56 protein-coding genes and 1 tRNA gene (2 of these 57 running past the window's edge) are annotated in these 56379 nt (G+C 61.9%); 38 read left to right on the top strand and 19 right to left on the bottom strand.

The features are described from left to right. Positions 1–917: the 5' portion of a hypothetical protein gene (locus tag R1W00_RS08960; protein ID WP_317262380.1), read on the bottom strand. Its footprint begins 640 nt before the window's first position; the window shows 917 of its 1557 coding nt (coding positions 1–917); the start codon lies at positions 915–917; its stop codon lies off the left edge, out of view. After that, positions 889–1023, bottom strand: a complete 135-nt coding sequence (locus R1W00_RS08955; protein WP_317262379.1) for a hypothetical protein — start codon at positions 1021–1023, stop codon at positions 889–891. The genes R1W00_RS08960 and R1W00_RS08955 overlap by 29 nt, the downstream gene beginning before the upstream one ends. Positions 1024–1145: 122 nt before the next feature. Between R1W00_RS08955 and R1W00_RS08950 the strand changes: the two genes are divergently transcribed. Beyond that, a complete protein-coding gene (locus tag R1W00_RS08950) occupies positions 1146–1718 on the top strand; it encodes a shikimate kinase (RefSeq protein ID WP_317262378.1) in 573 nt (190 codons plus the stop codon). Next, on the top strand, positions 1715–2833 hold the full coding sequence (aroB, locus tag R1W00_RS08945) for a 3-dehydroquinate synthase (RefSeq protein ID WP_317262377.1): 1119 nt from the start codon (positions 1715–1717) through the stop codon (positions 2831–2833). The genes R1W00_RS08950 and aroB overlap by 4 nt, the downstream gene beginning before the upstream one ends. A gap of 78 nt (positions 2834–2911) precedes the next feature. On the opposite strand, the gene ssb is transcribed toward aroB, so the two are convergent. Beyond that, the gene (gene ssb, locus R1W00_RS08940) at positions 2912–3448 is read right to left on the bottom strand and encodes a single-stranded DNA-binding protein (RefSeq protein WP_317262376.1); all 537 of its coding nucleotides are present in this window, start codon (positions 3446–3448) and stop codon (positions 2912–2914) included. 307 nt (positions 3449–3755) lie between these two features. Here ssb and R1W00_RS08935 point away from each other — a divergent pair, with 307 nt between their 5' ends. The 4 genes from R1W00_RS08935 to R1W00_RS08920 all read left to right on the top strand — a co-directional run bounded on the left by R1W00_RS08935 (position 3756) and on the right by R1W00_RS08920 (position 7471). Continuing rightward, positions 3756–4739, top strand: coding sequence for a glycine betaine ABC transporter substrate-binding protein (locus tag R1W00_RS08935; protein WP_317262413.1), 984 nt, complete (start codon positions 3756–3758; stop codon positions 4737–4739). A gap of 111 nt (positions 4740–4850) precedes the next feature. Next, positions 4851–5738, top strand: coding sequence for a proline/glycine betaine ABC transporter permease (locus tag R1W00_RS08930; RefSeq protein WP_317262375.1), 888 nt, complete (start codon positions 4851–4853; stop codon positions 5736–5738). Next, positions 5735–6751, top strand: coding sequence for a betaine/proline/choline family ABC transporter ATP-binding protein (locus R1W00_RS08925; RefSeq protein WP_317262374.1), 1017 nt, complete (start codon positions 5735–5737; stop codon positions 6749–6751). Before R1W00_RS08930 ends, R1W00_RS08925 begins: the two co-directional genes overlap by 4 nt. Before the next feature lie 120 nt (positions 6752–6871). After that, on the top strand, positions 6872–7471 hold the full coding sequence (locus tag R1W00_RS08920; protein WP_317262373.1) for a lytic transglycosylase domain-containing protein: 600 nt from the start codon (positions 6872–6874) through the stop codon (positions 7469–7471). Positions 7472–7477: 6 nt separating this feature from the next. Here R1W00_RS08920 and R1W00_RS08915 read toward each other — a convergent pair whose 3' ends face one another. After that, entirely contained in the window at positions 7478–8281 is an 804-nt protein-coding gene (locus tag R1W00_RS08915; protein ID WP_317262372.1) for an AraC family transcriptional regulator, read from the bottom strand. A gap of 110 nt (positions 8282–8391) precedes the next feature. Next, entirely contained in the window at positions 8392–9264 is an 873-nt protein-coding gene (gene miaA / locus R1W00_RS08910) for a tRNA (adenosine(37)-N6)-dimethylallyltransferase MiaA (RefSeq protein WP_317262371.1), read from the bottom strand. 80 nt (positions 9265–9344) lie between these two features. Between miaA and pyrH the strand changes: the two genes are divergently transcribed. From pyrH to R1W00_RS08830, 16 genes are all read left to right on the top strand, one after another. Then, positions 9345–10079: a UMP kinase gene (gene pyrH / locus R1W00_RS08905; protein WP_317262370.1), complete on the top strand. Its 735-nt coding sequence runs from the start codon at positions 9345–9347 to the stop codon at positions 10077–10079. 54 nt (positions 10080–10133) lie between these two features. Continuing rightward, the gene (gene frr / locus R1W00_RS08900; protein ID WP_317262369.1) at positions 10134–10700 is read left to right on the top strand and encodes a ribosome recycling factor; all 567 of its coding nucleotides are present in this window, start codon (positions 10134–10136) and stop codon (positions 10698–10700) included. An 18-nt stretch (positions 10701–10718) separates the two neighbouring features. Continuing rightward, on the top strand, positions 10719–11444 hold the full coding sequence (uppS, locus tag R1W00_RS08895) for a polyprenyl diphosphate synthase (protein ID WP_317262368.1): 726 nt from the start codon (positions 10719–10721) through the stop codon (positions 11442–11444). Beyond that, positions 11444–12235: a phosphatidate cytidylyltransferase gene (locus R1W00_RS08890; RefSeq protein ID WP_317262367.1), complete on the top strand. Its 792-nt coding sequence runs from the start codon at positions 11444–11446 to the stop codon at positions 12233–12235. The genes uppS and R1W00_RS08890 overlap by 1 nt, the downstream gene beginning before the upstream one ends. A 6-nt stretch (positions 12236–12241) precedes the next feature. After that, positions 12242–13420: a 1-deoxy-D-xylulose-5-phosphate reductoisomerase gene (dxr, locus tag R1W00_RS08885; protein ID WP_317262366.1), complete on the top strand. Its 1179-nt coding sequence runs from the start codon at positions 12242–12244 to the stop codon at positions 13418–13420. 11 nt (positions 13421–13431) lie between these two features. Continuing rightward, positions 13432–14769, top strand: coding sequence for an RIP metalloprotease RseP (gene rseP / locus R1W00_RS08880; protein WP_317262365.1), 1338 nt, complete (start codon positions 13432–13434; stop codon positions 14767–14769). Between the two features lie 88 nt (positions 14770–14857). After that, positions 14858–14989: a hypothetical protein gene (locus R1W00_RS08875; RefSeq protein WP_317262364.1), complete on the top strand. Its 132-nt coding sequence runs from the start codon at positions 14858–14860 to the stop codon at positions 14987–14989. A 140-nt stretch (positions 14990–15129) separates the two neighbouring features. Continuing rightward, positions 15130–17460, top strand: a complete 2331-nt coding sequence (gene bamA / locus R1W00_RS08870; protein ID WP_410901535.1) for an outer membrane protein assembly factor BamA — start codon at positions 15130–15132, stop codon at positions 17458–17460. A gap of 38 nt (positions 17461–17498) precedes the next feature. Beyond that, positions 17499–18047 (top strand): OmpH family outer membrane protein, encoded by a 549-nt coding sequence (locus R1W00_RS08865; protein ID WP_317262363.1) that lies wholly within the window; start codon positions 17499–17501, stop codon positions 18045–18047. A 69-nt stretch (positions 18048–18116) separates the two neighbouring features. Then, positions 18117–18602 (top strand): 3-hydroxyacyl-ACP dehydratase FabZ, encoded by a 486-nt coding sequence (gene fabZ / locus R1W00_RS08860; protein WP_410901534.1) that lies wholly within the window; start codon positions 18117–18119, stop codon positions 18600–18602. 6 nt (positions 18603–18608) lie between these two features. Continuing rightward, a complete protein-coding gene (gene lpxA / locus R1W00_RS08855; RefSeq protein WP_317262362.1) occupies positions 18609–19406 on the top strand; it encodes an acyl-ACP--UDP-N-acetylglucosamine O-acyltransferase in 798 nt (265 codons plus the stop codon). 7 nt (positions 19407–19413) lie between these two features. Next, on the top strand, positions 19414–20247 hold the full coding sequence (locus tag R1W00_RS08850; protein WP_317262361.1) for an LpxI family protein: 834 nt from the start codon (positions 19414–19416) through the stop codon (positions 20245–20247). Further along, positions 20244–21410, top strand: a complete 1167-nt coding sequence (gene lpxB, locus R1W00_RS08845) for a lipid-A-disaccharide synthase (protein ID WP_317262360.1) — start codon at positions 20244–20246, stop codon at positions 21408–21410. The genes R1W00_RS08850 and lpxB overlap by 4 nt, the downstream gene beginning before the upstream one ends. Positions 21411–21579: 169 nt before the next feature. After that, positions 21580–22953: a cysteine--tRNA ligase gene (cysS, locus tag R1W00_RS08840; protein ID WP_317262359.1), complete on the top strand. Its 1374-nt coding sequence runs from the start codon at positions 21580–21582 to the stop codon at positions 22951–22953. A 121-nt stretch (positions 22954–23074) separates the two neighbouring features. Further along, the gene (gene cimA / locus R1W00_RS08835; protein ID WP_317262358.1) at positions 23075–24697 is read left to right on the top strand and encodes a citramalate synthase; all 1623 of its coding nucleotides are present in this window, start codon (positions 23075–23077) and stop codon (positions 24695–24697) included. Next, on the top strand, positions 24694–25452 hold the full coding sequence (locus R1W00_RS08830; RefSeq protein WP_317262357.1) for a squalene/phytoene synthase family protein: 759 nt from the start codon (positions 24694–24696) through the stop codon (positions 25450–25452). The genes cimA and R1W00_RS08830 overlap by 4 nt, the downstream gene beginning before the upstream one ends. 66 nt (positions 25453–25518) lie before the next feature. Here R1W00_RS08830 and R1W00_RS08825 read toward each other — a convergent pair whose 3' ends face one another. After that, on the bottom strand, positions 25519–26739 hold the full coding sequence (locus R1W00_RS08825) for an MFS transporter (RefSeq protein ID WP_317262356.1): 1221 nt from the start codon (positions 26737–26739) through the stop codon (positions 25519–25521). A gap of 199 nt (positions 26740–26938) precedes the next feature. On the opposite strand from R1W00_RS08825, the gene yghU reads away from it, so the two are divergent. The 7 genes from yghU to pgi all read left to right on the top strand — a co-directional run bounded on the left by yghU (position 26939) and on the right by pgi (position 33817). Next, a complete protein-coding gene (gene yghU, locus R1W00_RS08820; protein ID WP_317262355.1) occupies positions 26939–27808 on the top strand; it encodes a glutathione-dependent disulfide-bond oxidoreductase in 870 nt (289 codons plus the stop codon). A gap of 64 nt (positions 27809–27872) precedes the next feature. Beyond that, complete coding sequence (locus tag R1W00_RS08815; RefSeq protein ID WP_317262354.1) at positions 27873–28496, top strand: DNA-3-methyladenine glycosylase 2 family protein; 624 nt, start codon at positions 27873–27875, stop codon at positions 28494–28496. After that, positions 28496–29164, top strand: a complete 669-nt coding sequence (locus R1W00_RS08810; protein WP_317262353.1) for an alpha/beta hydrolase — start codon at positions 28496–28498, stop codon at positions 29162–29164. The genes R1W00_RS08815 and R1W00_RS08810 overlap by 1 nt, the downstream gene beginning before the upstream one ends. Before the next feature lie 206 nt (positions 29165–29370). Further along, positions 29371–29955, top strand: a complete 585-nt coding sequence (locus R1W00_RS08805) for an HNH endonuclease (RefSeq protein WP_317262352.1) — start codon at positions 29371–29373, stop codon at positions 29953–29955. 102 nt (positions 29956–30057) lie between these two features. Beyond that, a complete protein-coding gene (zwf, locus tag R1W00_RS08800) occupies positions 30058–31512 on the top strand; it encodes a glucose-6-phosphate dehydrogenase (RefSeq protein ID WP_317262351.1) in 1455 nt (484 codons plus the stop codon). Next, positions 31509–32183: a 6-phosphogluconolactonase gene (gene pgl, locus R1W00_RS08795; RefSeq protein ID WP_317262350.1), complete on the top strand. Its 675-nt coding sequence runs from the start codon at positions 31509–31511 to the stop codon at positions 32181–32183. Before zwf ends, pgl begins: the two co-directional genes overlap by 4 nt. Next, positions 32183–33817 carry a glucose-6-phosphate isomerase gene (gene pgi / locus R1W00_RS08790; protein WP_317262410.1) on the top strand — a complete coding sequence of 545 codons (1635 nt, stop codon included), beginning with the start codon at positions 32183–32185 and terminating at the stop codon, positions 33815–33817. The genes pgl and pgi overlap by 1 nt, the downstream gene beginning before the upstream one ends. A gap of 83 nt (positions 33818–33900) precedes the next feature. On the opposite strand, the gene R1W00_RS08785 is transcribed toward pgi, so the two are convergent. The 6 genes from R1W00_RS08785 to R1W00_RS08760 form a co-directional block, all read right to left on the bottom strand. Beyond that, a tRNA-Gly gene (locus R1W00_RS08785) sits at positions 33901–33974 on the bottom strand. A gap of 88 nt (positions 33975–34062) precedes the next feature. Beyond that, on the bottom strand, positions 34063–34614 hold the full coding sequence (locus tag R1W00_RS08780) for a fasciclin domain-containing protein (RefSeq protein ID WP_317262349.1): 552 nt from the start codon (positions 34612–34614) through the stop codon (positions 34063–34065). Between the two features lie 135 nt (positions 34615–34749). Continuing rightward, positions 34750–36804: an ASKHA domain-containing protein gene (locus R1W00_RS08775; RefSeq protein WP_317262348.1), complete on the bottom strand. Its 2055-nt coding sequence runs from the start codon at positions 36802–36804 to the stop codon at positions 34750–34752. Between the two features lie 352 nt (positions 36805–37156). Next, positions 37157–38119, bottom strand: coding sequence for a methyltetrahydrofolate cobalamin methyltransferase (locus tag R1W00_RS08770; RefSeq protein ID WP_317262347.1), 963 nt, complete (start codon positions 38117–38119; stop codon positions 37157–37159). A gap of 27 nt (positions 38120–38146) precedes the next feature. Continuing rightward, positions 38147–39067 (bottom strand): methylenetetrahydrofolate reductase, encoded by a 921-nt coding sequence (locus R1W00_RS08765; RefSeq protein ID WP_317262346.1) that lies wholly within the window; start codon positions 39065–39067, stop codon positions 38147–38149. 29 nt (positions 39068–39096) lie between these two features. Further along, positions 39097–39396, bottom strand: a complete 300-nt coding sequence (locus R1W00_RS08760; protein WP_317262345.1) for a virulence factor — start codon at positions 39394–39396, stop codon at positions 39097–39099. Between the two features lie 265 nt (positions 39397–39661). Here R1W00_RS08760 and R1W00_RS08755 point away from each other — a divergent pair, with 265 nt between their 5' ends. Beyond that, complete coding sequence (locus tag R1W00_RS08755) at positions 39662–40774, top strand: Ppx/GppA phosphatase family protein (RefSeq protein WP_317262344.1); 1113 nt, start codon at positions 39662–39664, stop codon at positions 40772–40774. A 71-nt stretch (positions 40775–40845) separates the two neighbouring features. Continuing rightward, entirely contained in the window at positions 40846–41547 is a 702-nt protein-coding gene (locus tag R1W00_RS08750; RefSeq protein WP_317262343.1) for an RlmE family RNA methyltransferase, read from the top strand. A gap of 24 nt (positions 41548–41571) precedes the next feature. On the opposite strand, the gene R1W00_RS08745 is transcribed toward R1W00_RS08750, so the two are convergent. The 6 genes from R1W00_RS08745 to R1W00_RS08720 form a co-directional block, all read right to left on the bottom strand. After that, on the bottom strand, positions 41572–43017 hold the full coding sequence (locus R1W00_RS08745) for a methyl-accepting chemotaxis protein (protein ID WP_317262342.1): 1446 nt from the start codon (positions 43015–43017) through the stop codon (positions 41572–41574). 150 nt (positions 43018–43167) lie between these two features. Beyond that, a complete protein-coding gene (locus R1W00_RS08740) occupies positions 43168–44076 on the bottom strand; it encodes a hypothetical protein (RefSeq protein ID WP_317262341.1) in 909 nt (302 codons plus the stop codon). 51 nt (positions 44077–44127) lie between these two features. Beyond that, a complete protein-coding gene (locus R1W00_RS08735) occupies positions 44128–44670 on the bottom strand; it encodes a DUF4453 domain-containing protein (RefSeq protein WP_317262340.1) in 543 nt (180 codons plus the stop codon). A 25-nt stretch (positions 44671–44695) separates the two neighbouring features. Beyond that, positions 44696–45514 (bottom strand): hypothetical protein, encoded by an 819-nt coding sequence (locus R1W00_RS08730; protein ID WP_317262339.1) that lies wholly within the window; start codon positions 45512–45514, stop codon positions 44696–44698. Between the two features lie 11 nt (positions 45515–45525). Next, a complete protein-coding gene (locus R1W00_RS08725; protein WP_317262338.1) occupies positions 45526–45993 on the bottom strand; it encodes a hypothetical protein in 468 nt (155 codons plus the stop codon). Positions 45994–46274: 281 nt separating this feature from the next. After that, on the bottom strand, positions 46275–47504 hold the full coding sequence (locus R1W00_RS08720) for a M20 family metallo-hydrolase (RefSeq protein ID WP_317262337.1): 1230 nt from the start codon (positions 47502–47504) through the stop codon (positions 46275–46277). Between the two features lie 92 nt (positions 47505–47596). Between R1W00_RS08720 and R1W00_RS08715 the strand changes: the two genes are divergently transcribed. Beyond that, positions 47597–48358: a FadR/GntR family transcriptional regulator gene (locus R1W00_RS08715; RefSeq protein WP_317262336.1), complete on the top strand. Its 762-nt coding sequence runs from the start codon at positions 47597–47599 to the stop codon at positions 48356–48358. Here R1W00_RS08715 and R1W00_RS08710 read toward each other — a convergent pair. Further along, positions 48345–49013 carry a DUF1028 domain-containing protein gene (locus R1W00_RS08710; RefSeq protein ID WP_317262335.1) on the bottom strand — a complete coding sequence of 223 codons (669 nt, stop codon included), beginning with the start codon at positions 49011–49013 and terminating at the stop codon, positions 48345–48347. The two genes, R1W00_RS08715 and R1W00_RS08710, sit on opposite strands and share 14 nt — an antisense overlap. A 90-nt stretch (positions 49014–49103) precedes the next feature. On the opposite strand from R1W00_RS08710, the gene R1W00_RS08705 reads away from it, so the two are divergent. The 6 genes from R1W00_RS08705 to R1W00_RS08680 all read left to right on the top strand — a co-directional run. After that, positions 49104–50678: an ABC transporter substrate-binding protein gene (locus R1W00_RS08705; RefSeq protein ID WP_317262334.1), complete on the top strand. Its 1575-nt coding sequence runs from the start codon at positions 49104–49106 to the stop codon at positions 50676–50678. 71 nt (positions 50679–50749) lie between these two features. After that, positions 50750–51697, top strand: coding sequence for an ABC transporter permease (locus tag R1W00_RS08700; protein WP_317262333.1), 948 nt, complete (start codon positions 50750–50752; stop codon positions 51695–51697). Next, the gene (locus tag R1W00_RS08695; protein WP_317262409.1) at positions 51697–53586 is read left to right on the top strand and encodes a dipeptide/oligopeptide/nickel ABC transporter permease/ATP-binding protein; all 1890 of its coding nucleotides are present in this window, start codon (positions 51697–51699) and stop codon (positions 53584–53586) included. Before R1W00_RS08700 ends, R1W00_RS08695 begins: the two co-directional genes overlap by 1 nt. Then, the gene (locus R1W00_RS08690; RefSeq protein ID WP_317262332.1) at positions 53583–54536 is read left to right on the top strand and encodes an oligopeptide/dipeptide ABC transporter ATP-binding protein; all 954 of its coding nucleotides are present in this window, start codon (positions 53583–53585) and stop codon (positions 54534–54536) included. Before R1W00_RS08695 ends, R1W00_RS08690 begins: the two co-directional genes overlap by 4 nt. A gap of 153 nt (positions 54537–54689) precedes the next feature. Beyond that, a complete protein-coding gene (locus tag R1W00_RS08685) occupies positions 54690–55730 on the top strand; it encodes a pyridoxal-phosphate dependent enzyme (protein ID WP_317262408.1) in 1041 nt (346 codons plus the stop codon). After that, positions 55723–56379: the 5' portion of a Xaa-Pro peptidase family protein gene (locus R1W00_RS08680; protein ID WP_317262331.1), read on the top strand. Its footprint extends 507 nt past the window's final position; the window shows 657 of its 1164 coding nt (coding positions 1–657); it begins with the start codon at positions 55723–55725; its stop codon lies beyond the right edge, outside the window. Before R1W00_RS08685 ends, R1W00_RS08680 begins: the two co-directional genes overlap by 8 nt.

Genomic DNA, 56379 nt, shown 5'->3' with positions numbered 1-56379 from the left:
CGCTCGGCGGCCTCGATCTGGGCCTTCCAACCGCTGTTGCTGCGCAAATCCGCAACGGCAAAGGCGCGGGGCAGGCCGGTGGTCGACATCGGCTGGCCGATCGCCTCTAGCATCCGGAACACAAGGGGCGAGGGGCGCACGGGAAACGGCAAGGGGTCTTCGGGATCGGCGAATTCGGGATCAAGAAAGCGCAGCAACAGCGGTTCCATCGTGTCACTGATAAACCCAAGCGCCGTGCCGGTCTCAAATGTCAGGGCCGCCGCATTCCAATCCCCGTCCCGCGCAAGGCAAAAGATACGCGCGGGAAAGGTCGGGGCGATTTCGGGCGTGGCCAGCATCGCGGCACAGGCGTGATCCTCATGCCCTGTCAGCAGGGACACATCGAACCACCGGCGAAACAGGGCGGGATCGGTCGGACCCGCGCGTTCCAGCAAGGCCTGCGCCTGATCCAGCGCGCCCAGTTCCAACAGCTTGTCCAGACGGGCAAGGAACACGGCCTTGTCCGGATCGGGCGATGTGGGCGGCGAGACCTCGGCCAAGAGGATCGTGTACAATAGCGCCTGAAGGGCGGGCAGGGTGTCCACCCGTTCACGGCGGATCAAACGCGCGATGTTCTCCGCGTCACTGGTCCCCCACAGGTTTTTGGGTAGGCCGGTCACGGCCACGGACAACAGGCCCACAGCATTCACATCCGGCCCGTCCAGCGGCGTCACCGTGATCGGCGTGTCGGTCACGCCCGTGATAGGCGGATCAACCGGTGTCGGGTCAGGGCGTTTGGCGACACTATCGGACAGCCAGTCAATCGCCGACAGGGGGGCGTTCGCCGTGCCCTCTTGGGCGACTGCGACGGGCGCCGTGCCCGCCAGCAACAGGGCGATCAGCCCGCCCTTAATTGACATCAAGCTGGACCGGTTCATTTCGCATTTCCCGCTCAGGGGTCAGATCGCCGACATAGGCAAAGCCCACGAGGCCGATAAACCCCAGCAAAACAAGGAAAAACAGTGCTTTGATCAGACGCCCCATGAATGCTGCCCTTATGATTTGTTGCGCATAGTTTGCGATTTTCTCTGATTATATATGGAATTCCGGCCAAGTTCACGTCATTGAGGGAAAGAATTTGTGAATATGGCGGGAGGTTGCCCATCGTGGGCTGGCAGCTTGGAAAAACGGTTGTAATGGTCGGCATGATGGGGGCTGGCAAGACGGCGATTGGGACCGCTCTGGCCCGCGCGTTGGATGTGCCGTTTCTGGACAGCGACGAGGAAATCGTCAAAGCCGCCAACATGTCAATTGCCGAGATATTTGAGCGCGACGGCGAACCGTTCTTTCGCCGTAAGGAAAGTCAGGTGATTGAGCGCCTGCTCGAGACCGAGCGCTGTGTCCTGTCGACCGGTGGGGGCGCGTTCCTGTCGCCCGAGAACCGTCAGATGATTTCCGAAAAAGGCGTGTCGGTCTGGCTCTGCGCCGATCTGGATTTACTGTGGTCGCGGGTCAAACATAAAGACACGCGGCCCTTGCTGCGCACGCCTGATCCCTATGGCACGCTCAAGGCGCTCTATGAGGCGCGGGTGCCCTATTATGAGCAGGCCGATCTGCATGTCCGTGCGCAAGCCGAATTCAGTGTCGATGATATGACCGCGCAGGTGATTGAGGCGTTGAAGACACGCCCCGATGTCCTGCGCCCCGTTTCGGAACACGTCAAAGAGGTCCGCCAATGAAAACCGTTCACGTCCCTTTGCCCGGTCGGGCCTATGACATCCTGATCGGTCAGGGTTTGCTGGGGCAGGCGGGGGCGCATATCGCGCCGTTGTTGCGTCGTCCGCGTGTGGCGGTTCTGACGGATGAGAACGTTGCCGCCCTGCATCTGGACAGCCTGCGCGCGGGTCTGGCCGCCGAGGGGATCGAGATGGTCGCCCTTGCCCTGCCTGCGGGCGAAAGCACCAAGGGGTGGGAGCAGTTCAGCCGCGCGGTGGAATGGCTGATCGAACAAAAGGTCGAACGCCGTGATGTGGTCGTTGCCCTTGGCGGCGGTGTGATCGGCGATCTGGCCGGATTCGCGGCGGCGGTTCTGCGCCGTGGGGTGCGGTTTGTGCAAATCCCGACGTCCCTGTTGGCGCAGGTCGACAGTTCCGTGGGCGGCAAGACCGGCATCAATTCGACCCAAGGCAAGAACCTGATCGGCGCGTTTCATCAGCCCAGTCTGGTTCTGGCCGATATTGACGTGTTGAACACGCTGACGGGGCGCGATTTTCTGGCCGGTTATGGCGAGGTGGTGAAGTACGGATTGCTGGGCGATGCGGCGTTTTTCGACTGGCTAGAGACCGAGGGACCCGCGCTGGCCCGTGGCGATGTCGCGGCGCGCATCCGTGCGGTGGAACGGTCCTGTCAGATGAAGGCCGATATCGTGGTGCGCGACGAGACCGAGCAGGGCGACCGCGCGCTGTTGAACCTTGGGCATACGTTTGGTCATGCGTTGGAGAGCGCGACGGGATATAGCGACCGGTTGCTGCATGGCGAGGGCGTCGCGATTGGCTGTGCGCTGGCGTTTGAGTTGTCGCAGCGGATGGGGCTGTGCAGTCAGGAAGAGCCAAGCCGCATTCGCGCGCATCTGGACGCGATGGGGATGAAGAAAGACATCGCCGATATCGCGGGCGATTTGCCCGATGCCGATGGTCTGTTGGATCTGATGGCGCAGGACAAAAAGGTTCTGGACGGCAAGCTGCGGTTCATTCTGGCGCGCGGGATCGGGCAGGCGTTTGTGACGGCGGATGTCGATGCCACGCTGGTGCGGGCGGTGTTGCAAGACGCGCTGGCCGCCAAGGTCGCCGCCTAAATCAAAGGTGGCGCTGACCTAATTGAAAAGGCCCGGACATGTCCGGGCCTTTGTTGTTTTAGCTGATTTGGCGCGGGTTCAGAACGGGATTTCGTCGTCCAGATCGTTTGCAGGTGCACCGCCGCCTTGGCCGCCGCCGTAGCCACCGCCACCTTGGTTGCCGCCGCCATAGCCGCCGCCTTGGTCATAGCCGCCGCCGTAACCGCCGCCGCCACCTTGGCCACCGCCGTAGCCGCCACCGCCGCCTTGGCCGCCACCTTCGCCACGGCCATCCAGCAGGGTCAGTTCCCCACGGTAGGGGCGCAGAACGACCTCGGTCGAATAGCGGTCCTGACCCGACTGGTCCTGCCATTTACGCGTTTCCAGTTGGCCTTCGATATAGACCTTGGAGCCCTTGCGCAGGTATTGCTCGGCAATGCGGGCCAGAGGTTCGGAAAAGATCGCGACGCTGTGCCATTCGGTGCGCTCACGGCGTTCACCGGTGTTGCGGTCTTTCCAGTTCTCGGACGTGGCAATGCGCAGGTTGCAGACTTTGCCGCCGTTCTGAAAGCTGCGCACCTCGGGGTCGCGGCCCAGATTGCCCACCAGAATTACCTTGTTTACCGAACCCGCCATCAGTTGCTCCCGTCGATTCCGTTATCCGTTTCGGCGCAGGTTACACCATTGTGAGGCGGTCAATGAAAGGGGAAAAGCACGGCGGGCGCGAAATGGGCCAAACTGTACCTGATCGGGCTGACCTAGCGTCAACCTGAGACATTGTGTCATCCTTTTGGGTAGAGGTGGTTGATTTCACGGGCGTGCAATGTTCTGTTTGCGACATAAGGGGCAAAAAGCGTCGTTTTTCGGCATGGTCGGGGCGGCGCGCTTTGCACAATAAATGCAAATGGGGAGAGAAGATTTGCACAAGACCACACGGACCACGATGACCGCCCTTGGCCTGTTGACGGCGATGGCCGCACCTGCGCTGGCTGATTGCGGTGAGATTACCATGGCTGAAATGAACTGGGCCTCGGCCGAGTTGATGGCCAATGTCGACAAGATCATCCTTGAGGCCGGTTTGGGCTGTGACGTGGAACTGATCCCGGGCGCGACCACCACGACCTTTGCTTCGATGAACGAAAAGGGCGAACCCGATGTCGCGGGCGAACTGTGGATCAACGCGGTGCGCGATCCGTTGACGGCGGCAATCGAAGAGGGGCGTCTGCATTCCGTTCTGTCCGGTCCGATCACGGGTCTGGGCGAAGGTTGGTGGGTGACCGAGGCATTCGCCGAAGCGCACCCCGAACTGGACACCGTTGAAAAGCTGCTCGAGCATCCCGAGATGTTCCCCTATGCCGAAGACGAGAGCAAAGGCGCCTTCATGGGCTGTCCTGCCGGTTGGGGCTGTCAGCTGTCGAACGCCAACCTGTTCCGTGCCTTTGACATGGAAGAAAAAGGTTGGGTTCTGGTTGATCCGGGTTCGGCCGCTGGTCTGGACGGCGCGATTGCCAAAGCATCCGAGCGCGGTGAGCCGTGGTTCGGCTATTACTGGGCACCGACCGCGATCATCGGCAAGTACAAGCTGCAGATGCTGGATTGGGAAACCGAATGGGCCGGGTCCGAGAACTGGGACGGCTGTATCGTGAAGGCCGAACAGGATTGTCTGGATCCCCAGCCCTCGTCCTACACCGAGTCCGAGGTGCACACCGTTGTCACCGACCGTCTGGTCCAAGAGGGCGGCGTTGCCGTTGATTACCTGAAAACCCGCGTTTTCCCGGGTGAGGTGATGAACGAGATGCTGGTCTACATGAACGACCAACAGGCGACCGGCGAAGATGCGGCGTACTACTTCCTTGAGACCTATGAGGACATCTGGTCCGCTTGGGTTGGCGCTGAGGAAGCTGCTGCGATCAAATCGGAACTGTAAGACGTTTAATAACGCGGGCAAGCGGGGAAGCATCCCCGCTTGTTTCGCATCTGGGGGGTGCCGCAGTGGCACCGAACCGCGCAGAGGCGCGGCAATGGGGACAGAGAGTATATGGAATTTCTGACCGAATTTCCGGCCCTTGGGCGCAAGACGCTAAGTGGTCTGAAACGCGGGGTCGATGAAGCATTCAAAGGGTTCTCGCGCACGTATGGAGAGGCGCTTGAGAACTTTTTCGACCCGCTTTTGCAATTTCTGATCTGGTTTGAAAAGCTGCTGCTGGCGACGCCATGGCCGATCATCCTGCTGGTGATTGGGGGCCTGTCGTGGGCCGGATCGCGGTCGTGGAAAATCACCACGGGTGCCGTGGCCGCCTTTGTCGTGATCGGCATTTTCGACATGTGGGAGGACACGATGGCGACGCTTGCGATCATTTCGGTCGCGACGTTCCTCTGTATCGCCGTGGGTATCCCGATCGGGGTTCTGATGTCGCGCTCTAACCGTATGCAGTCGATCATCACACCGGTTCTGGACGTGATGCAGACGATCCCGTCGTTCGTGTATCTGATCCCTGTGGTGATGCTGCTCGGGATCGGCAAGGTGCCGGGTCTGTTGGCCGTGTGTATCTATGCGATCCCGCCGATTGTGCGCCTGACGAACCTTGGTATCCGCTTGGTGGATGCCGATGTGCTTGAGGCCGCTGACGCCTTTGGGGCAAGCCCGCGGCAAAAGCTGATGGGCGTTCAGGTGCCTCTGGCCCTGCCCAACATTTTTGCAGGCATCAACCAGACGATCATGATGGCCCTGTCGATGGTGGTGATCGCCTCGATGATCGGGGTCAAGGGCCTTGGCGTGCCGGTGCTGCGCGCGATTTCGAACCAGTATCTGGCGCTTGGCCTGATGAACGGTCTGGCCATTGTGGCGCTGGCCATCATCTTTGACCGTGTGTCGCAATCCTATGGCAAGCGTTTGCAGGCCCACCGCCACGGAGGTCACCGATGAGCGACGCTAAGGTACAGATCAAGAACCTGTATAAGATCTTTGGCCGTCACCCCGCGCGGGTTCTGCCGCTGGTCAAAAAGGGTCTGAGCAAGCCCGATCTGTTGGATCAGCATAACCATGTGCTTGGCCTACAGGACGTATCGCTAGACATCCCCGAGAAGAAAATTCAGGTGGTGATGGGCTTGTCGGGGTCGGGGAAATCGACCCTGATCCGGCACATTAACCGCCTGATCGAACCGACGGACGGGCAGATCCTGATCGACGGGCAGGATGTTTTGGGCATGAACGACGCCGACCTGCGTGAGGTGCGCCGCCGCAAAACGTCGATGGTGTTCCAGAAATTCGGCCTGTTGCCGCACCGCAAGGTCAAGGAAAACGTCGGATACGGCTTGGAAATCCAAGGCGTGGCCGAGGGGGAAATCGCCACGCGCGCCCAGCATTGGATCGACCGCGTGGGCCTGACCGGCTATGAGGATCACTATCCCGGGCAACTGTCGGGCGGGATGCAGCAGCGTGTCGGTCTGGCCCGTGCCTTGGCCACCGATAGCGAAATCCTGTTGATGGATGAGGCGTTCTCGGCGCTTGACCCGCTGATCCGGTACGACATGCAATCTATCCTGCTGGAACTGCAAGAAGAGCTGCACAAAACCATCATCTTTATCACCCACGATCTGGATGAGGCTCTGCGCCTTGGCGATAACATCGCGATCCTGCGCGACGGGGCGATGGTGCAAAAGGGCACGGCGCAGGACATCGTCCTGAAACCCGCCGATGACTATATTGCCGACTTCACCAAGGACATTAACCGTGGCCGCGTGATCCGTCTGGACGCACTGGCCGCGGGAACCGCGCCAAGTGACGCGCCGGTGCTTGAGGGCAAGGCGGTGCTCGAGGATGCGCTGCCCGCCTTTGTAAAGGCCCCCGCGCAGGTCATCGGGGTCAAGATGCCAGATGGCGGTGTCGGTCAGGTCACATTGGCACAGGTGGTTGAGGCCCTGCGGGGCGATCACTAAATCGGGGCGGGGCGCAGTGGCGCCCCGTTTCAATTTGGGCGGGATTCTGCCTGTCTGGTAAAAATTGTAGAAATTTGGGGTTAGATCGCTAAACTCCCCCAGAATTCTAAGGGGCAAGGCATGAAATACGTCTTGATGAGGGCAATCGGTGTGGGCGTCTGCGCGGGCATTTTCGCAGGCGCCCCCGCCGTCGCCGAAGTCACAGCCAGCAGTAAATCGCGCCTGTTGCTGTTCCAATCGCAGACGCAACTGCTGGATGGTCGCGCGGCCCAGCAATACAACAACTCGGTCCGTCTTCAGCCGACGGCGGTGATCACCCCGTCCCAGTTCAACGTGCCGAAATTCACCGGGTCCTATCGCGGTGAATACCTTGATCACGCCAAAACGGCCGCGCGTCGTCACAACATCCCCGAGGACCTGTTCCTGCGCCTGATCCAACAGGAAAGCGGCTGGAACGCCAACGCGGTCAGCCACAAGGGCGCGCGCGGTCTGGCGCAATTGATGCCCGCGACGGCGCGTCTGTTGGGGGTGGATGCGGATGATCCGCGTCAGAACCTTGACGGCGGGGCGAAATACCTGCGCCAGCAATACGACACCTTCCGCAGCTGGCCCTTGGCCCTTGCCGCCTATAACGCGGGCCCCAAGGCGGTCGAGAAATACAACGGCATCCCGCCCTATAAAGAGACCCAGAACTACGTCAAAGTCATATGGGGCCGCTAAGAGCGCTTAGTGATGGCGGGGCGCGGTGCTTTCGCGAAACAGGCTGGGCGGATTGCCGGTGTGGGCCTGAAAGCTGCGGGTGAAATAGGCCGCCGAGGCAAAGCCCAGACCCGACGCGATATCCTTGATCGGCAGGCCGGTATCGGCCAGCAGGCGGCGCGCCTCGGAAATCTTGCGATCTGACAGGAATTCGGACGCGGTGCGGCCACAGGTTTCCTTGCACACGCGGGTCAGGTGGGTCGATGTGACGCCCAAGGCCTTGGCATAATCGCTAACGCTGTCGCCGGTGTGAAACCGCGTTTCGACCAGCGCACTGAACCGGCGGACCAGACGGCGGGCGGCGTCACTGGCGGCCAAGGCGTCATCGTGATCCAGACGTTGGCGTTCCAACCACACGCTCAGCAACCCCGCATGATGGGTCAGGGCCTGACGGCGGGCAGGTCGGTCGCCCTCGATTTCGCGTTGCAGATTGTCGAGGATCAGGTTGATCTCGGCCTGATCGCGGGCGTCCCGGATGCGCAGGTGTAGGGATTTCTCCGGCACCTCCAACCCGTGGTTCGTCGGAAAGAACACCGCCGTGCCATAGACCTGTGGGCCAAGTTCGAACGCGTGCATCGTTCCGGCGGGCAGAAAGATGACGTTATGCGCGCCATAGCCCCGCGTGATCCCGTCGGCAATCAGGCGGCCCTGACCACGGGTAAACCACAGCAGTTGATCGACCGAATAGCTGCGCATGGCCTCAACCCGCCAGCGCCCGCCCTTGGCCAAGCTTTGCATCGGTACCAGCCGCAGATCGGATGCCTGTTCCATCGTGCCCTAAACCCGTGTGTTGTCGTTACATAAGCGTAGGGCGGTAAGATGCGGCCTTGCAAAGGAAAAATGTTGAAAAAATCTAGGCACACAGACTTTTGCGCAAAAACCTATCCCAAAGAGATCGGGGTCCAGTCGCGCATGCGGGCGCGAAACCATGTGCGCTGTCGTTTGGCGAATTGGCGCGTCGCGGTTACGGCGGCGTCAATCGCGGCGTCGAGGTCCATGTCGCCCTGTAGATGCGCGATCAGTTCCGGTGCCCCGATGGCGCGGGCGGACAGGGCGCCGGGGTCCCAGTCGGGCAGGATCGCGCGTGCCTCGTCCAACGCGCCCTCATCCATCATCAGACCGAAGCGGCTTTCAATCCGCTCGTTCAGCCAATCGCGATCCGGCATCAGGACAAAGGCCTGCGCATCGCCCAGCGGCAACAGGGGCGGGGGCGTGTCGTCCTGCCATGCGGCGATCCCGCGCCCGGTGGCCTGTAACACCTCCCACGCGCGCTGCACCCGCATCGGGTTTTGCTGATCGATGCGCGCGGCACTTGCGGCGTCCAGCTCGGCCAGCATCCCGCCATGCCCCTCGGCGGCGCGGCGCGCGTTGGCCTGTGTGCGCAATTCGGGCGGTGTTGCGGGAATTTCGGCCAACCCGTTGGTCAGCGACGTGAAATAGAGCCCCGTGCCCCCCACAATGATCGGCCGTTTTCCGCCCGTCAGAAACGGCGCCACCTCGCGCAGCCAATGCCCCACCGAATAATCATCGTTCAACCCGACATGCCCGTATAGGGCGTGGGGCGCGGCCGCCTCATCCGCGTCTGACGGGCGGGCGGTCAAAATGCGCCACCTTTCAAACACTTGCAGGGCGTCTGCGTTGATGATCACACCGCCCTGACGTGCAGCCAGGTCCAGCGCAAGCGCGGACTTGCCGCTTGCGGTGGGGCCCGCGATCAAAACGGGGCGGTCAGGATCGGTAAAAGGCAATTGCATGGGCTGTTATCCGTTGAACCTTGTGCCGTTTTCCGACATTTTGCCGCAAACGCCAAGCCCACCCGCAGGAGAACGAGTCTATGACCGAAGTGAGCGCACCAGAGAAACCCGCGTATAAACGTGTCCTGCTGAAAATTTCGGGTGAGGCCCTGATGGGCGATCAGGGGTTCGGCCTGCATCCGCCGACCGTGCAACGCATCGCCAATGAGGTCAAATCGGTCCACGATCTGGGCGTCGAGATTTGTATGGTCATCGGCGGCGGCAACATCTTTCGCGGCCTTCAGGGCAGCGCGCAGGGGATGGAACGCACCACCGCCGACTATATGGGGATGCTGGCGACGGTCATGAACGCGCTGGCCATGCAATCAGCATTGGAGAGCCTCGGCGTCTACACCCGCGTCATCAGCGCGATCCCGATGGATCAGGTGTGCGAACCCTACATCCGCCGCCGCGCCGTGCGTCACCTTGAAAAGAAACGGGTCTGCATCTTTGCCGCGGGCACCGGGAACCCCTATTTCACCACCGACACCGCCGCGACCCTGCGCGCCAACGAAATGGCGTGTGAGGCGATCTTTAAGGGCACCAAGGTCGATGGCGTTTATGACAAAGACCCCGCCAAACATGATGACGCGGTGCGCTATGACGACATCACCTATGACGATGTCCTGATCAAGAACCTGCAGGTGATGGATGCCTCGGCGATTGCACTGGCGCGGGACAATGACCTGCCGATCATCGTGTTTTCGCTGGACGAGCCGGGTGGCTTCTGTGGCATCCTGCGGGGCGAAGGCACCTATACAAGCGTGCACGGTTAACGCTATAGCGATAGCAACACGACATAAAAGAACACAAATATCAGTGGGGATAGCATGTCCGACGAAGATCTGGAAATCGATCTGGATGATCTGGAACGCCGCATGGACGGCGCCATGGGTGCGCTGAAAACGGAATTTGCCTCGTTGCGCACGGGCCGTGCCTCGGCCTCGATGCTGGAACCGGTGATGGTCAGCGCCTATGGCTCGCCGACGCCGATCAACCAGGTGGGCACCGTCAACGTGCCCGAGCCGCGCATGGTCACCATCAACGTCTGGGACAAGAGCATGGTCGGCGCTGTGGAAAAAGCCATCCGCGAAAGCGGTTTGGGCATCAACCCACAGACCAACGGCACCATCATCATGCTGCCGATCCCCGAGCTGAACGAGGAACGTCGCCGCGAACTGACCAAGGTCGCCGCCCAATACGCCGAAAGCGCCCGCGTGGCCGTGCGTAACGTGCGTCGCGACGGCATGGATCAGCTGAAAAAGGCGAAAAGCGCCGGGATGAGCGAAGACGATCAGAAAATCTGGGCCGACGAGATTCAGGAACTGACCGATCGCCACATCGCCAGCATCGACAAGGCGCTGGAGACCAAGCAAGAAGAAATCATGCAGGTTTAACCTGCACCGGAGATCAACGTGACCGCCACCGACAGTGCCACCAGCGGCCCCAAGCATGTTGCCATCATCATGGATGGCAATGGCCGTTGGGCCCAGCAACGGGGGCGGCCACGTTTGTTCGGGCATCAGGCCGGTGCCCGACGTATCCGCGAAATCGTCAATGCCTGCCCCGATCTGGGGGTCAAGTATCTGACGATCTTTGCCTTCTCGACCGAGAACTGGAAACGCACCCAGACCGAAGTGTCGGGCCTGATGTCCTTGTTCCGCCGCTATATCCAGAAAGAAGCGCAGGATCTGCATGATGAGGGCGTGCGCGTCCGGTTCATCGGCGATCGCGTCCGTCTGGAACCCAAGCTGGTCAAGCTGATGGATGAGCTTGAGGAACTGACCGAGGGCAACGATCTGGTCCACCTGACCATCGCGCTGAACTATGGCGGGCGGGACGAGGTGGCGCGCGCCACAAAACGTCTGGCCCAAGAGGTCGCGGCGGGCCGTCTGGACCCCGAAACGGTCGATAGCGAGACGCTTGCGCGCTTCCTTGATACCTGTGTGCTGCCCGATCCCGATCTGGTCATCCGCACCAGTGGCGAGGCGCGCATTTCCAACTTTCTGCTCTGGCAATCGGCCTATGCGGAATATGAATTCATCGAAACCCTGTGGCCCGATTTCACCAAGGACATCTTTGGCGAGATCATCGCGCGCTATGGCGGACGGGAACGCCGCTTTGGGGCGGTGCCGGTCTAATGGCGGCGCAGGGGGGGAACTGGGACGATCTGGCGGTGCGCCTTGGATCGGCTGTGGCGATGGTCATCGGCGGCGGCGTGGCGATCTTCGCCGGTGGTCTGTGGTTCATGGTCCTGTCGGCCATCGTTGCGGGCCTGATGGTGTGGGAACTGTGCCGGATGCTGTTCCCGATGTCGGGGCCCTTTGCGGTGCAGATGGCGATCCTGTCGGCCTTTGCCGTGATGGTCGCGCTGGTGTTGCCGGGGTTTTATACCGCGCCGATCCTGATTGCGCCCTCCCTTGTGGCGGTCAGCCGCGTCTCGGCGCGCCGCGTGGTTCTGTTTGCCTATATGACCGGCGTGCTGTTCGCCGGTTTCGGTTTGGCCTATTTCCGTGACACCCTCGGGATTGTCTGGCTGCTGTGGCTGGTTGCCGTGGTCGTTGGCACGGATATCTTGGGCTATTTCGCGGGGCGCCTGATGGGCGGTCCGAAGTTCTGGCCCCGCATCAGCCCCAAAAAGACATGGTCGGGCACCGTTGCCGGTTGGATCGCCGCCGCGATCATCGGTCTTGTGTTTGGCCTGACCTCGGGGGCAGGGGCCGGTCTGGCGGTGCTATCGGTCGCATTGTCCTTTGCCAGCCAGATGGGCGATATCGCCGAAAGCGCGATCAAGCGGCGGTGTCAGGTCAAGGACAGCTCGCGTCTGATCCCCGGTCATGGCGGGGTTCTGGATCGCTTTGACGGGCTGTTGGGGGCGGTGTTGCTGATGCTGGTGTTGCAATTCATCTATCTGCCGGTCATCGGGGGCTAGGCATCCATGCGGCGGATTTCGATTTTTGGCGCCACCGGCTCGATTGGCGAGAATACGGTCGACCTGATCACCCGCGCAGGCGGGGCCGAGGCGTTCGATGTCGTGGCCCTCAGCGGTGGGCGCAATGTGGCGCGACTGGCCGAACAGGCGCGGGAGTTGCGCGCCGATCTGGCCGTCACGGCGTTTGACGATTGTTACGCGGACCTGCGCGATGCGCTGGCCGGAACGGGGATTGAGGTCGCCGCCGGGGCTGATGCCGTGAGCGAGGCCGCAACGCGCTCTGCCGATTGGGTGATGTCCTCCATCGTCGGCGCGGCGGGTCTTTTGCCGGGGCTCAAGGCGCTGGAGCAGGGCGCGACCCTTGCCCTTGCCAACAAAGAGAGCCTCGTGACCGCCGGTCCCCTGTTGATGCAGACGGCCGCCGATCACAAGGCCACCGTCCTGCCGGTCGATAGCGAGCATTCCGCGATCTTTCAGGGCCTTGTGGGCGAAGACCCCGCCGCGGTGGAGCGGATCGTCATCACCGCCTCGGGTGGGGCGTTTCGCGACTGGCCGATTGACGATCTGGCGAACGCGACATTGGCGCAGGCGTCCAGCCATCCGAACTGGGACATGGGTCAACGGATCACCATCGACAGCGCGTCGATGTTCAACAAGGCGCTTGAAGTCATTGAGGTCAAAGAGTTCTTTGGCGTCCACCCCGATCAGATTGAGGTGCTGGTGCATCCTGAATCCATCGTCCACGCGATTGTCGGGTTCAACGACGGCGCGATGATGGCCCATATGGGGGCGCCCGATATGCGTCACGCGATTGGCTATGCCCTGAACTGGCCCGACCGGCGCGGGTTGCCGGTGGAACGGCTGGACCTTGCGCGGATCGGCGCACTGAACTTTCGCGCGCCGGACATGCGCCGCTATCCCGCGCTGCGCCTTGCCTATGAGGTGATGGCGACCGGCGGTCTGGCCGGTGCGGCGTTCAACGCGGCCAAGGAACGCGCCCTTGACGGGTTCATCGACGGGGACATCGGGTTCATGGATATGGCCGTCGTCGTTGAACGCGTTCTAGACATGCTTTCGTCGGACACGGGCCTTAACAATGTCGATATCACCCTTGATAACGTCCTGAACATGGACCAAATCGCCCGACAGCACGCGGGTGACGCGATAAAAACACTGATGGCATAGAGGCGAGCGTTTTGGATATCACTGGACTTATCTCTTCCTTCGGCGGGGTGGCTTACACCTTCGTGGCGTTTATCGTCGCGCTCAGCATCATCGTCGCAGTGCATGAATACGGCCATTACATCGTCGGACGCTGGTGCGGGATCAAGGCGCTGGTGTTTTCCATCGGGTTCGGTCCGGTCCTGTTTTCTCGCACCGACAAACGCGGCACGGTCTGGCAGATCGCGGCGCTGCCCTTTGGTGGATATGTCAAGTTTCTGGGCGATGCGAATGCCGCAAGTGGCAAGGACGCCGAGGGCGTCGCCGAGATGGACGAGGCGACATTGCGCCAATCCATGCATGGCGCGCCGGTCTGGGCGCGTGCGGCCACGGCGGCGGCGGGGCCTGTGTTCAACTTTATCATGTCCATTCTGGTCTTTGGCGCGGTGATTATGGCGCGCGGTCAGGCGATTGATCCGCCCACCATCGCGTCGATCAAACCGCTGCCCGCCGCGATTGGCGAACTGCGCGATGGCGACGCGATCCTGTCGATTGCGGGCGTAGACGTCGGCGATTTTGAGCAGTTCTACGAGGCGGTCGAGGACATGCCGGTGCGGGCGCCGCTGGATTACCGCGTGTTGCGCGATGGCCAAGAGGTCGTCGTCGATGGCCCGTACCCGTTCCCCGCCTTGGTGGCAGGGGTTCAGCCGGACTCGGCCGCGCTGGACGTCGGGATTGAGGTGGGCGATGTCATCGTGTCCGCCGACGGGCAACCGATTGCCGCCTTTAGCCAACTTCAGGACAAGGTCATGGCGTCTGAGGGCAAGCCCATGGTGATCGAGGTCTGGCGTGAGGGTGAGCTGTTGGAATTCGTTCTGGTCCCGCGCAAGCGCGACCTGCCACTGGGCGATGGCGGGTTTGAAACGCGCTGGCTGATCGGGGCGACGGGCGGTCTGTTTTTTGAGGCCGAAACCGCCTCGCCGGGTCCTCTGGGTGCGCTGCAATTCGGCGTGTCGCAGACCGGCTACATCATTCAGTCCAGCCTGTCGGGCCTTTACCATATGATTGCGGGCGCGATCAGCACCTGTAACCTGCGCGGCCCCTTGGGGATCGCGGAAACCTCGGCCGTGGCGGCAAGTCAGGGGATCAGCACCTTTGTCTGGTTCGTGGCGGTTCTGTCGACGGCGGTGGGGCTGTTGAACCTGTTCCCGATCCCGATCCTTGATGGCGGGCATCTGGTGTTCCACGCCTATGAGGCCGTCCGCGGCAAGCCGCCCAGCGACCGCGCGATGCAATTCCTGATGACGCTTGGTCTGGCGCTGATGCTGATGGTCATGCTGTTCTCGATCAGCAACGATCTCTTCTGCCAATAAAGCGCCCCTGTGGTGCCCCAATTGCGCCACAATTCGCCCATAGGTTTAACCGGTAACCCGAAAACCGTTTAACCCTATGGGCCAAACCATGACGACCTTGACCAACGGATATCGCAGCCTCAGCCTGATCGTGAACCTGAACTGGGACCGCCTGTTCTATCTCGCCGCGATTTTCGGCGCGCTGATGGGCGGGGCATTGATCGGGTCCCTGATCAGCTAAATCTGGATCGGCAGACCTCTGCCGACCGCTATATATGTGTGAAACGGTCCGCTTGCGGGCCGTTTATGCGTTTTGACATTAGATGTCTTTCCCGATACTCAGGAAGCAATTTGCTGCCAAAAATATAACGGGACAGTCTGATGACCAGATTAACAGGCAACGCCCTTGGGGGGATGGAACGTCTGAAGGGGTTTGCCGCGCGCGCTGTTTTCCTGATTTTGTTCGTAACTTCAATGGCTTTTGCTGTTTTGCCGACGCAGGCAAACGCGCAGAGCTATCGCTTTACCCAAGTTGAAATTAACGGCAACCAGCGGGTCGATGGCGCCACCATCCTGACCTATGCCGGAATCAACCGCGGCGAAACGGTCTCGGCTGCGGCCCTGAACCAAGCCTATCAGAACATCATCAACTCGGGTCTGTTCGAGAATGTGCTGATCACGCCGCGTGGTAACACATTGGTGATCGAGGTCGAGGAATACCCGACCATCAACGTCATCAACTTTGAGGGCAACCGCCGGATCGGGGACGACGTTCTGTCCACGATCGTGCAGTCCCAATCGCGCCGCGTCTACAGCCCGACCTTGGCCGAACAGGATGCCGCCACCCTTGTGCAGGCCTATCAGCAAGAGGGCCGTCTGGCCGCCACGGTCACGCCCAAGATCATCCGCCGCTCGAACAACCGTGTCGATCTGGTGTTTGAGATCGTCGAAGGCGACGTGATCGAGATTGAGCGCCTGTCGTTCATCGGCAATCGCGCCTATTCCGAGCGCCGCCTGCGTCGCGTTCTGGAAACCAAACAGGCGGGTCTGTTGCGTCGCCTTGTTCGCGCCGACACGTTCATCGCCGACCGTATTGAATTCGACAAACAGGTCCTGCGCGATTTCTACATGTCGCGGGGCTATATCGATTTTCAGGTCCTGTCGGTCACCTCGGAACTGACCCGTAGCCGCGATGCCTTCCTGATTGCCTTCAACATCCAAGAGGGCCAGCAGTTCACATTCGGTGAGGTCACGGTTAGCAGCGACCTGCCGCAGATCGACCCTGACGTCTATCTGGACGCCTTGGACATCAAATCCGGCAAGGCCTATTCGCCGACCATCGTAGAAAACAACCTTGCCCGTCTGGAACGTCTGGCCGTGCAACAGGGCGTCGATTTCGTCCGTGTTGATCCGCGCGTGTCCCGCAACGACCGCGACCTGACCTTGGACGTCGAATTCGTCGTGTCGCGTGGTGAGCGTATCTTTGTCGAACGTATCGACATCGAGGGCAACTCGACCACGCTGGACCGCGTGATCCGTCGTCAGTTCGACACGGTCGAGGGCGACCCGTTCAACGCGCGTCAAATCCGCGAGACCGCAGAACGCATCCGCGCGCTTGGCTTCTTTAGCAACGTCAGCGTCGAGGCCCGCGAGGGCAGCACCCCCAGCGATGTGATCGTCGATGTGGACGTCGAAGAGCAACCGACCGGTTCGCTGTCCTTTGGCCTGTCCTACTCGGTCACCAACGGTGCCGGTCTGACCGCCGGCTTCACCGAGCGCAACTTCCTTGGTCGTGGTCAGTTCCTGAGCTTTCAGATCGGGACGGCATCGGACAACGCGAACTCGGAAATCGTCTTTGCCGAACCCGCGTTCTTGGGCCGCGATGTGCGGTTCCGGTTTGCGGCGCGCTATGCCGTGTCCGACAACCAGGACAGTTTCCAGTTCCAGACGCGCAACATTTCGATTTCGCCCTCGCTGGAATTCCCGACCGGTGAATATGGTCGTGTTGGCGTGCGCTATACGCTGGGGCAGGACGATGTGTTCAACTACAACGGCGCGTCCACCATCATTGCCGCCGATGTGGCAAACGATACCCGCACCAAAAGCGCGCTTGGCTATAGCCTGATCCATGACACGCGCGGTCGTGGCCTTGATCCGAACTCGGGCGTTCTGCTGCGGTTCAATCAGGACTTTGGCGTGGGCGGCGATGTGGATTACATCGAAACCACCGCACTGTTGGCCGCAGAGACCAAGGTCTTGAACGAAGAGGTCACCCTGCGTGCCGAGTTCGAGGGCGGGTTGCTGCATATGCTGAACGGCGATAGCCGGATCACTGACCGCTACTTCCTGAACGGCAAAATCCGTGGTTTTGAAAACAACGGTATTGGCCCGCGGGACCTGAGCACCCCGTCCGAAGAGGCCCTGGGCGGCAACATGTTCGCGGTTGCGCGGTTTGAGGCGGAATTCCCGATCGGTGTGGTTGAGGAATACGGTATCTCGGGCGGTGTCTTTGCCGACTTCGGTACGGTCTGGAGCCTCGACAACGACGGCGGGTTTATCGACGACAGCTTGAACCTGCGTTCGTCCGTCGGTGTGTCGGTGTTCTGGGATACGGCCCTTGGTCCGTTGCGCTTTAACTTCTCGCGCGCCTTGGCCAAGCAGAGCTATGACCGCACGCAGAACTTTGACCTGACCATCTCGACCCGGTTCTAAACATGGGGCGTTTTGGCCTAGTAAAATGGATTGGCGCCATGTCCCTCTGGGGCATGGCGTCTGTTGTTTCGGCGCAGGACGCGACCTTGCAAACAGGGCAGATCGTGTCGCCGATCCTGACCGTTGACCAAGAAATCCTTTTGGCCCGCTCGCAATATGGCGCGGCCAAACTGTCGGAAATCGAAGACGCGACCGAGTCTCTGGCGGAGGAAAATCGCCAGATCGAGGCCGATCTCGTCGCGCGCGAGGCCGAGTTGACCGAGCTGCGCCCGACCATTCCCGCCGACCAGTTCCGCACGCTGGCCGCCGAGTTTGATGCCGAGGTGCGCCAGATCCGCGCCACGCAGGACGAAAAACAGCGCGACCTGTTGCGCCGTCGCGAGACCTTGCAAAAATCCTTTTTCGCCGAGGCCCTGCCGGTTCTGGCCCAAATCGCACGCGAACGCGGCGCGGTTGCGGTGATGGATAAGGGCGCGTTTTTGATCGCCGCAGATCAGATTGACGTCACCGCCGATCTGATCAACCGCCTTGATCAACGTTATGCGGGCGCCGACGAGGGCACCCAATCCCAGCCCGCGCAGGACTAGCGGCGCTTGTTTCCAACCCCCGCGCTTGGTACTGCAATCTAAACCTGCGCCTTGCGCGCGACCCCTGACATGAACACAACATCTGAGAGCATCGCCATGACGGATCAGAAACCGACCACCGCCGACATCCAACTGATCCAGAAGATCCTGCCGCACCGCTATCCGTTCCTGTTGGTGGACAAGGTGCGCGACATCGTCCCCGACACCAGTGCGGTCGGCATCAAGAACGTCACCATGAACGAGCCGCATTTCACCGGCCACTTCCCCGGCAACCCGATCATGCCCGGCGTCACGATTGTTGAGGCCATGGCGCAAACCGCCGGTGTGATGGCGGGGATTTCTCTGGACCTCGAAGATCGCGAATTGCTGGTCTATTTCATGACCATCGACAACTGCAAATTCCGCCGCATGGTGGTGCCGGGCGATGTTCTGGAAATGCATGTCGAGGTTCTGAAAAAACGCTCCAAGATGTGGCGCTTTAAAGGTGTGGCCAAGGTTGACGGCGAAGTCGCCGCCGAGGCCGAATTCGCCGCGATGATTGACCTGAAGGACTAAGCGCGCATGTCGATTGATCCCACGGCACAGATTCACCCCTCGGCCATCGTCGAGGATGGCGCGACCATCGGTACGGGCACCAAGGTCGGCCCGTTCTGCCTGATCGGGGCCGAGGTCACGCTGGGCGCCGACGTCGATCTGAAAAGCCACGTGGTGGTGACGGGTGAAACCGAGATTGGCGATGAGACGGTCATCTTTCCCTTCTCCAACATCGGCGACATCCCGCAGGATTTGAAATTCCGTGGCGAAAAGACCCGTCTGGTCGTGGGCAAGCGCAACCGCATCCGCGAAAACGTCACTATGAACGCGGGCACCGAGGGCGGTGGCGGCGTGACCAAGGTGGGCGATGACGGCCTGTTTATGGCCGGTAGCCACGTCGCACATGACGTGATCATCGGCGATCGGGTGATCCTTGTGAACAACGCCTCGGTCGCGGGGCATTGTGTGCTTGAGGATGACGTGATCGTGGGCGGCCTGTCGGGCGTGCACCAATGGGTGCGCATCGGGCGCGGCGCGATCATCGGCGCGGTGACCATGGTGACCGCCGATGTGATCCCCTATGGTCTGGTGCAGGGGCCGCGCGGTGTTCTGGACGGGCTGAACCTTGTCGGGCTGAAACGCAAAGGCGTTGCGCGCTCGGACATCACGGCCCTGCGCGCCGCGTTTCAGACATTGGCACAGGGCGAGGGCACCTTCCTTGAGCGCGCCAATCGTTTGAAAGACGAAGGCGAGAGCGACTATGTCACCGAACTGGCCGAATTTGTCTTGGGCAAATCCGACCGGTCGTTCCTGACCCCGAACTGAGGTCCGCATGAGCACCGGTAAAACCGCGATCATCGCCGGATCGGGCGGCTTGCCCGCGCTGTTGGCGGCGGGTCTGGACGCGGTGGGCGTGCCGTTCGTCATTGCGCAGCTCGACGGCTATGCCATGGACAATCCCGCCGGTTGGCCGGTGGAACCGTTTGTGGTGGAACGCCTTGCCCTGTTGTTTGACCGGCTGGATGATCTGGGGGTTGAACAGGTGGTGTTTGCCGGTGCCGTGCAGCGTCCCGCCATTGATCCCGAACGCATTGATCCACGCACGGCGGCCCTGTTGCCGCGTCTGTTGCCCGCGTTTCAGGCCGGCGATGACGCGTTGTTGCGCGCGGTGATCGGGTTGTTTGAGGACGCGGGTTTCGCCGTGGTCGGTGCCGCCGATCTGATCCCGTCCCTGACCGCCGAGGCCGGTGTGATCGGCGCGGTTGCGCCGCGCGATCAGGACATCGCCGACGCCGCCCGCGCGTCCGAGATCGTCGCGCATATGGGACCGCTGGATGTGGGGCAGGGCGCGGTTGTCGCGCGTGGCCTGTGTCTGGCGATTGAGACCCTGCCGGGGACGGCGGCGATGATCGAATTCGTGCGCGCCGCGCGCACCCGTTTCCCCGCGCCCGAGGGTGGCGAGGGCGTGTTGTTCAAGGCCCCCAAACCGACGCAGGACCTGCGCGTGGATATGCCCGCCATCGGGCCGGATACGATCACCGCGGCACAGACGGCGGGCCTGTCGGGCATCGCGATTGCCGCCGGTGGGGTGATGATCATCGACCGCGCCCGCACGGTGGGTTTGGCCGATGAGGCGGGCATTGCCCTCTGGGCCGTCGCGCCATGAGGCGCGTGTTCCTCATCGCGGGTGAGGCATCGGGCGACGCGCTTGGCGCGGCCTTGATGCAGGGGTTGAAAACCCTGTGCCCCGAGGGGATCGAATTCACCGGTGTCGGGGGCGAATTGATGCAGGCCGAGGGGCTGAACAGCCTCTTTCCCATGCGCGAACTGTCCGTCATGGGGGTTGCCGAGGTCCTGCCGAAATACCGCGCCCTGATGCGTCGGATCAACCAATGCGCCGATCAGATCGTTGCGGACAGGCCCGACGTTCTGATCACCATCGACAGCCCCGATTTCTCCCTGCGCGTCGCACGGCGGGTCAAGGACCGCTCGGACATCCGCACGGTCCATTACGTGGCCCCGACGGTGTGGGCGTGGCGCTCGGGTCGGGCCAAAAAGATGGCCCCGATCATTGATCAGGTCCTTGCCCTGTTGCCGTTTGAACCACCTTATATGCAGGCCGAGGGGATGCGCTGTGATTTCGTCGGGCACCCGATTGTCGCGGCCCCCACCGTCACCGATCAGGACGCCGCCGATTTCCGCGCGCGTCACGGGATCGCGGGGGATGACCGGCTGCTCCTCGTTCTACCCGGATCGCGTCAGGGCGAGGTCAGCCGCCTTTGCCCGATCTTTGGCGACACGGTCGCGCGTCTGGCGAAAACCCATCCCGATCTGCGCATTGTTCTGCCCGTCGCGCCCGCCGTCACCGATGATGTGCGTCGCCTGACCGCGAAATGGGCCATTGCGCCGGTTCTGATCGACACGGCGGCGGACGGTGGGATCGACGAGAAACGCGGGGCATTTCGTGCCGCCGATTTGGCCCTTGCGGCGTCGGGGACGGTCTCGCTTGAGCTGGCCGCAGCGGAGACGCCGATGGTGGTGGCCTATGACATGAACTGGATCAGTTTCCAGATCATCAAGGCCATGGCCAAGATCGACACGGTCACCTTGGTCAACATTATCACGGGTGAAAAGGTCGTGCCGGAATACCTCGGCAATGCCTGTAAACCCGACGCGATTGCCACGGCCCTGACGGCGCTGATGGATGACCCTGCCGCGATTGCCCGTCAAAAACAGGCGGCACGCGATGTGATGGCGCAACTGGGCGCGGGCGGTGAGGCCCCCGGATTGCGAGCCGCACGCGCGGTTCTGGACGGGCTGAACGCCTAAACCGCTTGGCAGGGCGGGCCCACAATGCTAGAGCACGCTCATGACCCAGATTTGCCGCATCATTATCTGCTGCATTACCCGCTGACATTCGTTGCGCGGGCCTGTCTGACGGTCGATCCCCGACCAATCCCAAACTTGGCCCGTGCGACACCGCACGAAGGACATGGCTATGGCCGTTGAGATTTATCTGCGGAACACCAAGACCCGCTCGGTCGATGTGTTCACCCCGATCGACCCCGAAAACGTGCGCATGTATGTCTGTGGGCCGACGGTTTATGACCGCGCGCATCTGGGCAACGCGCGTCCCGTGGTGGTGTTTGATGTGCTCTATCGTCTGCTGCGCCATGTGTATGGCGCGGATCACGTGACCTATGTGCGCAATTTCACCGATGTGGATGACAAGATCATCGCGCGGGCCGAGCAGAGCGGCCGCGAGATTGCCCAGATCACCGGCGAAACGACCCAATGGTTTCTGGACGACATGGGCGCGCTTGGTGCGTTGGAACCCAACCAGATGCCGCGCGCGACCGATTACATTCCCCAGATGGTGGCGATGATCGAACGTCTGGTTGAGACCGGCCATGCCTATCCTGACGGGGCGGGGCATGTGTTGTTCGCGGTCAAAAGCTATGGCGATTACGGCGCGCTGTCTGGTCGGTCGGTCGATGACATGATCGCCGGTGCGCGGGTCGAGGTCGCGGATAACAAGCGCGACCCGATGGATTTCGTCCTGTGGAAGCCATCGAACGCCGATCAACCCGGTTGGGAGAGCTCGTGGGGCCGTGGGCGTCCGGGCTGGCACATCGAATGCTCGGCCATGGCGGATGACCTGCTGGGCGATCATTTCGACATCCACGGCGGCGGCAACGATCTGATGTTCCCGCACCACGAAAACGAAATTGCGCAAAGCTGCTGTGCCCATCCGGGGTCGGGTTTTGCGAATTTCTGGGTGCATAACGAGATGCTGCAGGTCGAGGGCAAGAAGATGTCCAAAAGCCTTGGCAACTTTTTCACCGTCCGCGACCTGCTGGATCAGGGCATCCCGGGTGAGGTGGTCCGGTTCGTCTTTCTGTCCACCCATTACCGCAAGCCTATGGACTGGACCGCCGACAAGGCGCGCGAGGCCGAGGCGCATCTGCGCAAGTGGCGCAAGATGGTTGATGGCGTGACCGCCGGTGCTCCGTCCCACGCGGTGGTTGCGGCGATCGCCGATGACCTGAACACGGCGGGCGCGATTGCCGAACTGCACAAACTGGCCGCCGCGGGCGATGTTGAAACCCTGTTGGGATCGGCACAGATGCTGGGCCTTTTGGATCCGGCGATGGGCGATTGGGCCAAGGGCGCGGATGTGGACCTGTCGGCCTATGCCGATGCCCTGAGCGCCGCGCGCGAGGCCGCGATGGCCACCAAGGATTTCGCCGAAGTGGACCGCCTGAAAACCGCGCTGACCGAGGCGGGGGTCGAGGTCCGGATGAGCAAGGCAGGCGTCGACCTGTCGCCCAAGCCCGAGTTTGACGCGGCGAAACTGGACGGGTTGCTGTGATGGCGCGCTCTGAACATACGGCCTGTGCCGGCCCATGGGGGCGGGTCGGGGGCGATCAGGATCGCGGCGCGATCCTGAAACCGGCACCTGACACAGTGATGTAGGTATAAGGACCAATCAGATGACCAAAGACCGCCTCTATATCTACGACACCACGCTGCGCGACGGACAACAGACGCAGGGTGTGCAATTCTCGACCGCCGAAAAGGTCAAGATCGCCGAAACGCTGGACACGCTGGGCGTCGATTATATCGAGGGCGGCTGGCCCGGGGCGAACCCGACCGATAGCGCCTTTTTCGACGCCGCGCCGCACACCCGCGCCCGCATGACCGCCTTTGGCATGACCAAACGCGCGGGCCGCTCGGCCGAGAACGACGATGTTCTGGCCGCCGTGATGAACGCGGGCACGCCGTCGGTCTGTATCGTCGGCAAGACGCATGATTTCCACGTGACGACCGCGCTTGGGATCACGCTGGACGAAAACATCGAGGTGATTGAGCAATCCATCGCCCATATCGTGGGGCAGGGGCGTGAGGCCCTGTTTGACGCCGAGCATTTCTTTGACGGCTATCGCGCGAACCCCGATTACGCGATTGCCTGTGTGCGGGCGGCCTATGGGGCCGGTGCGCGTTGGATCGTGTTGTGCGACACCAATGGCGGCACCTTGCCGGATATGGTCGGCGACATCACCGCCGCCGTCATCGCCGCCGGTATTCCGGGCGATCACCTTGGCATCCATACACACAACGACACCGGCAATGCGGTGGCCGCGTCTCTGGCCGCCATCGACGCAGGCGCGCGCCAGATCCAAGGCACGCTGAACGGTCTGGGTGAGCGCTGTGGCAACGCCAACCTATCGACGCTGATCCCGACGCTGCTCCTGAAATCGCCCTATGCCGAGACGTTTGAGACGGGCGTGACCCACGATGCGCTGACCGGTCTGACCCGCGCCTCGCGTCTGCTGGACGATATCCTGAACCGTGTTCCGGTGAAATCTGCACCCTATGTCGGGGCCTCGGCGTTTGCGCATAAGGCGGGCCTGCACGCCAGCGCGATCCTCAAGGACCCCAGCACCTATGAACACATCGACCCCGCCGTGGTCGGCAATTCGCGCATCATCCCGATGTCGAACCAAGCGGGCCAATCGAACCTGCGCCGCCGTCTGGCCGAGGCGGGTCTTGAGGTCGAAAAAGACGATCCGCGTCTGGCCCAGATCCTTGACGACATCAAGGAACGCGAGGCACAGGGCTATAGCTATGACACCGCACAGGCCAGCTTTGAGCTGATCGCGCGCCGCGCCTTGGGCCTTGCCCCGCGGTTCTTTGACGTGAAACGCTATAAGGTCACGGTCGAACGGCGCAAAAACAAATACGACCGCATGGTCAGCCTATCCGAAGCCGTCGTCGTCGTTAAAATCGGCGATGAGAAAAAGCTGAGCGTGTCTGAAAGCATGGACGAGGCCGGCAATGACCGCGGCCCCGTCAACGCCCTGTCCAAGGCGCTGGCCAAGGATCTCGGCCCCTATCAAGAGCTGATCGACGACGTGCGCCTTGTGGACTTCAAGGTCCGCATCACCCAAGGCGGGACCGAGGCCGTCACCCGCGTCATCATCGACAGCGAAGACGACAAAGGCCGTCGCTGGTCCACCGTGGGGGTCAGCCCCAACATAGTTGACGCCAGTTTTGAGGCACTCTTGGACGCCATCAACTGGAAATTGATCCGGGACGGGGCCAAAGCACCATGAGCATTCAGGCCTGCGCCGATCTCGTCCATCGCGGCGATCCCGACCGGTTCGCGGCGATCATGGCCGCACCGGTTGGCGCGCGCGAACGCCTGTTCCCGATCTTTGCCTTTAACCTAGAGGTCGCCCGCGCCCCGTGGGTCACAGCCGAGGCGATGATCGCCGAAATGCGCCTGCAATGGTGGCGCGACGCGCTTGAGGAAATCGCGAACGGCGCGGAGGTGCGACGACATGAGGTCACAACGCCTCTGTCCGCCGCCATCGATGCCGAAACCGCAACCATGCTCGACACGCTGGTGACCGCGCGCCAATGGGACATCTACACCGATCCTTTTGAGGATCAGGCGGCGTTTGATCGCTATATCGACGCGACCTCTGGCCATCTCCTCTGGGCGGCCGCGCGCGCGACGGGCACAACGACCGGCGAACAGGCGGTGCGCGATGCGGCCTACGGGATTGGCGTGGCGAATTGGCTGATGGCGATCCCGGGATTGGTCGAACGGGGGAAAATCCCGCTGCTCGACGGCACGCCCGACGGCGTCAAAACCCTCGCCACCACGGCCCTGACGCGCCTCAAATCCGCACAGAAACAGGCCCCCAAATCCGCCGCGCTCGTCCTGCGCACCGGATGGATGGCCGAACCCACCCTGCACCGCGTGCTCCAAAACCCGGCCCTTGTGGCCGACGGCCAACTGGCCCGCCCCGACGGGATCAAACGCGCCTCTCTCCTTTGGAAATCCTTGCGCGGCAATTGGTAAAGGGCAGATCGCTCTGTCCCTTCACCTTGTCCAAATACTCAAAATCCGACGGCGTCCAATCGGCGCCTAGTCCTCGGCAGGGCGCAGCGTCAGCCAGATCAACGCCCCACCGGCCAGCATGATGAACGGCGCCATCGCCATGTTGACGGCGTTCCAGCCCTCTTGCACTGTCCCACCAGAACAGTTCATCAACCCGCCCGAGGCCAGAGACGCCATCGTCACCCCGCCAAACACGATCAGATCGTTCAGACCCTGAACACGGCCACGCTCTTCAACCGTATGGGCGCCCGCCAACATGCTCGTCGCGCCGATGAACCCGAAATTCCACCCGATCCCGAGCAGGATCAGCGCGATAAAGAACTGTTCCAGTTCGACCCCGCTCAGGGCGACCGCACCGGCCCCCGTCAGGATCAACAGGCCCAGACCCACAACCTTTTCCACTCCGAAACGCGCGATCATGTGACCGGTAAAGAACGACGGCACAAACATCGCCAGCACGTGCGCCATCACCACATCGGCGGCATCGTTGGTCTCATAGCCACAGCCCACAACCGCCAAGGGGGTCGAGGTCATCACAAGGTTCATCAACGCGTAGGACACAAGGGCACAGATCATCGCCACGGCCACACGCGGTGTGCGCAGCAATTCCATCCGGCTGCGTCCCTTGGGGGCGTCTGCGGCGGCCTTTTCGGGGCGCGGAATATCAAGGCCTAGGAAAATCAGCGCGCCCAACAGGTTTAGTGCGATCACCGCCAGATAGGTCCCCATGAACGGCACAACAAAGGCGTCCGAGGTCGCTTTGACGATCTGCGGACCGATAATGGCCGACACCAGACCGCCCGCCATGACATAGGAAATCGCCTTGGGACGAAAGGCATCACTGGCCGTATCGGCGGCGGCAAAGCGGTAAAATCCCTGCGCGGACATATAAATGCCGGTGAACAGCGACCCCAACAAAAAGATCGGAAAGGACGCCACATAGAGCCCATAGGACCCGATGGCCGCGCCCAACATGCCGCCCGTCACCCCGATCAGGAACCCGACCCGACGTCCGTATTTCTGCATGATCCCCGAAATCGGCGTCGCGCTCAGCATCGAGCCCAGCACGATCATCGAAATCGGCAAGGTCGCCCAGCACGCGTTTGACGCCAAAGATTGCCCCGCCAGACCGCCAATAGTGAAAATCATCGGCATCTGTGCGCCAAGGAACGCTTGGGCCAGAACCAGAACGATCACATTTCGTTTAGCGCGCCCGTCTTGGGTGGGGGCGGTCATGGTGTCGCTCATGGCGGAAACCTCTGCAAATCTCTACACTTGCTGCATACAGATTTAATATTGCGAATGCGAGAGGGCCGTTCGCGCGGTCCGATGTGCAGGATTGCACAGGGCTATGCATAATGTGCAGGGCAGGGCGGCCTTGTGATACGCGCGCAATTGCTTAGGTTTTTCGCAACCCATTTTTGATTGATTTGACACAGGATGACCCATGGCTGATCTGACCTATACCCCGCCCAAAGTCTGGACTTGGGAAAGCGAGAACGGCGGCCAGTTCGCCAGCACCAACCGCCCCATCGCGGGCCCGACCCACGACAAGGAATTGCCCAAGGGCGAACACGACCTGCAACTCTACTCGCTGGCCACGCCCAACGGGGTCAAGGTGACGATCCTGCTTGAGGAGATGCTTGAGGCCGGTATCGACGCCGAATACGACGCGTGGCTGATCAAGATCGGTGACGGCGACCAGTTCGGCAGCGGCTTTGTCGAGGCGAACCCGAACTCGAAAATCCCTGCGCTGGTTGACCACTCGGGCGACAGCCCCGTGCGTGTATTCGAGAGCGGTTCGATCCTGCTCTATCTGGCGGAAAAATTCGGTGCCTTTATCCCCGACGCCCCCGCAGATCGCACGCAGACCCTGAACTGGCTGTTCTGGCAGATGGGCAGCGCCCCCTATCTGGGTGGTGGCTTTGGCCATTTCTACGTCTATGCGCCCGAGAAATTCCAATACCCGATCGACCGCTTTACGATGGAGGCCAAGCGTCAGTTGGACGTGCTGGAACGTCATCTGGCGGAAAACGAATGGATGGCGGGCGATCAATACAGCATCGCCGATATCGCCATCTGGTCGTGGTATGGTCAGGTCCTGCTGGGTCGTGTCTATGACGCACAGGAATTCCTCGACGCCGAAAGCTATACCAACGCGATGGCATGGGCGAAAAAGATCCTTGAACGTCCCGCCGTACAACGCGGGATCAAGGTCAACCGCACTTGGGGTGAACTCAGCGATCAGCTGTTGGAGCGCCACAGCGCGGCGGATTTTGACACCGCGACCCAAGACAAAGTCCAAGCGGCCGAGTAACATCGCACGCACGACATCAGGGCCCTCGCGATCGTCGCGGGGGCCTTTGTCATAGGGAGGGGCCATGCGCATCATTCACAGCGACGCCTGTATCGCCGAGGGCGCGGCGCATCTGGCGGCGGTTGAGCCACGGTTCGCCATGGCCTTGGACACGGTCGGCACCTTGCCCCTGCGCCGCCGCAAGGACGGGTTTGCCGCCCTTGTCGATGCGATTGTCAGTCAACAGGTCTCGGTCGCTGCCGCCGATGCGATTTACGGACGTCTGAAGGACGCGAACCTCATCGGCCCGCGCAAGATCATGTGGGCCAGTGACGAGGACCTGCGCGCCTGTGGTCTCAGCCGCCAGAAAATCCGCTATGTCCGTGCGCTGGCCGAGGCGCGGATCGATTTCAAGGCCCTGCGCAGCGCGCCGACAGAGCAGGTCATCACAGAACTGACCGCCGTGCCCGGCATCGGCGTCTGGACGGCCGAGATTTACGCGATGTTCAGCCTTGGCCATGCCGATGTCTTTGCACCCGGCGATCTGGCGTTACAGGAAAGTGCCCGCATTCTGTTCGATCTGGACGAACGCCCCCGCGAAAAGGCATTTCGCATCCTCGCCGAACCGTGGTCCCCGTGGAGAAGCGTTGCAGCGCGCCTGCTTTGGGCCTACTACCATGTTGCAAAAGACAGAGAGGGTATTCGCTGATGACACGTGTTCTGACCGCTGGCCGAAAAGAGCCGGTATCCGGGGAAACGCGCTCGGTTGTGGTGTTTCTGCACGGGTTCGGGGCCAATGGCGCCGACCTGTTGGGGATTGCGGACACGATTGGCGAACATCTGCCCGATACCCTGTTTGTGGCCCCTGATGCGCCCGAACGCTGTGCCGGGTCGCCCTTCGGGTTTCAGTGGTTCCCGATCCCGCATTTCGACGGCTCCTCTGAGGAAGAAAAAGAGCGCTCCATGGCCCAGTCGGTCGAGGATCTGAACGCGTTTCTGGATGCGCTGATGGTGGATGAGGACGTCCTGCCCGAGCAGGTCCTGTTGTTCGGGTTCAGCCAAGGCACGATGATGAGCCTGCACGTCGCCCCCCGCCGCGAAGACCCCGTTGCGGGCATCGTGGCGTTTTCGGGCCGGTTGTTGAAACCAGAACTGCTGGCCGATGAGGTCGTCAGCCGTCCGCCGGTTCTGTTGATCCATGGCGATGTGGACGATGTCGTGCCGCCCCAATCCATGCCCGAGGCCGCCGAGGCCCTGCAGGATGCCGGTTGGAAAGACATCTATGGCCACGTGATGAAGGGCACCGCGCACGGGATTTCGCCGGATGGGCTCAGTGTCGCGCTGGCCTTTATGCGGGATCGTCTGGGCGAATCCTGATCCCGCCGCGCAATTTGCCTGAATATTAGGCGCCTTTTGTCATTCTCTCGTTACTTCGCGGACCTATCCCTTTGATGGGCCGCGCGGGTAAATCGTGGGGCTTGTCAGGTTTAACGCCCGATATATAGTGGTAGTCATATATTGGGGCGGGCCGCGTCCCGCCCTGACCGGTTACCGGCAGACAGGGCGAAGGCGGAGTCACACTAATGGACGGCGATTTCAGGACGAGTTTCGTAAGAGAACCACAGGCGCTAAAGCAGTTTCCCGCTTTGGTTCTGAATGCGGATTACCGACCACTTTCTTACTACCCTCTGTCGCTGTGGCCATGGCAAGAGGCGGTCAAGGCAGCGTGGCTGGATCGGGTCGACATCGTCGCCGAATACGATCAGGTGGTCCACAGCCCCTCGACCGAAATCCGAATACCGTCGGTCGTCGTCCTCAAAGATTTTGTCAAACCTCAAAAGCGCGTGGCCTTCACGCGCTTTAATTTGTTTTTGAGGGACGGTTTTTGCTGTCAGTACTGTGGCAGCCGCGGGGATTTGACGTTTGATCACGTCGTGCCGCGGGCCTCGGGCGGGATCACCAGTTGGGAAAACGTCGTGGCCGCCTGTTCCAAGTGTAATCTAAAGAAGGGCTCGAAAAGCCTGCGCAATGCCGGTATGGCTTTGCGTAAGGCCCCGCGTCCCCCAAGTGCCGAGGAACTGCGCAACCAAGGGCGCCGGTTCCCGCCCAACCATCTGCATCAAAGCTGGATGGATTTCCTGTATTGGGACGCCGAATTGGACGAATAAATCCATTTTCGGTATAAATTCACTGGGTGAACTGGACAGCGGTTTGATTGATCGCTAAATAGGCCTTGTTTGCGCTAACACGAAATTTGCGATGAGGGCGAAATGGTTTCACGCGTCATTCCGGTGGATCTCTTTGATCTGGTTATCTTTGGGGGGACCGGTGACTTGGCCCGCCGCAAAATCCTGCCGGGGCTGTATCGCCGGTTTCTGGACGGCCAAATCCCCGAGGACTCGCGCATTATCGCCGCCGCGCGTTCCGAAATGGACGATGCGGGCTATCGCGATATGATCCGCGAGGCGATCGTCGAATTCGTCTCCAAGGACAAGCAGGACAAGACCTGTATCGAAAAATTCCTGTCGCGCCTTGCCTATGTGCAGGTCGATGCGACGGGCACGGATGGCTGGGACGAACTGGCCGAAAAGATGCGCGATGGCGTGGTGCGGGCGTTTTATTTCTCGGTTGGCCCGTCGCTGTTTGGCGCGATTGCCGAGCGTCTGCATGCCTATCACATCGCCGATGAGGACAGCCGCATCGTGGTCGAAAAACCGTTCGGTCATGACCTTGCGACCGCGCGGGCGTTGAACCAGACGCTGGCCGAGCATTTCGACGAAACCCAGATTTACCGCATCGACCACTATCTGGGCAAAGAGACGGTGCAGAACCTGATGGCCGTACGCTTTGCCAATATGCTGTTCGAACCGCTGTGGAACGCGCGCAACATCGACCATATCCAGATCACCGTGGCCGAAACCGTGGGTGTCGGCGGGCGCGGGGGCTATTACGACAAATCGGGTGCGATGCGCGATATGGTGCAAAACCACCTGATGCAGCTGCTCTGCCTGATCGCGATGGAACCGCCCTATGCGTTCGAACCGGACGCGGTGCGCGACGAAAAGCTGAAAGTTATCCGTGCCTTGGATCCGGTCGAACCCGATGACATCGTGCGCGGCCAATACGGCGCAGGCGAGGGCGGGACGAGCTATCTCGACGATGTGGAAAACCGCGACAGCCGCACCGAGAGCTATATCGCGATGAAGCTGCACGTGGCGAACTGGCGCTGGAAGGGGACCCCGTTCTATCTGCGCACCGGCAAACGTCTGCGCGCGCGGACGTCCGAAATCGCCATCGTGTTCAAGGATCCGCCGCATTCGATTTTCGGCGATCAGGAAACCCATAAATCGAACGTGTTGGTCATCCGCCTGCAACCCAATGAGGGCATGAACCTCAAGGTCACGATCAAGGAACCCGGCCCCGGCGGGATGCGTCTGGTCGAGGTGCCGTTGGACATGTCGTTCAAAGAAGCGCTTGGCCCCGATGCCGAGGATATTCCCGACGCCTATGAACGTCTGATCATGGATGTGATCCGCGGCAACCAGACCCTGTTCATGCGCGGCGATGAGATTGAGGCGTCCTGGGCGTGGACCGATCCGATCATTGAGGGCTGGGAGGCGCGCGGTGATCGCCCCGTGTCCTATGATCCGGGCAGTTCGGGTCCCGAGGATGCCTTGATGCTGATGCACAAGGACGGACGTCGTTGGCGTGAGGTCAAGGTATGAACTTTGCCACATATCCCGACCGCGCGGCCCTGATGGCGGGTTTGGCCGCGCAGATCGCCGGTGAACTGGCCGAGGTTCTCAAGGTGCAGGAGCGCGCGACACTGGCCGTACCCGGTGGTACAACGCCCGGTCCGATTTTCGATCAGCTCTGCTTGGCCGATCTGCCGTGGGACCGGATCAACGTGATGCTGACCGATGAACGCTGGGTCGAGGAAAGCTCGGACCGGTCGAACACGGCGCTGTTGAAACAGCGTCTGTTGCGCGAAAATGCCGCCGCGGCGACCCTGATCCCGCTCTATGCCTCGGCCGAAGCGCCCGAGGATCGGTTGGCCGAATTGACCGCAGGTGTGAACGCCGTTCTGCCCCTGTCCGTGGTGGTTTTGGGCATGGGGGCGGATATGCATACCGCGTCCCTGTTCCCCGGTGCGGATCAGCTAGAGGCGGCTTTGGCCGATGACGCCGCGCCCCTCTACGCCATGCGGGCCCCTGGCGCGCCCGAGCCGCGCATGACCCTGTCGGCGCCCGCCCTTGCCAGCGCGCCGCATATTCATATCCTTATCACGGGCGACGAAAAACGCGCCGCCTATGACACCGCCAAATCCCTGAATGACCCCCATGCCGCGCCGGTTTGCGCGGTTCTGGGCCAAGCAACCGTGCATTGGGCAGAATAATCATGACCATCTGGAACAGCTTGCGCGCCGTGGCCGATACCGTTTCCGCGCGCCGTATCACCGACCTGTTTGACTCGCCGGACCGCGCCGCGCGCTTTTCCGCGCGGTTTGAGGACATGCTGTTCGATTTCTCGAAAACCAATATCGATCAGGACATTCTGGACCAACTGCTGGACATCGCCGCACAGGCCGATGTCGCGGGGCGGCGCGATGCGATGTTCGCTGGCGCCAAGATCAACGACACCGAGGGGCGCGCGGTTTTGCACACCGCGCTGCGGGCAAGCTCTGGCCCCGTGATGGTCGATGGTCAGGACGTGATCCCCGGCGTGCATGCGGTTCTGGATCAGATGGCGGCGTTTTGCGCGGATGTGCGCAATGGCACGTTCAAGGGGCAGGGCGGCACGATCACCGATGTGGTGAACATCGGGATCGGTGGCTCGGACCTTGGGCCCGCGATGGCCTATATCGCGCTGCACTCCTATGCGGACGGGCCGCGCTGTCATTTCGTGTCCAACGTCGATGGCGCGCAGATCGCCGAGGTGATGGGCGGTCTGGACTTGACCCGTACCTTGGTCATCGTGGCCTCGAAAACCTTTACCACCATTGAAACCATGACCAACGCCGAAACCGCGCGCCGCATGATGGCCGAGGTGGTGGATGATCCGGCGGCGCAATTCGCGGCCGTCTCGACCGCGTTGGACAAAACCGCTGCCTTTGGCATTCCGGATGAGCGCGTGTTCGGGTTCGAGGACTGGGTCGGCGGGCGCTATTCCATGTGGGGGCCGATTGGCCTGTCCCTGATGCTGGCCGTGGGCGAGACGCATTTTCGCGACTTCCTGCGCGGCGGCGAAGAGATGGACACCCATTTCTGCACCGCGCCCTTTGCCGAGAACCTCCCCGTTTTGTTGGCCATGGTTGGCATGTGGCACCATCAGGCCTGCGGGTTCGGGACGCGGGCGGTTTTGCCCTATGATCAACAACTTGCGCGCCTTCCTGCATACCTTCAACAGCTAGAGATGGAAAGCAACGGCAAGGGCGTTGCGATGGACGGAAGCACGTTGGACGTGCCGTCGGGGCCGGTGGTCTGGGGCGAACCCGGCACCAATGGCCAGCACGCGTTCTATCAGCTGATCCACCAAGGCACCGCCGTGATCCCCTGCGAATTCCTTGTCGCGGCTGAGGGGAACGAGATGGGCCGTTCACGCCATCACCGTCTGTTGGTGGCGAACTGTCTGGCGCAAAGTCAGGCCTTGATGCAGGGGCGCGATCTGGACACCGCGCGCGAGATGATGCGCGCCGCCGGGTTTGAGGGCGATGAGTTGGAACGCCAAGCGCGCCACCGTGTCTTTACCGGCAACCGTCCCTCCACGACCCTGATCTATCCGCGCCTGACGCCGCGCATGCTGGGCCGGATCATCGCCCTTTATGAACACCGCGTGTTCGTCGAAGGCGTGGTTCTTGGCATCAACAGCTTTGACCAATGGGGCGTTGAACTGGGCAAAGAGCTGGCCAAATCGCTGGAACCCGTTCTGGCGGGCACATCCGACGCGCCGGTCGATCCGTCTTCGCGTCAGTTGATTGATTTCGTCCAAGGTCACTTTGGCGCGGACCTCGGCCAGTTCGGCGAAGGCTAAGCCCCACAACGGCCCCGCCGCACGCGGGGCCGGACAGGCGCACCGGTACATCGGCGCGCAACAATCTGAAATCTAGGGGATTTTGGAGCGGGTGAAGGGAATCGAACCCTCGTATGCAGCTTGGGAAGCTGCCGTTCTACCATTGAACTACACCCGCAGTGCGTTTTGAGATAGATAATGCAGCCCCCAAGGTCAAGCGGGGAAAACGGGCCGGTCGGGATTTCTCGACCGGCCCGCATCACACCTTATTTCGGCAGCAAAACGCCGTTGATCACATGGACCACGCCGTTGGCCTGATCGACATTGGCGGTGGTGACCATGGCGGCGTTGCCGCTCTCGTCATAGATGTAGACGTTACCGCCTTTGACCTGCGCCGACAGAGCATCGCCCGACACGGCGTTAAAGTGGTAGAAACCATCGGTGCTGTGCTTGGTGCGGGCGATGATGGTTTCCGCCGACAGGTCCTCGGCCACCACATGCGAGGTCAGGATCTTGGTCAGCATATCCTTGTTCTCGGGCTGCAGCAGGGTGTCGACCGTGCCCTCGGGCAGGGCGGCAAAGGCGTCGTTCACGGGCGCGAAGACGGTGAAAGGACCCTCGGACGCCAGAACGTCGACCAGATCGGCCGCCTGAACGGCGGCGACCAGAGTGGTCAGGTTGTCGGCCTGAACGGCATTCTCAACGATGTTATTCGTGGCGGGCATCGGCGCGCCGCCCACGATCGGAACATTGGCCATCGCGGCGGTTGCGGTGCCCATGGCCAGAATTGCGGCAGTGCGAATGATGGTGGTTTTCATTGGTCGTCTCCTCTTACTGTCGGTACCGTGTTTGGCCCGATTGTAGAGGAGTACGGGGCGACCACGGGATCGGTTCACAAACCCGTGGTCACATTGAATTGAGCCATATTACACTGGCCTTTCGGTCAGATCACGCTACCGCGCGCGACGACGACGACGTCCCCCGCGTCCCTCATCATCGCCGCCATGGGCGTTGAAAGACGGGCTCGGGAGCGTGACGACCTTGGCCAGTTCGGGGAAAGGATCCACCGCGTGGGGCAGGGCGTTCGCGTTGACGAAATGCTCTTGAAAACGCGGCTCAATCGCCGTTTCGATCTTGTGGATCTGGCGCACGACGGTCTCAATCTCACGGCGCGCGTCGATGTTGCAAAGGGCAATACGCGCGCCCGTACCGGCGGCGTTGCCTGCGCTGCTGACCTTATCCAGTTGGACGTCGGGGATCATGCCCAGAACCATGGCGTGTTTGGCACTGATATGCGCGCCAAAGGCACCGGCCAGAACCACGCGGTCCACCCGTTCGACGTTCATTTCATCCATCAACAGGCGCGCCCCGGCATAGAGCGCCGATTTCGCCAGCTGGATCGCGCGGATGTCGCCTTGGGTCACGGTGATCAGGGGGCCGCCCTCAGCGCGCCCGTCGTGCAGGACATAGGCATGCGTGCGGCCCTCGGGGATACAGCGCGGCGTGCCGGTTTGCTCCGCCCCGCCGATCAGGCCCGAGGCATCCAAAAGGCCCGCCATACGCATCTCCGCGACGGCCTCGATAATGCCTGACCCGCAGATGCCGGTGATGCCGGTTGTGGCAACGGCCTGCTCAAATTCCGGATCATCGGACCACAGGTCACTGCCGATCACGCGGAACCGCGGCTCCTTGGTCACGGGGTCGATTTCCACGCGCTCAATCGCGCCCGGCGCGGCGCGTTGGCCCGAACTGATCTGGGCGCCCTCGAACGCGGGACCTGTGGGCGAGGAACAGGCCAAGACGCGGTTGCGATCCCCCAACAGGATTTCGGCGTTGGTGCCGACGTCCACGATCAGGACAAGGTCCTCGGATTTCTGCGGCTCTTCGGACAGGGCGACGGCGGCGGCGTCCGCCCCGACGTGCCCTGCGATGCAGGGCAGGATATAGGTCCGCGCTCCGGCGTTGACGGCGCCGAGGTTCAGGTCTGTTGCCGCCATGTTCACGGCGTCCGACACGGCGAGGGCAAAGGGCGCTTGGCCAAGCTCAACCGGATCGATCCCCAGCAGCAGGTGGTGCATCACGGGGTTACAGACCACGGTCAACTCTACAACCGACTGCGGGTCGATGTTCGCGTCCGCGCAGAGGGATTTCGCCAGATCGTTCAGCGCCTCGCGCACCGCGGCGGTCATTTCGCGATCCCCACCTTGGTGCATCATGGCATAGGACACACGGCTCATCAGGTCCTCACCGAACCGGATTTGCGGGTTCATGATGCCCGCACTTTCCACCACTGCGCCGGTGCTCAGATCGCACAGATGCGCGGCGATGGTGGTGGAGCCGAGGTCGACAGCAAGGCCGAAAAGGCCTCCCTCGTAAAACCCGGGCCAGAGGTCGATCAGTTGCGGTGCGGTCCCGGTGTGGTCGTGGTGAACGGCAAGGGTCACCTGCCATTTGCCCTTGCGCAGGATCGGCTGCAATCGGGGTAGGATGTGGTTTGGCACAGACAGTTCGGCCACGTCCCATTGGGCCTTTAGCGCGGCGCGCAGACGTTCCAGATCGCCGGTGGGGCTGTGCATATCCGGCTCGGCCACGTCGACCAGATAGAGACGCGTCGCAGGGGCCATGGTGATAGCGCGGGCCGTGGCGGCCTTGCGGACGACTTGGCGGTGGACTTGGCTTTCGGGAGGGACATCGAGGACGACATCGCCCAGAATCTGCGCCTGACAGCCCAAACGCCGTCCGGGTTTCAACCCGCGAATGCGGTCATAGCGATCCTCAACCGCGTTTTGCGGGGACAGCGCGTTTTCGTCGACGGTCACCCCGTGCTTGGAAAACGTGCCGTAGGATGGTGCGATCTGGCATTTGGAACAGATACCACGTCCGCCACAGACACTGTCCAGATCGACGCCTAGAGAGCGGGCGGCGGACAGGACTGTTGTGCCAACGGGTACAGTGCCACGTTTTCCGGAGGGGGTGAAAATGACTTTGGCTTGGGTGTCTGTTGTCATCGTCTTGTTCCGTCGGTTGCCAGATTTTTCGACGAAAAATCTGGGAGGCAAAACTCTTCGGCGAAGAGTTTTGCACCACGTTGCAAATTAACAGATGATCCGCAATGGCTCAGACGTACAGAAGATAACAATCTGGTCGCCCGATTGAACCATATGATAGCCGCGACGGCGGACTTCGAGTTCCAAGCGACCATACCCGATCTCGCGTTCGACATCCCGCAGACTGCGGCGCACAATGCCCCCGCCGCGCGCAGATTTTGAACTAAAAATCTGCGCGACCCACGGGTGGTCTGGGATGTCACGAGCATTCAGGTACATGCCCTTGGATTAATACGCATTGGTTAATGCGGCATTAACCACGGCGGCGACGGCGACCGCCGCGACCACCAGCCCCGGATGCTTGGGCAGCCTTGGCGGCCTCGGGGAAGGTTGCGCCCTCTTTCACCGCATCCAGAACGCGGCTGAATGCGATCCATTCGCCCCCGTTCGCATCGTGGTTCATCAGCATGTTGGCGGCTTTGATCGCCTCCATCTCTACCTGACGCACGGGGTTCATGATCGCGCTGGTCATGCCCGCGCCAATCGCCATCGGCAGAAACGCCGCGTTTACGCCGTGACGGTTGGGCAGACCGAACGAGATGTTCGACGCACCACAGGTCGTGTTCACGCCCAGTTCATCGCGCAGACGACGCACCAGCGTGAACACCTGTTGACCAGCCGAGGCCATCGCGCCAACGGGCATGACCAGCGGGTCCACCACGATGTCATGGGCGGGGATGCCGAAATCGGCGGCGCGTTCCACGATTTTCTTGGCGACCTCAAAGCGCACGTCGGGGTCTTCGGAAATACCGGTGTCGTCGTTCGAAATCGCCACAACCGGCACGTTGTATTTCTTGACCAGCGGCAGAACCAGTTCCAGACGGTCTTCTTCGCCCGTGACCGAGTTGAGCAGCGGGCGACCTTTGGCTGCCTGCAGACCGGCCTCTAGCGCGCCGGGAACCGAGCTGTCGATGCACAGCGGCACATCGACCAGACCCTGAACCATTTCGATCATTTTGGTCATCAGGGGCGGTTCGGTCTCGTTCGGGTTCGGGTTCGAGTTATAGACCACGCCCGCGTTCACATCCAAAACCATCGCGCCACAGGCGACCTGTTCCAGAGCGTCCTTTTCGACCGTGCTGAAATCACCGGCCTCAAGCTCGGCGGCCAGCTTTTTACGGCCCGTGGGGTTGATCCGCTCACCGATCACGCAGAACGGTTCGTCGAAACCGATGGTGACGGTCTTGGTTTGGGATTCGATGACGGTACGGGTCATAACAAGGTCCTTGGGTTAGGCGTCGGGTTAGGCGGTCTCGGCCGGAACAGCGGCAGAGCCGCCATTTTCAATGGCCCAGGTCGCGTTGGTCTTGATCCCGCCCAGCGGGAAGAAATGGATCGATTCAACGCCGAAGTTCGGGTTGGCGGCCTTATGCGAGGCCAGTTCGTTGATCAGCTCGGTCGGCTCGAACGGCACGACCAGTTTGGTCACATCCTTGGCGCGGCGTTGCAACACGCGCAGGGACGGGCCCACGCCACAGGCAATCGCGAATTTCAGCAGGGTCTGCAGTTTCGCCGGACCCGCAACGCCCAGATGGATCGGCAGGTTGATGCCCTCGGCGGCCAGACGGTCGGCCCATTCGATGATCGGACCGGCCTCGAACGCGAACTGGGTCGCGATGGCCATCTTGGCGTCGGTGCGTTCCGAAAACGCCTGTTTCCAGCGCAGCGCGGCCATAACCTGTTCGTCGCCGCCCTTGGGGTCGATATCGCGGTTGCCTTCGGGGTGACCGGCGACGTGCAGACGCTCGAACCCGTCAAACAGACCGGTTTCCATCAGTTGCAACGAGTTCTCGAAATCGCCAACGGGGTTGGACACACCACCGGCCAGCAACAGCGCCTGTTTCACATCGGCCTCGCCACGATACTGGGCGATCCATTCGGCCAGTGTCGCGCGGTCCTTGATGATGCGCGCGGGGAAATGGGGCATGACGTTGAACCCGTCGCGGGCCAGACGGCGCGCGGTGTCGATCATTTCCTCGATCGGGGTGCCGTCGATGTGGGCGATGTAGACGCGGGTGCCTTGGGGCAGCAACTCGCGAAAGTTCTCGACCTTGGCGGCGGTGCGCGGCATCACCTCAATCGAATAGCCTTGCAGCAGGGCCTCTACCTCGGGGGTGACCGGTGCCGCGGCGTCTTCGCGACGTTTGAATTTCAACAGTGCCATTGCGCTCTCCCAAAGCCGGGTTGCAGATTTCAGGTCCATCCGGAATTGGCGATCAGCGCTTTGAGACGGTCGTTATCGTATTCGGCGTCCAGTCGGGCGGCTTCGGCTGTGGCGATGTCCTCGGGGTTGTCCCCCTCGACCGAATAGGGCGCAGCCTTGCGCCATTCGGCCAGATAGGCGTCGCTGTCGCGCGCACCGATCTTCATCGCACAGCGGTCAATCGCCTGTTCGAACCGCTCGGCCAGCACGCGTTTGGACCCACGACGGCCTTTGCCGACGATGATTTGGGCCGGAATGTCGCGCCAGTATACGATTGTCACGTCGGGCATCTGATTCCCCTGTTTCCTGTCTTCCACATGTAGGGCGCGCAATGGCGTTCACGGTGTCGGTTTTCGACATGCCGATGCGAACTTGCGACCTTGGGTGCGCATTTCATACACAAACGCCTGATCCCCAGCCACAGGGGGCAGCGTGAAAAATTCTCAACAAGGTTATGAAGCGGTTCGTGATTGCACAGGGGCGGTGCTCATGTGTGCTTGCTTAGGGCGGGTTCTGTGCATAGATTGGAGGCAACTTGAAATGGAGGGCGTGATTATGGCGCCCAAGCGTCCCAAAGGTGCGGGCGCGTTTCCCAAAGCGGTCGAAACCCCCGCGCCGAAAAAGCCCGATCCCGCGGACCTCTACGCCGCGCTGGATCTGGGAACCAATAGTTGCCGCATGCTGATCGCCCAACCCAAGGGCAGTCAGTTTCATGTGGTCGATAGCTTTTCCAAATCGGTGCAACTGGGCGCCGGTCTGGAGGCGTCTGGCAAATTGTCCCGTGCATCCATTGGGCGTACGGTGCAGGCTTTGCGTATCTGCAAAAGCAAGCTGGACCGGCATAACGTCAAACGCATGCGTCTGGTCGCGACCGAGGCCTGTCGCCGTGCGCGCAATTCCGATGATTTCATCCGTATGGTGAAACATGAAACGGGTCTGCGGCTGGAAATCATCCGCCCCGAGGAAGAGGCGCGTCTGGCCGTTGTGTCCTGTGCGCCGTTGGTGAGCACCAAGACCGAACAGTTGCTGGTGGTGGACATCGGCGGAGGCTCGACCGAGCTGGTCTGGATCGACCTGTCGACCGTGCCGCGCCACGAACGGCCACGCGCGATCATGCGTTTGCATGCTGGGTTCAAAACCACCGACAGCCCATTCCCCGCCGCCAAGGTGGTCGACTGGATCAGCGTCCCCTTGGGCGTCGCGACGTTGAAGGATCAGTTCAACGATGTCGACGACGACGCGGCGCGGTTTGCGCTGATGAGCTGGTTTTTTGAGGAAAATCTTGCGGATTTCTCGCCCTATGCCCATGAACAGGCCCGCGAAGGGTTCCAGATCATCGGCACCAGTGGCACAGTGACCACCGTCGCGGCCTCGTTCCTTGGTCTCAAACGCTATGACCGGAACAAGGTGGACGGGCTGCGCATGACCAGCGATCAGATCGACAAGGTTATCCGCTGGTATCTGACGCTTGGCCCCGAGGGACGGCGGCGCGATCCGCGCATCGGTCGGGACCGGCATGCGTTGATCATGTCGGGCGCGGCGATCTTGCAGGCCTTGTTGCGGATTTGGCCGACGGACCGCCTATCGGTGGCCGATCGGGGCTTGCGCGAGGGGTTGCTTTACGCGCAGATGAGCGCCGATGGCGTCCTAGAGGACGGCCCGTTCTAAACGGCACCCCAACTGTCCCGTTTGGGACATCATACTGAATAACAAAGAGGGGCCCGCGGGCCCGTAGGACTATGGCAAAAAACACCAGCGGGCGCGGTCAGCGCGATTTGAGGGTCAAGGTCAAAACCGCACGCGGTCGCAAGCTCAGCTCGACCCTGTGGCTGGAGCGGCAGTTGAACGACCCCTATGTGCGCCGCGCCAAGGCGGACGGCTATCGCGGTCGCGCGGCCTATAAGATCCTCGAACTGGATGACAAGTTCCGCTTTCTCGTGCCGGGTGCGCGGGTGGTGGACCTTGGCTGTGCGCCGGGGGGCTGGTGTCAGGTTGCGGTTAAACGCGTCAACGCCTTGGGTGAGAAAAAGGGCAAGGCCGTCGGCACCGTTCTGGGCGTCGACCTGCGCGAGATCGAACCGGTTGCAGGGGCCCAGACCTATGCGTTGGACTTTATGGAAGACGACGCCGATGCACAGGTCAAGGAATGGCTGGGCGGTGGGGCCGATGTGGTGATGTCGGACATGGCGGCGGCCAGTTCGGGCCACAAACAGACCGACCACCTGCGCATTGTCGCCCTGTGTGAGGCGGCGGCCTATTTCGCGTTCGACGTCCTGTCAGAGGGCGGTACATTCGTGGCCAAGGTTCTGGCCGGTGGCGCCGAGGGTGAGCTGCAAAAGCTGCTCAAACAACGCTTCACCAAGGTCGTGAACGTCAAACCCCCTGCCAGTCGCTCCGACAGTTCCGAAAAATTCGTGGTCGCCACCGGCTTTCGCGGCTAGGGCCAATCGGCCCTAGCGCTTGGCCTAGCCCGCGCGCGCCATCGCCTGCAACAGGGTTTCGGGATTCAGTCGCTGAATCCGGAACTGTCCGATCTGCGTGCCCAGCTGGGTCGAGCGCTCCTTGAGCATCGCGGCCCCTTGGGTTGTGCTTTCGACCATTTCGACGTTCTGCTGGGTCATATTCCCAAGCTCTTGCATCGCGCGGTCAATCGACGCGATACGGTTGGCCTGTGCATCGGCGTTGGATGAAATCTCGCGCACAAGTGCCTCAATTTCCGATACTTTTTCGGCGGTCTGTTCGAGGCTTTCGTTGGTTTTCCCTAGCAGGTTCTCGCCGTTTTGCACGTTCTGCGCGCCCGTTTCCAGAACGTCGCGGATCGTCTTGGCCGCCTCGATAGACCGCGAGGCCAGCGCGCGCACCTCTTGGGCCACGACGCTAAAGCCGCGACCGGCCTCACCTGCGCGGGCGGCCTCGATGCTGGCGTTCAGGGACAACAGGTTGGTTTGCATGGCGATGTTGTCGATGACCGAAATCGCCTGACTGATGGATTTGAAACTGTCGACGATTTTGCTCATGGCTTCGCGGGCGCTGGACATTTCGGCGGTGGACCCAGTGACCAGCGTGCGGGCCTCTTCGGCGCCGCTGCGGGCCTGACCGGCAAAGTCCGAGTTGCGCTGGACGTTCTTGTTGATGTCGTCCATCGAGCCGGTGGTTTCCTGCAACGTGCGCGCCTGAACCTCGGTGCGTTCGGCCAGCGCCTTGATTGCGTCGGAAATCTCGCCCGCGTCGCCATCAACCGCCGCCGCCGTATCCGCCACAGACCCCAAGGCATGGGACAGGGAAACGGTAGCCGCCTTATAGTGCTGTTTGGCCGCCGACACCTTTTCGGGCAGGTCGGGAATATCGTGGGTCAGATCGCCTTGGGCCAGCGCCTCTAGGGCGGCGCCCAGTTCTTTCATCGCGTGGGCGTCCGCCGCGCTTTCGGCTTCGCGCTCTCGGTCGAATTCGGCGCGTTGGCGTTCGTTGTCGTCAATCAGTTTCTCGAAAAACTGTTCCATCGCCACGCTCGCATCCACGAATACGCCGCACAACAGAGCCTGAATTTTGGCCTCACGGTCCGCGCCGGTGATGCCCTGTTCCTCGGCCGCGTTGACAAGGCTGTTGATCAGGCCACCGGTGTAATAGGCATAGCCCCACAGGTATCCGCGATAGTCGATGGTTTCCGCGATGTTGCGCGCGATGACGCGTTGATCGCGCAGGTAGTCATCGGAAAAGTCGCCAACCACGATCCGCTTGAACTTGAGCTCTTCTTGCTCGTAGAGGCCGGGCGGCAGGTCGGTCCAGTCGGTGAACACCGACGAATACGCGCCCAAGAGCGTCTGGTACAGGTTCCCGATGATCAGGTCATGGACTTGGCGCCCCTGCGCCACCTGCTCAGGGGAAAACTGCGGAATGTCGTTATCGGTCATGGGTTACGGCCCTTGCAAACACTTCTACCTATGTCTGCTGACGGTCATTGGCCGGAAACTTATAGGGCAATTGCGGCCCGTTCTTGGGCCCGTCACAGGGTGACGTCGCGTTGGGCAGGGGCGCAAGGTTTGCTTGCGCCCCGTTCGTGGTCAGCCGCCAAAGCCCGCGATATTGGCCTCTTTGATCCACGCGCTTGAGCATTTGCCGAAATAGGCCATGTCCGCCGGCCAATCCTCGGGCGTCAGGGCACAGGCCGCCAGACGCGCGTCATAATCCAGTTCGGCCATATAGCCGCCCGCGCCGTCGCCCTTGTCCGGATCGCCCCAGATGACGCCGGAAAACCCGTCCCGATAGGCGCATTCAAACGCATTGCCCAAGTCTTCGGGGAAGGCATAGCCAAGGATCGCCGCATCGTCCTGCGGGGCGGCGTAAAGGGCGATTTGCCCGTTCTCGGTCCCCTCATTGGCGGGCACGGCACCGACCTCACGACAGTCATAGCTGCCATAGGGGCTGGCGCCGGTGATCGGCATTTGAGGTTGGTAAAAGGGCGCGCTGTCGCCGCTGGGACCGGTGCGAAAAGTGTTCATCGACACCCCGCGCAGGTCCATCAGGTTCTGAACCTCGGCCGACAGGGCAGGGGTCATGCAGGACAGGGTCCGCTCTGGCGCGGTGCCCCGCCCGAACAGGTCCAGCCAGACAGACGCCTCGGCGGTGTCCGTGGACCCGATCGGCATCTTCAGCGCCAGAACCGCGCGCCCGCCCTCATGCAGAAAGGTGTATTCAAACACGTCCCACGGATAGCCGCCCGTGCCCGGGGTCATGCCAAAGGGCGTCTCGGCGGCCAGTTGCACAATCGGCCCATCCGAAATCGAGGGCGTGACGTAGAGTTCCAGCGCGGGCGCGCCGGTCTCGGGGTGGCTGCTGGCGCAGAGTTTGATTTCCTCGGCCTCTTCGGTCAGGCACAGGACCTGCGTGGCCAGAATGTCGTCGCAAAATGCCGATGCCATACCGGCCGACCCGATTAGGCCCACAGTGGCGGCGATACTAAATAAACGCATGTTCAATTCTCTTTGGTGGGACCACAGCGCGCGGTCCCGTTGCACGATGGATTAGCCTGCGAAGACCTCACAGTTTTGATCGGTCACGGCCTCCAGCGGGACCCACCCAACGGCCGTGTCGGTTTCCACGAAGACGTAATCGCCCCAGCCCTCGAACCGGAAAAACACAGTGTCACCGGGGGTGATCGTGCCGACGGGATAGCTCATCTGTTGGCCGATTCCGCTTGTCATGGTGACGGGCGCGCCGGTGTAGCCGATGCAGGCGGATTCGAACTCGGACAGGGTCGGCAGCAGGTCGATATCCTCAAGCTTGCCGATCAGGGACGAATTGAGGCTGCGCGAACCGGTGTTCACGGCGCAGTCATTACGCGCCTCAATGTCTTTGTGGGCGTTGACCATGGCTTGGTCCCAGTCGTCCAGAACGGGGCTTTTGGTGGAGCACTCGGCGTCAAACACCGATTGCCCCAAGGTCGAGCCAAAGCAATACCCCGCGCGGTCAAAGGCGAGGTTGCGCAGGTACCACGCGTCTTCGCACAGGGCGCTGGCCGAGGTTGCTATGCAGAGGAAAAGGGCGGTTGTGAACGCTGTTTTCATTGTCGATCTCCTAATAATTGCGCCGTTACTGGATGCGTTTCAGGAACGCGCCATCCACCCATCCTGTGGCGCAGGGGCCGGTATAGGGGTGGCCAATCTGTTCGGGGCGGATCGTGCAGGTGTCGATCCCGCCGGTCGGAAGGGCGACGGCGATAAACGCCCCCTCGCGGGCAAGCACATCGACGTCTTGCATGGGCTGCAGCATCCACCACACCGGCGTGTCGGAACGCGGCCGGGCAGAGGCATAGACCGGCAGGCCCTCTGACCCTTCGGGCACATTTGACACGCGGGCAATGCCGACCGTGTCGATCTGTGGGGTGATGACGTCCTGCGAAAAGAATGCGCCGATCGGGCCGCGATCCACCTGCGCCGACCAGAGCGGTTCGGGATCGGCATAGACGGTGTCGGCATGGCACACGGTCTGATCCACCCGTTGCCGCCAATGCGGGGATTGCAGCCACATATCGACCGGTTGACCCGCGATCACCTCTTCGGCCAGATCGTCCCACGGCAGACGCAGGTGCAATGTCACGGGCTCACCCATGTCCGTGTGCCAGAAGCCCAGTTCCAGGCGCGCCACATCCCCCTCTGACCACTGAAACCACGTCGTATCGGCATCCGCGATCAGGGGGATGTCGTAAAACGGGTCTCCGGTCGCAAGACGGTGGCGGTTCAGGCTGTAGTGGCCGCCGTTCATGCAGACGGTGATCTGTTCGCGATATTCACGCTCGCCAGTCGCGCATTGGAACAGGATATCCCCCTTGCAGACGGGTTCGGCCATGGCTGTGCCGGTTGCGGCGGCCATCGCGATTGCGGTGGCCGTTGCGATTGCAAAGCGGGTCATGGGTGCGCCTGTTACTGAGCGATTTCAATACGTTCGACAAGGGTGCTGAGGTCACTATCGACCGAGCCGCCGTCGCAGTTCAGGGCCGCGATCTGTGCGCCGTTTTCCAGAACAAGAATCCCGCCCTCAACCTCAGAGTCATTGCTGCGTTCGGCGCCCCACCAGACCTCATAGGCATAGCCGCCTCCCGCCTCGAACGTGACGGATTCAGAGATGAAATTGCCAATGCCGTTCCACGGTGTCGCGGTCATTTCGGCCATGGGGCGGGTGATTTCCTTTTCGACACCGCCGGCGGTTTTGTAAAAGCCATAGATCGCTTGGGTATCCCCGTTCCCGTCCGCCAGACAGACCGAAACGGCCTTGGCGCCGCCCTTGAAGGTGCAGGAAAACACCTCGGTTGAGGCCGTGGGGCAAAAGCCGCCTGCATGGGCCGCGCCGGTCGCAAACATCAGGGTGGAGGCAAGGAAAAGGGATTTCATGTGGCTATCCTTTACAAGGGTACTCAATAGGGAAACGGTCACGGGCGCGCGCATTTCAGGACAGCGCGCCCATTCGGCCAAAAGGGACGTGTTTTCGGAAAGGGGGGCACGGATTACACCAAGAACTTGTTACTCTGTTAATTTTCCAACCGGTCAAAAACGTCGGTCGTGGGGCCTATATGCGGGCGAACTCACAGAAAGTTTATGGGAATAGACGCGCGATTTTCCCTCTCTGACACGGTGGATCAGAAAGGCGCAGGAGGATCGCAAAGGGTGGGGGATTAACCCCCGCGCTGCGCCGCGAGGTGGGCAATGCTGGTGGCGAGCGCGTGAATGGCGGCGCCCATATCGGCGGCACTCGCGTATTCGTCGGGGGTGTGGCTGACCCCGCCGTGACAGCGCAGGAACAGCATCCCCATCGGGCACAGATCCGGCATGGCCGAGGCATCATGCGTCGCGCCCGAGGGCAGGTGCGGCACGGTCTGGCAGGCATGCCGCGCACCGGCCTCAAGCGCGGCCATCAGGTCCGGATCACAGGGCACGGCGGGTTGGTGGTAGGTGCGCGTAATCGTGGTGGCGACGCCGGTATCGGCGGCGATTTCGTCAATCATCACGGCGGCTTGGGCGGCGAAATCCGCGCGGTCCTGATCGTTCAGGGCACGGATTTCAAGGGTCAGGTCAACCGCGTTTGGGATGGCATTGACCACATTGGGCCGCAGGGTCAGGGCGCCAACAGTGGCGCGCAGGTCGGGCGTGGCGCAGGCGGCGGTGTGGACGGCATCAATCAGACGCGCCGCCGCGACCAAGGCATCGCGCCGCCCCGCCATCGGGACAGTTCCCGCATGGCCGGTTTCGCCGCGAAAGGTGACGGTGTTGCGCTCAATCCCGCAGATGCCGGTCACGACGCCAAGGGGTACGCCCATGTCCTCAAGCACGGGACCCTGTTCGATATGCACCTCAAGATAGCCAAGGATCGTCGCCGGATCGCGGGCCAATCCCGCCACCGCCTCAGGCGTGCCGCCGAAATCGCGTAGGGCGGTGGCCAGTGTCACACCGTCGCCATCCACCATGTCCAGAACCGCCGGATCAAACGTGCCGGCGATGGCGCGCGGCCCCATCAACGCGGTGGGAAAGCGCACGCCCTCTTCGTCGGCAAAGGCCAGAACCTCAACCGCAAAGGGCAGGGCGGTGCCCTCGGCCCTGAGGCGTTGCACGGCCAGACAGCCAAGGGCGATGCCCATGATCCCGTCATAGCGCCCGCCATTGCGCACCGAATCCTGATGCGACCCGATCAATAGCGTGGGCGCGCCTGCGGGGCCGTCCGTGCGCCCGATCAGGGTGCCCGCCGCATCCATGTGGACGTCCATGCCCGCGTCCTGCATCCAGCCGCGGATCACCGGCAGGGCGGCGGCGTGCTCGGCCGTAAAGGGAAACCGCGTGACGCCGTTTTTATCAACGCTGTGGCCTGCGATGTCACGCAGGCGGTCCTGTGCCAGTTGACCCCAATCCATAGGCGCCCCTTAATTTATCATTATAATTTTTTCACTACACAGCGGCCTAGGACATGTCTATGTTTTTATGATGATAAAATTCGAGGTGCAGAATGGACGGCAGTACGACACCCCCGGCCAAGCCCAAACGGTCCCGTCCGGTCCAAGTGGCCGACCAGATCAAACAATGGGTGGTCGAGCGTGACCTGAAAAAGGGCGACAAACTGCCGAATGAAAGCGCGATGATCGATCTGTTCTCCGTGTCCAAGGGCACGGTGCGCGAGGCGCTGCGCATCCTTGAGGCACAGGGGTTGATCGTCACCAAAACCGGCCCCGGTGGGGGCAGTATCGTGGGCGAGGTCTCGGCGAACCGCGCGCGGTCCTTGTTGGCGAACTATTTCTATTTTCAGGACCTGTCGGTGGCCGACATCTATCAAATGCGCCGCGCGCTGGAACCGGAACTGGCGGCCAGTCTAGCGGGCACTCTGACAGAGGATCAGATCGCCGAGCTGCAAGAGCTGGCCGAACGCTATCCCGAACCGGCGAAATCCGCAGAGGAGGAAAAGGAACAGCACATTGCCTCGCTGGTCTTTCACGCGCGCCTGTCAGAGTTTGCCGAGAACAAGCTGTTGGGCTTTGTGATCGGGTTCATGGCCAACATCCTGACCGACATGACGGTCTACCGCCAACTCTATGATCCGCCCAACGTGGTTCTGTGGTCCAAGGGGCGAGAGCACCAATTGGCACTGGTCGATGCCTTGCGCGCGGGGCAGGCGGATGAGGCGCGCCACATTATGGCCTCGCACATGCAGATCGCCGAGGAACTGATGAAGGTCCAAGAGGCGCATCTGCTGCGCCGGTTCATGGGCGATTAGGCGCGCGGGATTTATCAACAACCACCGGCACCTCATGCAGCCAGTCGTTATAGGGCGAGGATTGCGTGCGCTGATAGAGACGCTCTAGCGCGGCAATGGGGGCGGTGTCGTAATCCACCCGAATGTCGAGGGGCGGCGCATTCGGTTTTAGGATCAGCATCGCCGCCGATTGCAGGCCGCGACTGTCCCCGCCCGCGTTCAGCGCGGCGTTCAGCACGGCAAACATCCGTTCGGCGGGATCGGCAGGACCATCGCGGGCCACGCGGCGCATGGCGTCCAGAACCTCAGGCCCGGTCAGCATGTTGCCCGCGATCACCAGATCCTGTTCGACCAGATGCCCCGCATAGGGCACGCTGTCCTGTCCGGTGAACGCCTGCGCCGCGCCATAACGATCCAGCGCCGACAATTGCCGGTGCCCGCGCCCTTCGTCCGCACCCGTCACACGATCCACCGCCGTGACCGCCGATTGACCGCCATACATCGCCCGCAACACGTCATCGCGCCAGAACGAACTGGGCGCGGTGCCCTGTGACGCGACAAGGCCCGATTCTATGTCGCCGCGCAAAACCCAGCCGCCGACGCAGAGGCTGCCCGTTGCGGCGGCCCCCGCGAAAACGCCTGTTTTAGTGTCAAAACTGAGAATCGAAAACGTCATGGCAGGGCCTCGTGATATTCCCCTTGTATTTATCATGACAATTTGTCTGAATGCAATTCATCATGATAAATAAGACAGGGAAGACCGCTCATGACACTGTTCAAACTGACACGCCGTGCGATGCTGGCGGCAGGGGCCGCGACGGCTATGGCCCTTTCCCCGATTATGGCCACGGCCCAAACCCCGCCGGGCGTTTTGATCGTCGGCCAGATTGCCGAGCCAAAGGCGCTTGATCCCGCTGCCGTGACGGCAGTGAATGATTTCCGCATCCTGATGAACGTCTATGACGGTCTGGTGCGGTATAAGGACGGCACGCTTGAGGTTGAGCCGTCGCTGGCCACCGCATGGGAGATCAGCGAGGACGGCACCGTCTATACCTTTACCCTGCGCGAGGGTGTGACCTTCCACGATGGCAGTGCCTTTGATGCCGAGGCGGTCAAGTTCAACTTTGACCGGATGCTGGACGAGAGCCACCCCTATCACAACACGGGTCCGTTCCCGCTGGCCTTCTTCTTTTCGGCCGTGGAGAGCGTCGATGTCATCGACCCGCTGACTGTGCAATTCACGCTGAACGCGCCCTATGCGCCGTTCCTGTCGAACCTTGCCTATCCCACGGGCCTGATCGTGTCGCCCGCCGCTGTGGCCGAACATGGCACGGATTTCGGGCGCAACCCGTCGGGCACGGGGCCGTTCAAATTCGCCGAGTGGCGCTCGAAAGAGGCGGTCGTCGTGGAAAAGAACGTCGGCTATTGGGATGGTGATGCGAAACTGGACGCGGTTGTGTTCCGCCCGATCACCGATGCCAACACCCGCACCGCCGAGATGCTGGCCGGTGGGATCGACCTGATGGTCGAAGTGCCCCCCGTCGCCCTAAGCGAATTCCAAGACGACACCTATACCGTTCATGAACAGGCGGGCCCGCATGTCTGGTTCCTGATCCTGAACGCCAAAGAGGGCCCGTTCGCCGACAAACGCATCCGTCAGGCGGCGAACTATGCGATCAACAAATCGGCCATCGTAAACGACGTTCTGGAAGGCACGGCCGCCGTGGCCGCCGGTCCGACCCCGCCCGCGTTCGCATGGGCCTATAACGAAACGCTGGAGCCCTATCCCTATGACCCCGCCAAGGCCAAAGAACTGATCGCCGAGGCCGGTGCCGAGGGCGCGGAACTGACGTTCTATGTGACCGAGGGCGGCTCGGGCATGCTGGATCCCGTTGCCATGGGCACGGCCATTCAGGCCGATCTTGAGGCCGTCGGGTTTGACGTGAAAATCGAGACCTATGAATGGAACACCTTCCTTGGTGAGGTGAACCCCGGTCTTGAGGGCAAGGCGGACATGGCCGAAATGGCGTGGATGACCAACGACCCCGATACGCTGCCGTTCCTTGCGCTGCGCACCGAGGCATGGCCGGACAAGGGCGGGTTCAACTCGGGCTATTATTCGAACCCCAAGGTGGATGAACTGCTTGAGGCCGCGCGCGTTGCGACCGATCAGGATGAGCGCGCCGCGCTTTATCAGGAAATGCAGACCATCGTTCAGGAAGACGCCCCGTGGGTCTTTGTCGCGAACTGGAAACAGAATGCGGTGACCTCGGATCGGGTCAGCGATTTCGCGCTGCAGCCGTCGTTCTTCCTGTTGTTGGATGACGTCGCCAAAAACTAAGGTGACCTTGGTGCAGCCGCAGTTCACTCGGGCGGCTGCATCCGTTTTTCCGCCACTGTCAGGGACGCTTTATGGCTGGCTATATTCTGAAACGCCTCTTGTCGGCGATCCCCGTCTTGTTCGGGATTTCGGTCATCGTGTTCGTGATCATGGCGATGATCCCCGGCGATCCGGCGACGGCCATTCTGGGGTCCTATGCGACACCAGAAAACGTAGAGAAACTGAATCGCGATCTGGGTTTGGATAAACCGATGGTCCAGCGGTATTTCATCTGGCTGGGCAATATGGTGCAGGGCGATTTCGGGCGCAGCTTTAGCCTGAACCGTGACGTTCTGGATGAGGTGCTGGACCGGTTCGGGGCGACCTTGATCCTTGCGGGGACGTCGTTTGTGCTGTGCTCGATCCTTGGGGTGGCGGCCGGTGTTGTGTCGGCGGCGCGCCAATACGGTCTGGCGGATAAGGCGATTACATTTGCCGTGCTGCTGGGCATTTCGATCCCGTCGTTTTTCCTTGGGATGATGATGATCCTGATTTTCGCGGTCAAACTGCGCTGGTTTCCGGTCTCGGGCATGTGGCCGATCTATGGGGCGCGGGATGTGTCCGCGTTGATCAGCCACCTGACCCTGCCGGCGCTGGCGCTTGCCGTGGTGGCCACGGGGGTCATCGCGCGCCTGTCGCGTTCTGCCATGCTTGAGGTTCTGCGACAGGATTTCATCCGCACCGCGCGGGCCAAGGGCGTTCCCGAACGCGCCGTGATCTGGCGCCATGCCCTGCGCGCCGCCATGGTCAGCATCATCCCCGTTCTGGGGGTTCAGGCGGGATTTGTCCTGTCGGGCGCGGTCTATATCGAGATGGTGTTCCAATGGCCCGGTGTCGGTCGGATGCTGGTCGATGCGATCCTGCAGCGCGACATCCTGTTGGTGCAGGGCGGCGTCGTGTTCGTTGCGGCCTGCTATGTGCTGTTCAACATCGCGGTTGATGTCGCCCAAAGCCTGCTGGACCCGAGGATCAAGACATGATGGATTTCCTGCGTCTGCTGGCCCGTAACCGTCTGGCCTTCGCCGGGTTGATCGTGATGGGGGTGGTTGTGGCTCTGGCCATTTTGACGCCGATCCTGCCGCTGGCCCCGCCGGATGTGACCAACACCGCCAACCGCTTTCAACCGGTGCTGAGCGAGGGCGCATGGCTTGGCACCGATCACCTTGGGCGGGATCTGCTCAGCCGTCTGATGTGGGGCACGCGTCTGTCCGTGGCCGTGGGGTTTGCCGCCGCCCTGATCGCTGCGACCCTTGGGGCGGGGATCGGCATCATCGCGGGATTTTACGGTGGGCGCACGGACAACATCATCATGCGCGGCATCGATATGTTGATGGCCTTTCCCTATATCCTGTTGGCGCTGGCGATTGTGGCCGCGCTGGGGCCGGGTTTGATGAACGCCCTGATCGCGGTGGCGGCTGTCAACATCCCGTTCTTTGCCCGCAACATTCGCGGCATCACCGTGGGCATCGCGCATAAGGAATTTGTGGACGCCGCGCGCCTGTCGGGGATGAAGGACGCGCGCATCATCCTGTCCGAGGTGCTGCCCAACGTGATCCCCGTCATCGTGATTGCCATGTCGACGACCGTGGGCTGGATGATCCTAGAGACAGCGGGGCTTAGCTTTCTGGGGCTCGGGTCACAGCCGCCGCAGGCCGATCTGGGCTCGATGCTGGGCGAGGCGCGCTCGGCCTTGATCACCAATCCGCATACATCCGTCGTGCCCGGTGCGATGATTTTGGTCATCGTGATGGCGATCAACCTGCTCGGGGACGGGGTGCGCGATGCGCTGGACCCGCGGTTGAAATCCGGTGCCCTGTCGCGCCCGATGCCCGCAACCAAGGTGGACCGCAAGACCATTCCGGACCAAGGGGAGAACGCGGGCGACAGCCTGTTGAACATCCGCGCGCTAGAGACCCAGTTCCATGTCAAAAATCGCGTCTATCGCGCCGTTGGCGGTGTCGATCTGCAGGTGGCGCCGGGGCAATGCCTTGGCCTGATTGGAGAGAGCGGGTCGGGCAAATCCGTCACCGCCCTGTCGGTCATGGGCCTTGTCGCCTCACCCCCTGGGGTGATCACGGGCGGCGCGGCCTATTACAAGGGGGAGGACCTGATAGGGGCGCCGTATCAGATCCTGCGCGCGCTGCGGGGCGACCGGATTTCCTATATCTTTCAGGACCCTCTGGCGACCTTGCATCCGCTCTATACCATTGGCGATCAATTGGCCGAGGCGATCCGCGTCCATCATCCGGTGTCGCGCGGCGAGGCGCGGGCGCGTGCGATTGACCTGCTGAAATCCGTGCGCATCCCGAACGCCGAAAGCCGCGCCAACAGCTATCCGCACGAACTGTCGGGGGGGATGCGCCAACGGGTCGGGATTGCGATGGCCCTTGCCAATGATCCGGACGTGATCATCGCAGATGAGCCGACCACCGCGCTGGACGTCACGGTGCAGGCGCAAATCCTGTCGCTGCTCAACGACCTGCGGCGCGAGCGCGGCTTGGCGATCATCTTTATCACCCATGACTTCGGCGTCGTGGCGCAGCTGTGCGATCATGTGGCGGTGATGTATGCGGGCCGGATTGTCGAGCACGGCCCGACGGATGACATTCTGCGCACACCGGCCCATCCCTATACCACGCGCCTGATGGCCTGCGTGCCGGAACTGGGGCAGGGGCGGCGCGAACTGGCCGCCATTCCGGGCCTGCCGCCGCTGGTGGATCAACTGCCAGCGGGATGCGCCTTTGCGCCGCGCTGTGACATGGCACATGCGGCCTGCAAAACGGGCGACATCGCCTTGGTGGCTGCGCAAACGGGACGCGCCGTGCGCTGTTTGACGCCGCACAACACGCCGGTGGAGGTCGGGACATGAGTATCGCCCTAAAACTAACCGACCTCAGCAAGGTCTTTCCCGTCGGCAAGCGCCTGTTCGGCCCGCCCAAGGCCCAAGTGCGCGCGGTTCAGCCCGTCACCCTGTCGGTTGAGGCGGGTGAAACCCTTGGGATCGTTGGGGAATCCGGCTGCGGCAAATCCACCTTGGCGCGGATGCTGGTGGGTCTTTTGCCGCCCAGCACGGGGACGATCGAAATCGACGGTCAGCCCTTGGATAACGCCGATCCCGCCCTGTTCGGGCGCAAAATCCAATACGTGTTCCAAGACCCGATCAGCAGTCTGAACCCCCGCAAAACCATCCGCCAGATCATGGAGGCCCCCCTGCGCCATCTGCACGGGATGGGACCGTCTGAACGTGCCGCGCGCATCGCCGAGATTTTCGCCGCCGTGAACCTGCGCCCCGAGTTTCTGGAGCGCTATCCGCACGAATTTTCCGGCGGTCAGGCGCAACGGATCGGCATTGCCCGTGCGCTGGCCGCGGATGCGCGTATCCTGATCTTGGACGAACCGGTGTCCGCCCTTGATGTGTCGGTGCAGGCGCAGGTTCTGAACCTGCTGGCCGATCTGAAACAGAAATTCGGCCTGACCTATCTGTTCATCAGTCACGATCTGGCCGTGGTTGAGGCCGTCAGTGACCGCGTGGCCGTTCTCTATTTCGGGTCGGTGGTTGAGGTTGGCCCCGCCGATCAGGTCTTTGCCAAACCGCGCCATCCCTACACGAAACTCTTGTCCGATAGCGCGCCGGTGGTGGGCCGCCCGTTGACCGCGCCCGAGGGACGGGAAACCGAACTGCCCGACCCGCTGAACCCGCCCAAGGGCTGTGCCTTTTGTGCGCGCTGCCCGAATGCGGGGCCCCAGTGTCGCGATCAGGTGCCCCCGTTGACGCAACAGGACGACGGTGTCTGGACCGCCTGTTTCCATCCGTTGTGAGTGGGGTGCGGCGTCCCCCGTCCTTTGGCGGTAGATACGGCGATTTTGCTCTGATCGGACATGCCTTCGCGATGGCGTGTGCCCCTTGCGCGGGGACGGGTTTGCGTGCCTACTCGGCGGGACGAAAACGGCAAGGGGGCTGATGTGACACGTATGATTGAAAACCCGTGGCGCGGAGCGGGCCTTGATCCCGATGGGGTGATGCCGATTGCCGATGCATCCGGCGTGGCCGACCTGTTGGCCCTGTGCCCGATGCACGGCGAAACGCCCCTGTGCGATGCGCCCGAACTGGCCCGCCTTGCCGGTGTGGCGTCCGTGTCGATCAAGGATGAGCGCACCCGCATGGGCCTTGGCAGTTTCAAGGCCCTTGGCGCGGTCCATGCGATTGCGCGCGCGGCGGTGGCGCGCGGCGGACATGATCCCGAGGCCCTGTTCAGCGCGCTGAACGGTCAAACCTATGTCGCGGCCAGTGCGGGGAACCACGGCCTGTCGGTTGCGGCGGGCGCGCGGATCTTCGGGGCGCGGGCGGTGATTTACCTGTCGGCCACGGTGCCCGACCCCTTTGCCCAACGTCTGGCGGGCTATGGCGCCGAGGTTGTGCGCGCCGGTGCCGATTATGAGGCCAGCATGGACGCCGCGATGCAGGCGGCAGAGGAAAATGGCTGGACCTTGCTGTCTGATAGCTCATGGCCCGGCTACACCGAACTGCCCCTGCGCGTGATGGAGGGGTACACCCAAATGGCCGCCGAGGCCGTCGCGCAGATGGAGATGCCGACCCATATCCTGTTGCAGGCGGGGGTTGGTGGGTTGGCGGCGGCGGTCGCGGCGCATGCGCGTCTGGCGTGGGGCGATGCGCCCGACATCATCGTGGTCGAACCCGAGGCCGCACCGGCCCTGATAGATAGCATTGAGGCAGGGGCGCTGGTCACATCCGAGGGGCCGGTGTCCTGTATGGGGCGGCTGGATTGCAAAACGCCGTCGATGATCGCGCTGGCCGGGTTGTCGCGCGATGCGGATCGGTTTGTCACGATTTCCGAGCAAGACGTGCGCGAGGGCGTCGATACCTTGGCGCGGCACGGGTTTGACACGACCCCGTCGGGGGGCGCGGGATTGGCGGCGCTGTTGACGGGGCTGAACCTGCCCGCTGACGCACGCGTCTTGGCGTTTCTCAGCGAAGGGCCTGAGGATGGCTGAACGCTCCCTGATCTTTCCGGCGGCGGAATACCGTGACCGTGTTGCGCGCCTGCAGGGGGAGATGGGCGAACAGGGGCTGGATGCGCTGTTCCTGACGGCGTCGGCGGATGTCTTCTATGTCACGGGGTTTTTGACGCGGTTCTGGGAAAGCCCCGCGCGTCCGTGGTTCGTGATTGTTCCGGCGGCGGGCGATCCGGTGGCGGTGATCCCGTCGATCGGGGCAGAGTTGATGGGCCGCACATGGATCAGTGACATCCGCACGTGGGACGCGCCCGATCCGGCGGATGACGGGGTTAGTCTGCTGATCGACACGATCTGTGGCTTGGTGCCGGACACAGCGCAGATCGGGGTGCCAATGGGCCTTGAGACTCATCTGCGCATGCCCTTGGCCGATTATGATCGCGTGTCGGCGGGGATCGCGCCGCGCCGGTTTGTCGATGGCACGAACGCCGTTCAACGCACCCGCGAAATCAAGAGCACCGCCGAAATCACCGCAATCCGCACGGCCTGTGACATCGCCGGACGCGCCTTTGCGCGGGTGCCGGAATTTGCCGGTGTGGGTCGGCCGCTGGATCAGGTGTTTCGCGATTTTCAGGCGGCTTTGCTGCACGAAGGGGCCGATTGGGTCAGCTATGTGGCCGGTGCCTCG

Source organism: Rhodovulum sp. FJ3, from assembly GCF_032918305.1.
In the GTDB taxonomy this organism is placed as follows: Bacteria; Pseudomonadota; Alphaproteobacteria; order Rhodobacterales; family Rhodobacteraceae; genus SAT37.
Note: the sequence above shows the minus strand (reverse complement) of the source record. Positions and strands in the feature narration are given on the sequence as shown.

Coding starts and splice junctions, on each gene's coding strand:
- R1W00_RS08955 (WP_317262379.1), bottom strand. CDS start 1,023: ATGGGGCGTCTGATCAAAGCACTGTTTTTCCTTGTTTTGCTGGGGTTT.
- aroB (WP_317262377.1), top strand. CDS start 1,715: ATGAAAACCGTTCACGTCCCTTTGCCCGGTCGGGCCTATGACATCCTG.
- ssb (WP_317262376.1), bottom strand. CDS start 3,448: ATGGCGGGTTCGGTAAACAAGGTAATTCTGGTGGGCAATCTGGGCCGC.
- R1W00_RS08935 (WP_317262413.1), top strand. CDS start 3,756: ATGACCGCCCTTGGCCTGTTGACGGCGATGGCCGCACCTGCGCTGGCT.
- R1W00_RS08930 (WP_317262375.1), top strand. CDS start 4,851: ATGGAATTTCTGACCGAATTTCCGGCCCTTGGGCGCAAGACGCTAAGT.
- R1W00_RS08925 (WP_317262374.1), top strand. CDS start 5,735: ATGAGCGACGCTAAGGTACAGATCAAGAACCTGTATAAGATCTTTGGC.
- R1W00_RS08920 (WP_317262373.1), top strand. CDS start 6,872: ATGAAATACGTCTTGATGAGGGCAATCGGTGTGGGCGTCTGCGCGGGC.
- R1W00_RS08915 (WP_317262372.1), bottom strand. CDS start 8,281: ATGGAACAGGCATCCGATCTGCGGCTGGTACCGATGCAAAGCTTGGCC.
- miaA (WP_317262371.1), bottom strand. CDS start 9,264: ATGCAATTGCCTTTTACCGATCCTGACCGCCCCGTTTTGATCGCGGGC.
- pyrH (WP_317262370.1), top strand. CDS start 9,345: ATGACCGAAGTGAGCGCACCAGAGAAACCCGCGTATAAACGTGTCCTG.
- frr (WP_317262369.1), top strand. CDS start 10,134: ATGTCCGACGAAGATCTGGAAATCGATCTGGATGATCTGGAACGCCGC.
- R1W00_RS08890 (WP_317262367.1), top strand. CDS start 11,444: ATGGCGGCGCAGGGGGGGAACTGGGACGATCTGGCGGTGCGCCTTGGA.
- dxr (WP_317262366.1), top strand. CDS start 12,242: ATGCGGCGGATTTCGATTTTTGGCGCCACCGGCTCGATTGGCGAGAAT.
- R1W00_RS08875 (WP_317262364.1), top strand. CDS start 14,858: ATGACGACCTTGACCAACGGATATCGCAGCCTCAGCCTGATCGTGAAC.
- bamA (WP_410901535.1), top strand. CDS start 15,130: ATGACCAGATTAACAGGCAACGCCCTTGGGGGGATGGAACGTCTGAAG.
- R1W00_RS08865 (WP_317262363.1), top strand. CDS start 17,499: ATGTCCCTCTGGGGCATGGCGTCTGTTGTTTCGGCGCAGGACGCGACC.
- fabZ (WP_410901534.1), top strand. CDS start 18,117: ATGAACACAACATCTGAGAGCATCGCCATGACGGATCAGAAACCGACC.
- lpxA (WP_317262362.1), top strand. CDS start 18,609: ATGTCGATTGATCCCACGGCACAGATTCACCCCTCGGCCATCGTCGAG.
- R1W00_RS08850 (WP_317262361.1), top strand. CDS start 19,414: ATGAGCACCGGTAAAACCGCGATCATCGCCGGATCGGGCGGCTTGCCC.
- lpxB (WP_317262360.1), top strand. CDS start 20,244: ATGAGGCGCGTGTTCCTCATCGCGGGTGAGGCATCGGGCGACGCGCTT.
- cysS (WP_317262359.1), top strand. CDS start 21,580: ATGGCCGTTGAGATTTATCTGCGGAACACCAAGACCCGCTCGGTCGAT.
- cimA (WP_317262358.1), top strand. CDS start 23,075: ATGACCAAAGACCGCCTCTATATCTACGACACCACGCTGCGCGACGGA.
- R1W00_RS08830 (WP_317262357.1), top strand. CDS start 24,694: ATGAGCATTCAGGCCTGCGCCGATCTCGTCCATCGCGGCGATCCCGAC.
- R1W00_RS08825 (WP_317262356.1), bottom strand. CDS start 26,739: ATGAGCGACACCATGACCGCCCCCACCCAAGACGGGCGCGCTAAACGA.
- yghU (WP_317262355.1), top strand. CDS start 26,939: ATGGCTGATCTGACCTATACCCCGCCCAAAGTCTGGACTTGGGAAAGC.
- R1W00_RS08815 (WP_317262354.1), top strand. CDS start 27,873: ATGCGCATCATTCACAGCGACGCCTGTATCGCCGAGGGCGCGGCGCAT.
- R1W00_RS08810 (WP_317262353.1), top strand. CDS start 28,496: ATGACACGTGTTCTGACCGCTGGCCGAAAAGAGCCGGTATCCGGGGAA.
- R1W00_RS08805 (WP_317262352.1), top strand. CDS start 29,371: ATGGACGGCGATTTCAGGACGAGTTTCGTAAGAGAACCACAGGCGCTA.
- zwf (WP_317262351.1), top strand. CDS start 30,058: ATGGTTTCACGCGTCATTCCGGTGGATCTCTTTGATCTGGTTATCTTT.
- pgl (WP_317262350.1), top strand. CDS start 31,509: ATGAACTTTGCCACATATCCCGACCGCGCGGCCCTGATGGCGGGTTTG.
- R1W00_RS08780 (WP_317262349.1), bottom strand. CDS start 34,614: ATGAAAACCACCATCATTCGCACTGCCGCAATTCTGGCCATGGGCACC.
- R1W00_RS08775 (WP_317262348.1), bottom strand. CDS start 36,804: ATGACAACAGACACCCAAGCCAAAGTCATTTTCACCCCCTCCGGAAAA.
- R1W00_RS08770 (WP_317262347.1), bottom strand. CDS start 38,119: ATGACCCGTACCGTCATCGAATCCCAAACCAAGACCGTCACCATCGGT.
- R1W00_RS08765 (WP_317262346.1), bottom strand. CDS start 39,067: ATGGCACTGTTGAAATTCAAACGTCGCGAAGACGCCGCGGCACCGGTC.
- R1W00_RS08760 (WP_317262345.1), bottom strand. CDS start 39,396: ATGCCCGACGTGACAATCGTATACTGGCGCGACATTCCGGCCCAAATC.
- R1W00_RS08755 (WP_317262344.1), top strand. CDS start 39,662: ATGGCGCCCAAGCGTCCCAAAGGTGCGGGCGCGTTTCCCAAAGCGGTC.
- R1W00_RS08750 (WP_317262343.1), top strand. CDS start 40,846: ATGGCAAAAAACACCAGCGGGCGCGGTCAGCGCGATTTGAGGGTCAAG.
- R1W00_RS08745 (WP_317262342.1), bottom strand. CDS start 43,017: ATGACCGATAACGACATTCCGCAGTTTTCCCCTGAGCAGGTGGCGCAG.
- R1W00_RS08740 (WP_317262341.1), bottom strand. CDS start 44,076: ATGCGTTTATTTAGTATCGCCGCCACTGTGGGCCTAATCGGGTCGGCC.
- R1W00_RS08735 (WP_317262340.1), bottom strand. CDS start 44,670: ATGAAAACAGCGTTCACAACCGCCCTTTTCCTCTGCATAGCAACCTCG.
- R1W00_RS08730 (WP_317262339.1), bottom strand. CDS start 45,514: ATGACCCGCTTTGCAATCGCAACGGCCACCGCAATCGCGATGGCCGCC.
- R1W00_RS08725 (WP_317262338.1), bottom strand. CDS start 45,993: ATGAAATCCCTTTTCCTTGCCTCCACCCTGATGTTTGCGACCGGCGCG.
- R1W00_RS08720 (WP_317262337.1), bottom strand. CDS start 47,504: ATGGATTGGGGTCAACTGGCACAGGACCGCCTGCGTGACATCGCAGGC.
- R1W00_RS08715 (WP_317262336.1), top strand. CDS start 47,597: ATGGACGGCAGTACGACACCCCCGGCCAAGCCCAAACGGTCCCGTCCG.
- R1W00_RS08710 (WP_317262335.1), bottom strand. CDS start 49,013: ATGACGTTTTCGATTCTCAGTTTTGACACTAAAACAGGCGTTTTCGCG.
- R1W00_RS08705 (WP_317262334.1), top strand. CDS start 49,104: ATGACACTGTTCAAACTGACACGCCGTGCGATGCTGGCGGCAGGGGCC.
- R1W00_RS08700 (WP_317262333.1), top strand. CDS start 50,750: ATGGCTGGCTATATTCTGAAACGCCTCTTGTCGGCGATCCCCGTCTTG.
- R1W00_RS08695 (WP_317262409.1), top strand. CDS start 51,697: ATGGATTTCCTGCGTCTGCTGGCCCGTAACCGTCTGGCCTTCGCCGGG.
- R1W00_RS08690 (WP_317262332.1), top strand. CDS start 53,583: ATGAGTATCGCCCTAAAACTAACCGACCTCAGCAAGGTCTTTCCCGTC.
- R1W00_RS08685 (WP_317262408.1), top strand. CDS start 54,690: ATGATTGAAAACCCGTGGCGCGGAGCGGGCCTTGATCCCGATGGGGTG.